The organism is Streptomyces sp. NPDC030222 (genome assembly GCF_055573115.1).
In genome coordinates this window covers 1-57,671 of sequence record NZ_JBVICA010000005.1, presented here as the reverse complement: position 1 = coordinate 57,671, position 57,671 = coordinate 1, and the positions used below count along the sequence as shown (strand labels likewise).

Sequence of the window (57,671 nt, the reverse complement as noted above, 5' to 3'; positions counted from 1 at the left end):
GAGGGCGGCGACGGTCACCGCGTCGCAGGCCGTGGCGGTGCGGGGCGCACCGTCGAGGACCGGGAGGCCGAAGCGGTGCCAGCCGGTCGGCGACCAGTACGGAACGGGGACGAGGAGGGCGGTGCCGCTCGCCGGGAAGGGGATGCGCAGGGTGCGTCCGGCCGGGCGGGGCAGGTCGTTCTCCCGTACCCAGCAGCGCAGCAGGTTCTCGACGGCGGCCGTCTGGGCGGCGATGAGCGGGTCGGGGTCGTCCAGACCGTCCCGCGGGCCTTCCGGGTGCGGAACGGTCCGGGGGGTCAGCTCCTCGACGGGGCTGCCCCCCTGACGGGGAACGGTGGGCTGCTCGACGACGAGGGGCAGTGCGACCGGGCCGGCCGTCGTGGCGGGCCCGTTGAGCGGGATGCCGGTGCGGGGGGAGGCCTCGGGTGCGGGATTGGGGTTCACGGCTCTTCCTTGTCCGGGTGGGGGTCGGTGCCTTGTCCGGGTGGGGGGTCAGTGCGCAGTTCCGGTCACTTTGCGCCGGGGCAGAGAGCCCTCGGCGGCCTCCAGCGCGTCGGCCAGCCGGTCGAGGACCGCCTCGGCCTGCCCGTCGGTGAGGGTGAGGGGAGGGAGGAGACGCACGACGCTGTCGTCGCGTCCGCCGAGTTCGACGATGAGCCCGCGGTGCAGGCATTCCTGCTGGACGGCGCGGGCCAGCGCGGGGTGCGGCGGGGGCGGTCCGGCGCACGAGGCGTCCTCGCGTTCGGGGTCGACGAGTTCGACGCCGATCATCAGGCCCCGGCCGCGTACGTCTCCGACGCAAGGGTGGCCGGCGGCGAGGCCCCGGAGCCGGCCGAGCATCCGGGTGCCGAGGGTGGCGGCGCGTTCGGCGAGACGGTTCTCGCGGACGTAGGCGAGGGTGGCGGTGCCGGCGGCCATGGCGAGCTGGTTGCCGCGGAAGGTGCCGGCGTGGGCGCCCGGCGGCCAGGCGTCGAGTTCGGCCCTGTACACGATGACGGCCAGCGGAAGCGAGCCGCCGATGGCCTTGGAGAGCACCATGACGTCCGGGACGACGCCGCTGTGGTCGACCGCCCAGAAGGCGCCCGTCCGGCCGACCCCGGTCTGCACTTCGTCGGCGATGAGGGGGATGGACCGGTCGGCCGTGATCCGGCGCATACGGCGCAGCCAGGAGTCGGGGGCCGGGATCACGCCGCCCTCGCCCTGGACGGGTTCGAGGATCAATCCGGCGGGGGTGGGTACTCCTGCCTTGGGGTCGTCGAGCAGGTGCTCGGCCAGCCGGGCGCCGAGTTCCGCGCCGCGCTCGCCGCCGATGCCGAACGGGCAGCGGTAGCCGTAGGGATAGGGCAGGCGGGTCACCCGGACGTCCCTGGCGCCGCCGGAGGCGTCGAGGGCGCCCGACGTCATGCCGTGGTAGGCACCGGTGAAGGCGAGCATCCCCGGGCGACCGGTGGCGGTCCGTACCAGCTTGAGGGCCGCCTCGACCGCGTCGGTGCCGGCGGGGCCGCAGAACTGCACCCGTGCGTCGGCGGCGAGCCGGGGAGGGAGGGTCGCGAACAGCTCGGTGGTGAAGGCGTCCTTGACCGGGGTCGCCAGGTCGAGCACGTGCAGGGGTGCCCCCGAGTCGAGCACCTTCCTGATGGCTTCGAGAACCACGGGGTGGTTGTGCCCCAGCGCCAGGGTGCCCGCTCCCGAGAGGCAGTCGAGATAGCGACGGCCGTCCGCGCCTTCGATGGTGAGCCCACGGGCGCGGACGGGGACGATGGGCAGCGAGCGCGCGTACGTGCGGGCCGCCGACTCGCGCAGCGACTGGCGTCGCAGGATCCCCTCGTGGGCCACGGCCGGTACCGCCGGCGCGGATTCGGTCAGCGCCACGTTTCTCGAGTCCTCCTGCTACGACGGATCCGGTGCGCGCCCATGGCCCGGCTCCTGCCCCGGCCGGCGGTCGGCATCGGCGGTGAGTGCCCTGAACGCTGTCCTGCTGTCCCCCGTACGTACCAACGACGCCGGCAGCGGGGGATCACGGGCAATCGCAAGATCATCCGGGGCGGGAAACCGCCGAACCCGCACGCCGTCACCGACGGCACCGGCATAGTGAGGGGGTCGCCTCTCCGGCCGCGGGTGGCGTTCGCGACGGAGGGCACCGAGACGTCGGAAACGGAAACCGAATGCCCAGGGGGAATGCGGCATATGCGACCTACACGCCCGAAGTTCCACGCACGCGGCGGGAGGAGCGCACGTCGCGGAACGTCTCGCGGACTGGCGGCCGCGGGCCTCGTCACCGTGCTCTCGCTGACCGCGACCGCCTGCGGCGCGTCCGAGGAGGACGCGGGCGGGCGGCCACCCGCGGCGGCGGGCCAGGCCGGCACCGGGAAAGTCGAGGTCCCGGACGACGTCAAGGACCGGCTGCGGGAGCACGGGGTCGACCTTGACGGCTGGAAGAAAGGCGAGTGGAAGAACTGGGACAAGGACACGTGGCTGCGCGAGGCCCAGGACTTCGTCAACCCGATCATCGAGGGCCTGTGGGATCCGGACCGGATGCAGAAGGCCGAGCAGCCCGACAGGTCCGCCGACGGGGACATCCCAGGTGATGCGGGGGTGACGGACCCGGTGCCGGACCCGGTCACGGCACAGCCCGCCGCCACGCCGTACCGGCGGAGCGCGCCCGCCGCGGGCAGGCTGCTGTTCGACGGTCCCCAGGGGTCGATGGCGTGCTCCGCCACGGTGGTCAAGGACCCCGCCAGCCCCGGCAAGTCGAATCTGGTGTGGACCGCGGGCCACTGTGTGCACGCCGGCAAGAGCGGCGGCTGGTACCGGAACATCGCCTTCGTGCCCTCTTACAACAACGAGGGCAGGTCGGCGGCCGAGCTGGCGGGCGCGACCAAGGAGGACATCGCGCCGCTGGGCACGTTCTGGGCCGACTGGGCGCAGACCTCCGACCAGTGGATCGCGGAGGGCGAGCAGAAGGGCGGCGCGGGTGCGCCGTACGACTTCGCGGTCCTGCACGTCGTGCCGGCGAAGGACGGCAGGTCCCTCGAGGAGATAGTCGGTGCGGCGCTACCGGTGGACTTCGCCGCACCGGCCGTACCGCGGATCGCCTCCCTGACGGCGATCGGCTACCCCGCCGCTGCGCCGTACGACGGCCGGAAGCTGTACCGGTGTACGGACAGGCCGGGCCGGCTGTCCCAGGACGCGCCCGCTCCGACGATGTACCGCATCGGCTGCACCATGACCGCGGGGTCCTCGGGTGGCGGCTGGGTGATCCAGGGCAGGAACGGACAGCCGACGCTGGTGTCCAACACGTCCATCGGCGACACGACGGCCGGCTGGCTCGCCGGGCCCAGGCTGGGCCCGGGGGCGAAGGACGTCTACGAGGCGGTCAGCGCCAAGTTCGCGCGCAACTGACCTGCGGCGAGCGGTCCCCGGTGCCGCCGGGGCGCGTCCGCGATACGGCGGCCGTACCACGCCTGCACGACGGCTGTACGACGGCACAGGGTCCCCGGCAGCGGCCGGGGACCCTTCGTCGTTCCGGCCTCTCCACCGATTCCTCACCAACCAGGCGGCCCCCGTGGCCGATTCACCCCGTCCGGGAGGGCATAGTGGAGGGCTGCGCGGGACGGCCCGGAGAGTGACGGGCCGCCCCGTACAACGAGTTCACGACACTCGTAGGAACAAACGCGCAGCGCACCAGTGCACAAGAGGGAGTCGTTCTCATGCGATCCATACGACCGCTGCTCGCCGTCACCGGCGTGGTCGCGGCACTCGCTCTCACGGCCACCGCATGCGGCCCGAGCGAGGACGGGGCGGCGGACAAGCCGGCCGCATCCAGCCCCGGAGGGGCACCTGACGACATCGCCGTTCCCGCGGATCTGGCCGACGCCCTCAAGAAGCACGGCATCGACCCGGACAAGTGGAAGAACGGGGAGTGGAAGAACTGGCAGAAGGACAAGTGGCTCAGCAAGGCCGAGGACTTCGTCAACCCGGTCATCGAGGGCCTGTGGAGCCCCGAGCGGATGAAGACCGCGAAGTCGCCGACCCGCACCCTGTCCGCCTCTGACACCTCCGACGACCAGGGCACCAGCGACCCCGCGCCGCAGGCCGTCCGGGCCGATCGCGTGAGCGTGCCGTACCACGACCACGCCGCGCCGGTCGGCAAGGTGTTCTTCGACACCCCGAAGGGCACGGCGGTGTGCTCGGGCACGGTGGTGAAGGACCCGGAGAACCCGGGCCGTTCCAACCTGGTGTGGACCGCCGGCCACTGCGTCCACGCGGGCAGCGAGGGCGGCTGGTACCGCAACATCGTCTTCGTTCCGGCCTACAACGACCTGGGCAAGGACCGCGCGGCCCTGCGGAACGCCGAGCCGCAGGAGATCGCACCGTACGGCGAGTTCTGGGCCGACTGGGTCGCTACCTCCTCGGAATGGATCGCCGGCGGCGGACCGAGCGGCGATGAGGGAGCCCCGTTCGACTTCGCCGTGATGCATGTGCAGCCGAAGGGCGCCAAGTCGATGGAGGAGACCGTCGGTGCCGCCCTGGACGTGAACTTCGACGCGCCCGCGGCGAAGGACATCCCCTCCATGGGCACCTGGGGCTACCCACAGGCACCGCCGTACGACGGTGCGATCATGCACAAGTGCATCGACCGTCCGGGCAGGCTGTCCAGGAGTTCCGATACGCCGACGATGTGGCGCATCGGCTGCACCATGACCGGCGGCGCATCCGGCGGCGGCTGGTTCGCCACCGGTCGCGACGGAAAACTCGCTCTGGTGTCCAACACCTCGATCGGCGACCTCGACTACACCTGGATCGCCGGACCACGGCTGGGCGAGGGCGCGAAGCGGGTCTACACGATGGTGAGCGAGAGGTACGCCGGCAGGTAGGCCGGAACGCCGGGTGGCCCGCTCCCCGTCACCGGGAAGCGGGCCACCCGCAGTTCACGGACCGGTACGGCCGGCCGCCGCCGGAGCAACGCCCCGGCCCGGGCCGTGCCGTCCGGCCACGCTCAGTGGGACACCAGGACGTACGGAGCCAGCTCGGCCGCGAGGACCTCGTGCACCCGCGCCTTGAGCAGCGTGCCCTCCGGGGTGTGCTCCTCGGAGATCACCTCGCCGTCGGCATGCACCCGGGACACCAGAGCGCCGTGGGTGTACGGCACCAGCACCTCGATCTCGACCTGGGGGCGCGGCAGCTCGGCGTCGATCAGCCCGAGCAGGTCCTGGATGCCCTCGCCGGTGCGCGCAGAGACCGCGAGGGACCGCTTCTCGATGCGCATCAGCCGCTGGAGCACCAGCGGGTCGGCCGCGTCCGCCTTGTTGATCACGACGATCTCGGGCACGTCCACCGCGCCCACGTCCCGGATCACCTCGCGCACGGCCGCCAGCTGCTCCTCCGGCGCCGGATGCGCTCCGTCGACCACGTGCAGGATCAGGTCGGCGTCGCCGACCTCCTCCATCGTGGAGCGGAACGCCTCGACGAGGTGGTGCGGAAGGTGCCGGACGAAGCCGACGGTGTCGGCCAGCGTGTACAGCCGGCCGCTGGGCGTCTCGGCCCGGCGCACGGTCGGGTCGAGGGTGGCGAACAGTGCGTTCTCCACCAGCACGCCCGCCCCGGTCAGACGGTTGAGCAGCGAGGACTTGCCGGCGTTGGTGTAACCGGCGATCGCGACGGAGGGCACCTTGTTGCGCTTTCGCTCCTGGCGCTTGATCTCGCGCCCGGTCTTCATCTCCGCGATCTCCCGGCGCATCTTCGCCATCTTCTCGCGGATCCGCCGCCGGTCCGTCTCGATCTTGGTCTCACCGGGACCACGGGTGGCCATGCCGCCGCCCGAGGAGCCGGAGCCACCACCACCCATCTGCCGGGAGAGCGACTGGCCCCAGCCTCGCAGCCGCGGCAGCATGTACTGCATCTGCGCGAGCGAGACCTGTGCCTTGCCCTCTCGGGACTTGGCGTGCTGCGCGAAGATGTCGAGGATCAGTGCGGTCCGGTCGACCACCTTCACCTTGACGACGTCCTCGAGGTGGATCAGCTGGCCGGGGCTCAGCTCACCGTCGCACACCACGGTGTCCGCGCCGGTCTCCAGCACGATGTCCCGCAGCTCCTGGGCCTTGCCGGAGCCGATGTACGTCGCCGGGTCGGGCTTGTCGCGGCGCTGGATCACGCCGTCCAGCACCACGGCGCCGGCCGTCTCGGCGAGCGCCGCGAGTTCCGCCAGGGAGTTCTCCGAGTCCTGCACGGTGCCTGACGTCCAGACGCCCACCAGCACCACGCGCTCCAGGCGCAGCTGCCGGTACTCGACCTCGGTGACGTCCTCGAGCTCGGTGGAGAGTCCCGCCACACGGCGAAGTGCCGCGCGGTCCGAGCGGTCGAACTGATCGCCGTCACGGTCTCCGTCGATCTCGTGGCTCCAGGCGACGTCCTCTTCCATCAGGGCATCGGCCCGAAGGCTCTCGGCGAAGCTGTCCGCGGGGCTCTGGCTGTCCTTGGAAGGGGAAGAAGAGGAGGTCATTGGATCCTTAAGCATCGGAGGAAGGTTTGTGTGCCGGATTCAACGTCCGACGTGCCCTGATGATTCCCGCCCATCGGCCAGGGGAACCCGGGCCGGCCGCGTCGCCGTCACCCGATGATGGTCGCACGGCCCGAGGGCGGCAGTCACGCCGATTTCCCCTCATGGCCCGGCTCCGGCCCCCGGTCGGGCGCGGGCCGCGGCGCCGGCTGGGGCCCGGCATCCGGCGGCAGGCTGCGCCAGTCCGTGTGCCCGGGCATCGGCGGCGTCCTCTCGTCGTGGAGCCAGGCGTCGAAGAAGGCGGTCAGGTCGCGACCTCCCACCTCGGAGGCGAGCCGGACGAAGTCCGCCGTGCCGGCCGTGGAGTCCCGGTGGTCGGCCACCCATCTGCGCTCCAGCTCGCGGAACGCCTCGTCGCCGATGGTCTGCCGCAGGGCGTAGAGCACGAGCGCGCTGCCGTCGTAGACGACCGGCCGGAAGATGCTGATCTGCTGGTCCTCGACCGGCGGCCTGGGAGCCGCGGGCGGGCCGCCGGACGCCCGCCAGTTGTCGGACCTGGCGTAGGCGTCCTTCATCCGCTGCTCCAGTGCGATCCCGCCGTGCTCCTCCGCGTAGCGGGCCTCGTACCAGGTGGCGTGCCCTTCGTTCAGCCAGAGGTCGGACCAGGTGCGGGGGCTGACGCTGTTGCCGAACCACTGGTGGGCCAGCTCGTGCACCATGATCGAGTCGATGTACCACTCGGGGACGTCGGTACGGGTCAGCAGCGCGCGCTCGAACAGCGACAGGGTCTGTGTCTCCAGCTCGAATCCGGTGTCGGCCGTGGCGGCCAGCACCCCGTACGTCTCGAACGGGTACCTGCCGACCTGCTGCTCCATCCATTCCATCTGGGCGGGCGTCTTGGCGAGCCGGGGTTCCAGTGCCTCATGGTCCGCGGTGGGCACGACGTCCCGCAGGAGCATGCCCCGGGGCCCCTGCCGGTGCACCACGGTCGACTTCCCGATCGACACCTGGGCCAGTTCTGTGGCCATGGGATGGTGCGTCCGGTAGGTCCAGGTGGTGTCCCCGGCAGCACGGCCGGCCAGGGCGGGGGTCAGCCCACCGGTCATGGAGAGGGCCGGCAGTCCGTTGGCGACGACCGTGAGGTCCTTCGGCGCGGTGACGCGGAAGGTGAAGAACGCCTTGTCCGCGGGGTGGTCGTTGCACGGGAAGACCCGGTGTGCGGCGTTCGCCTGGTTGGCCATGGCGAGCCCGTCCGTGGTGCGGACCCAGCCGCCGTTGTTCCCCACGGGGTCGCTGGTGTGGCGGACGATGATCGTGAGGGGCTCGTCCTCCTCCACGGCGTCGGCAGGGGTGACGACGAGGTCCTCGTCGGCGGTGACGAACTCCGCTCCTTCTCCGTTCACCTCCACGGACCGGACCGTGCCGCGGTCGAAGTCGAGGTTGATGTGCTCCAGCCGCTCGGTGGACCTCGCGTCGATCTCGGTGACGGCCTCCAGCGGTGTGCTGTTGCTTCCGCTGTAGGTGAGGGCGATGTCGTACGCGAGGACGTCGTAGCCGGGGTTGCCGAGCGTGGGGAAGAGCGGGTCGCCGATGCCCAGCGCGGTCGGCGGGGGCAGCGCGGCGGCGACCAGCGCGGCGGATGCGGCGGCCAGCACGCCGACGCGCAGCAGCGGGCGGGCCGGCCGGCCGGAGGGGAGCGTGGAGGGGGCGGGGAGCGAGTGCGGCATGCCCCTACGGCTACCAGCGGACCCGGTGCGCGACCGTGGCGGCACGCCGCGTCACCCGAACGAGTCTTCCGTTGCCGTCTGCCGCGGAAGACGCCGGACCGGGGCGGCGAGGAGCGATGCGGCCGGAGCCGGGCCGGAGCTCAGGCGGTGGCGCGGTGCTGGGCGCGGCTCACGTCGTACACACCGGGGACGTCGCGCATGGCGCGCATCAGCGCGGGCAGGCCGGCGGCGTCGGGGAGCTGGAGGGTGTAGGTGTGCCGGACCCGCTGGTCGCTGGGGGGTTCGATGGTCGCGGCCACGACCGCGGCTCCGGCGATGGCGATGGCCTCGGTGAGGTCGGCCAGCAGCCTGGTGCGGCCGAAGGACTCGGCGACGAGGGTTACGCGGCACTCGGTGGAGTCACCCCAGCGGATGTCCACGGGGGGCCGGCCGACGTCCCGCATCCGGGCCACCGCGGGGCACTGCTCTCGGTGCACGGTGACGGCGCCGCCGCGGACGGCGAATCCGGTGATCGCGTCGGGCGGGACGGGAGTGCAGCAGCCCGCGAGCCGGACGGCGGCCCCGGGCATTCCCTCGACCAGGGCGTTGGTGGCCGTGGGACGGCAGGCGGCGACGGCCGCGGGCGGGCGGGGCGCCGCCGCGGGGATCTTCGCGGCTTCGGGGTGAGCCGCGAGCCAGGAGCTGATGGCGATGCGGGCGGCCGGGGTGCGGGCGTGGTCGAGCCAGTCGGGCGAAGGCCCGGAAGCCGTGTCCTGGGCAAGCAGGATGTGGACGGCGTCCCCGTCGTTCAGGGCCGTGCCGAGGGTGGCCAGGCGGCCGTTCACCCGTGCGCCGATGCACGCGTGTGCGGCTGTTCCGTACTGGGCGTAGGCGGCGTCGACACAGCTGGCGCCCGCGGGCAGGCCGAGGGTGCCTCCGTCGGTGCTGAAGACCGTGATCTCCCGGTCCTCCGCCAGTTCCTCCCGCAGGGAGCTCCAGAACGTGTCGGGGTCGGGGGCGTTCTGCTGCCAGTCGAGCAGTCGGGACAGCCAGCCGGGTCTGGTGGGGTCGGCCCGTTCGTCCTCGGGGGGCTCGGTGCCGTCGACGGCCGCGTACGGGTTGCCGAGGGCCACGACACCGGCTTCGGCGACCTTGTGCATCTGGTGGGTACGGATGAGGACTTCGGCGACCGATCCGTCAGGGGCGGCCACGGCGGTGTGCAGTGACTGGTAGAGGTTGAACTTGGGGGCGGCGATGAAGTCCTTGAACTCGGAGATGACCGGCGTGAAACAGGTGTGCAGCTCGCCGAGCGCCGCGTAGCAGTCCGCGTCCTCCCCGACGAGCACCAGAATGCGTCCGAAGTCGGCGCCGTTCAGCTCGCCGTGCTTGAGGCGCACCCGGTGCAGGGAGACGAAGTGCCGCGACTGGACGTGGACTTCGGCCGTGACACCGGCTTCGCGGAGTACGGCACGGACATCGTCGGCGATTCCGGTGAGGGGGTCCTCCGCGGTGGCCGCGGCCGTGACGAGGGCGCGGGTGTGGGCGTATTCCTCGGGGTGGAGGATCGCGAAGACCAGGTCCTCCAGCTCCGTCTTGACGGCCTGTACGCCGAGCCGTTCGGCCAGGGGGATCAGGACGTCGCGGGTGACCTTGGCGATCCGGACCTGTTTCTCGGGCCTCATCACGCCGAGGGTGCGCATGTTGTGGAGCCGGTCGGCGAGTTTGATGGACATGACGCGCACGTCGTTGCCGGTCGCGACGAGCATCTTCCGGAAGGTCTCCGGTTCCGCCGCGGCGCCGTAGTCGACCTTCTCCAGTTTGGTCACGCCGTCGACGAGGTAGCAGACCTCGTCGCCGAAGGCCGCCCGCACCTGATCCAGCGTCACTTCGGTGTCCTCGACGGTGTCGTGGAGGAGGGACGCCGTCAAAGTGGTGGTCTCCGCGCCGAGTTCGGCGAGGATGAGGGTGACGGCCAGCGGGTGGGTGATGTACGGCTCGCCGCTCTTGCGGAACTGCCCGCGGTGCGAGGACTCGGCCAGCGCATAGGCACGGCGCAGGACGCCGAGGTCGGCGTCGGGATGGTGTGCCCGGTGCGCCTCCGCGACATGACCGAGGGCGTCGGGGAGCCGGTCGCGCGAGGCGGGTCCCAGGACGGCGGCGCGGCCGAGCCGGCGGATGTCGATCCTGGGGCGGCCGCGCCTGCGGCCGGTCGGGTTCTCCTGAAGGCTCTCAGGGGGCGCGCCCGGCTTCGCGGCGTCTGCACTCATGGGGACCTCCGGCAGCCTCGCCCGGCGGTGCCACGCACGGTGGTTTCCGTCCGTGGGGCCGGTGCTTGATGCTACCGAGCCCACCACGTGGCGCAGTCCAGCTCTCGCTCAGCGTGAAACGGATCACCCATTCGAGCGAAGCTCTAGGCGCTCACGGTTTCGAGCCATGCGGGGTCGAGGGTCCCCTCGGCGACGATCACCGCGGATCCGGTCATCTCGATCTCTCCGTCGGGGTGCTCCGTGATGGTGAGCGTGCCGCCGGGGACGTCCACGGTGTACGTCACGGGGGTGCCGGAGGCCGTGGGGTCCGCGCCGTCCCGGCGGGCGGCCGCGACTGCGACGGCGCAGGCACCGGTGCCGCAGGAGCGGGTCTCGCCGGCTCCGCGCTCGTGGACGCGCAGGGCGACGTGGCGGGGGCCGCGGTCGACGACGAACTCGATGTTGACGCCGTCGGGGTAGACCTCGGCGGGGGCGAACGCGGGCGTGGTGAAGAGGTCACCGGCGTGGGCGAGGTCGTCGACGAAGGCGACGGCGTGGGGGTTGCCCATGTTCACGTTGCGGGCGGGCCAGCTGCGGCCGTCCACGGTGACGGTCACCCCGGCGTCGGGGAGCAGGGCGCGGCCCATGGAGACCGTGACGTCGCCGTTCTTGGCGAGGTGGACCTTCTTGACGCCGCTCCGGGTGGCGACGGCCAGTTCGCCCTCCTCGACGAGGCCGGCGTGCTGGAGGTAGCGCGCGAAGACGCGGATGCCGTTGCCGCACATCTCGGCGACGGAGCCATCGCCGTTGCGGTAGTCCATGAACCACTCGGCCTCGCCGGCCATCGCCTTCGCCTCGGGGTGGGCGGCGGAGCGCACGACGTGCAGCAGTCCGTCACCGCCGATGCCCGCGCGGCGGTCGCAGAGCCGTGTCACGGTGTCGGCGGGCAGGTCGAGCGTGTTGTCCGGATCGGGGACGACGACGAAGTCGTTCTCGGTGCCGTGGGCCTTGAGGAAGGTGATCTGCGGAGTGCTCACGCGCCAATCGTACGGGCCGGGTCCGTGGGCGAGCCCTCCGGCGGTGCGACGCCCGGAGGTCTCGGGCGGCCACCACGTACTCCGGACCATGCTGCCGGCGCTCGCGGTACTCCGGATCATGCGCGCTCCGGTCCGTTCCGGCGGAGGCGGGCGCCTGGCGGCCGAGCCGGGGCGTGGCCGTCAGCGAAGCCGGGCGACGCGCCAGACCGCGAGGGCCATCAGGGCGGCCATCGTCAGTGCGTAAAGGGCGACCACCCGCCAGTCGGGCCGCTCGCCGGAGCCCCGGGCGGGCAGGCCGGGCCAGGTGTAGCCGACCCGGCGGGCGGCCATCATGCCCCAGCCGGCGGCGGTCCCGCTGATGAGCAGACCGAGCATGGCCACGACCGCTCCGCCGCCGCCGAACTCGAAGGCGAGCGGGAAGGCGAACATCAGTGAGCCGATGGCGGCGAGGATCACGATGGGGGCGAGCTGCCAGGCACGCAGTCGTCCCTGCGGGCGCAGCTCGACCTCGACCTCGGCCCCGGAGGTCAGTTCACCGTCGTCGGGGGTCAGCTCCGGCTCCTCGGGTCCGTCCGCATTCAGCGACGCACCCAGGGGCGCACCGTCGTCCCGTGCCCGTCGTTCTCGGTCGCGAGGGCCGGCCTCCATCGCCACGCGCCCTCCCAACTCGGATTTCACTGGCCGATCGAGCTCGATGATGGCACGCTCCGGGGCGTCGGATTGACGGCCGGAGCGTCCCGATGCCATGACGTGATCAGGCTGTAACCGCTCGTTCGACCAACGCCAGCGCCCGTCTCGGAAGTTCCCCCCGGTCATCCGCGGCGCCACTCAGCCAGTGGACCCTGGGATCGCGGCGGAACCACGAGTCCTGGCGGCGGGCGAAGCGCTTGGTGGCGCGTACGGTCTCGGCCCTGGCCTCGTCCTCGGTGCACTCCCCCGCGAGCGCCGCGAGAACCTGCTGGTAGCCGAGTGCGCGGGAGGCCGTGCGCCCCTCGCGCAGGCCCTGCGCCTCCAGGCGGCGGACCTCGTCGACGAGCCCGGCCTCCCACATCCGGTCGACGCGGACGGTGATCCGCTCGTCGAGCTCCGGACGGGCGACGTCGACGCCGATCTGCACGGTGTCGTAGACGGAGTCGTGGCCGGGAAGGTTGGCGGTGAAGGGCTTGCCCGTGATCTCGATCACTTCGAGCGCCCGGACGATGCGCCGGCCGTTGCTGGGCAGGATCGCGCGGGCGGCCTCGGGGTCGGAGGCGGTGAGCCGGGCGTGCAACGCGCCCGGGCCGCGCAGGGTCAGCTCGTCCTCCAGGCGGCCGCGGACCTCGGGGTCGGTGCCGGGGAAGTCGAGGGCGTCGATGGCTCCCCGTACGTACAGCCCGGAACCCCCGACGAGGACGGGCGTACGGCCCTCGGCGAGCAGCCGGTCGATCTCGGCGCGGGCCAGCCGCTGGTACTCGGCGACGCTGGCCGGCTCGGTGACGTCCCAGACGTCGAGCAGGTGGTGCGGGATACCGCCGCGCTCATCGGGCGTCAGCTTGGCCGTCCCGATGTCCATCCCGCGGTAGAGCTGCATGGAGTCGGCATTGACGACCTCGCCGCCGAGGTGCCGGGCGAGGGCGACGCCCAGATCGGACTTTCCGGCTGCCGTGGGGCCGACGACGGCGATGACCCGCGGTGCGGGGGCTGCAGTTCTCACGGCCCCAGTCTCGCAAACCCGGAGGGACTGCCCCGAACGGGTGACGTGACGGTACGCCGCCGTGGTCGTTTCCCGTTGCGAGGTTCCGGCCGCCGGTTTCCGAGCGGGGTCCGTACCGGCGGCGCAATGGGGCGCTGCGGGCGGCGCGGGATCTCACCCTCACGAGTAAGCTATGGAGTAAATATGGGCGTTTTTGCACGGTTCTGGCGGAAGGGTAAGGACACCGCCGAGGCGTCAACCGAGGAGGCCGGTCCCGTCGCTCCGACGGACGAGCCTGCGGTGGAGCCCACGGCGCCCGAAACCGCAGCGGAGGCGTCGGCAGCCGGGACGCCCGCCGGAGCGGCGGAGGGCGCCGGTTCGACGGACGCCGAGGCCGGGAAGTCCGCGGGAGCGGAGAGCGTGGACATCCCCAAGCAGCAGTCTGCCGAGGAGGCGGCCGACAACGAAGCCGGCGAGGGCGCCCACAAGTAGTCCCCCGTCCCTTCACGGGACCTCGAGTCGCGGGACTTGGTAGGGAAGGTGGCCCATGGGGTTTCTGGACACGATGAAAGCCAAGCTCGACCCGGCGAAGGAGAAGGTCTCGCACTTCGCGCACGAGTACGAGGGAAAGATCTCGCACTTCGCCCACAAGTACGAGGGAAAGATCGAGCACGGTCTGGAAAAGGCCGCGAAGACGGTCGACGAGAAGACCAAGCACAAGTACAGCGAGAAGATCCACTCGGGTACCGACAAGGCGAAGCACGCTCTCGACCGCCTCGCGCACAAGCACGAGGGCGGGCCCGGCGGATCGCCCGGTGATCCGGGAACCCCGCCCATGGGCACTCCGCCAGCCTCCTGAAGTCACCGGCGTCCGGCCGTGGAGCCTCAGCGCTCCACGGCCGGATCGCTGCCGCCGACGCCGTCCCCCCTCACCGCCGGTCCGTGCCGTCGGCCGCCGGCCACCACCGGTCCGAAGCCATCAGCCGCGGCCCCGTCCCGCGAGTCCCCGTTCCGTCAGTGGCGGCCGGTTCGTGTGCTGTCGGCCGTCCCCTGCAGGCCGGTCACGTGCCGTCGGCGGTGCCTGCCGGCCGTCCCCGTAGGGGCCGGCCCGGTTTCCGGGACGCCTACTGCGCAGCCGTCCGGTCCGACCAGACCGCGGTGAAGTAGCCGACGCCGTAGGGGGCGTCCTCGTACAGCACGCGGTGCGTCCGCAGCTGTGCTCCGTCGGCACCGTCCGCGCCGACGAGCACTTGCCACGGCGACCGGCCCGACACCTTCAGTCCACGGGCCGTCGTCACATCGAGGTCCGTGAGGAAGCCGTCCGCGTCACCGCTCGAGAGCGCGGCGGCGATCGCGGCGTCGACGCCCTCGGCGCGCTCGTCGAGGTAGCCGGGCGCCTTGACGCTGCGGCAGGCCGTACCGTCGCCCATGACCAGGAGGCCGACGCGGTCCGCCCACTGTGCGGCACGCACGCCGTCCGCACCGTTGGCGGTGGGGTCGTTGTCGTCCGCCACTTCGAGACCGCGCACCGGCCCTTCCCAGCCCGCCCGGTCCAGGAGCCAGGCGCCCACGGAGAGCGACAAGGGAAGCGGGCGCTTCCCCGACGCCCCGGGAACCGGGCGGCCCAGCGTCACCTCGACGGGAACGCCGTAGGGCCGGAAAGTGCCGGCGGCGCCCTGCTCATGGACGTGGTTCCCCGGGCCGGCGCCCACGACCGCGATCAGTTCCGGGCCGGAGTCCAGCACGGCCCGCACCGCCTCGTCACAGGCCACGCGCAGCGGATCCAGTTCCGGGGCGGCGCCGGAGGCGACCTCCGGCAGGAGCAGCGGCGGGCAGGGACAGACGGCTGCGGCTACGAGCATGAGCCGAGCCTAGTCCGGCCCTGCGTGACTCCGGCTCAGTGGGCCGCGCAGCCGCCCGTCGCGGCAGGAAGCGGCGCCGGGACGCCGACCGACGGCAGGCCGAGCATCACGCCGGCCGGCTTGGCCGCCTCCGCCTGCGTGCGCTTCTCCCAGGCGTCGCCGGCCCGGGTGCGGCGGACGGCGGTCGTGGGGCCTTCGGCGAGCAGGTGGTGCGGGGCCGCGTAGGTGATCTCGACGGTCACCACGTCTCCGGGGCGGACTTCTTGCGCCGGCTTGGTGAAGTGGACCAGGCGGTTGTCGGGGGCGCGGCCGGAGAGCCGGTGGGTGGCGCCGTCCTTGCGGCCCTCGCCCTCCGCGACCATGACGTCGAGCGTCCGGCCGACCTGCTTCTTGTTCTCCTCCCAGGAGATCTCCTCCTGGAGGGCGACGAGACGCTCGTAGCGTGCCTGGACGACCTCCTTCGGGATCTGGTCGTCCATCTCGGCGGCCGGGGTGCCGGGCCGCTTCGAGTACTGGAAGGTGAAGGCCTGCGCGAACCGTGCCTCGCGGACCGTGTGCAGGGTCTGCTCGAAGTCCTCCTCGGTCTCGCCGGGGAAGCCCACGATGATGTCGGTGGAGATGGCGGCGTGCGGGATCGCGGCGCGGACCTTCTCGATGATGCCGAGGTAGCGCTCCTGCCGGTACGAGCGGCGCATGGCCTTCAGCACGGTGTCCGAGCCCGACTGCAGCGGCATGTGCAGCTGCGGCATGACGTTCGGGGTCTCGGCCATGGCCGCGATCACGTCGTCCGTGAAGTCACGCGGGTGGGGCGAGGTGAAGCGGACGCGCTCCAGGCCTTCGACCTTCCCGCAGGCGCGCAGCAGCTTGCTGAACGCTTCGCGGTCGCCGATGTCGGAGCCGTATGCGTTGACGTTCTGGCCGAGCAGGGTGATCTCGGAGACGCCTTCGGCGACCAGTGCCTCGACCTCGGCGAGGATGTCGCCGGGCCGGCGGTCCTTCTCCTTGCCGCGCAGCGCGGGCACGATGCAGAAGGTGCAGGTGTTGTTGCAGCCGACCGAGATGGAGACCCAGGCGGCGTACGCGGACTCGCGCCGCGTCGGCAGCGTCGAGGGGAACGCCTCCAGCGACTCGGCGATCTCGACCTGCGCCTCTTCCATGACGCGGGCGCGCTCCAGCAGCACCGGCAGCTTGCCGATGTTGTGGGTGCCGAAGACGACGTCGACCCACGGCGCCTTCTTGACGATGGTGTCGCGGTCCTTCTGGGCGAGGCAGCCGCCGACGGCGATCTGCATCCCGGGCCGCTTCGACTTCATCGGGGCGAGCCGGCCGAGGTTGCCGTAGAGCCGGTTGTCCGCGTTCTCCCGCACCGCGCAGGTGTTGAAGACGACGACGTCGGCATCGCCCTCGCCCGTGCCCTCGGGCGCACGTACGTAGCCGGCGTCCTCCAGCAGGCCCGACAGCCGCTCGGAGTCGTGGACGTTCATCTGGCACCCGTAGGTGCGCACCTGGTAAGTCTTCGCGTTCATCTCGTCCACCAGGGTACGGGGTCCGCCGGGCGGCCCGCCCGTGCCTTTCCCCTCCGGGCACAGAGCTGGCAGGATCGGCCGCATGTTCCCGCAGCTCGCCTCGTCCGGCCGCCGCCGCGCCCTCGGTGGGGCGGCCGCGGTCCTGGCCCTCGTCGGCCTGCTCCTCTGGTGGCTGCTGCCCGTCGGCGAGCAGGGGCCGAGCGGGACCCTCACGTTCAGTACGGGCGTACGGACCGGCGTCTACCACCGGTACGGGGAGCTGCTGCACGCCGACCTCGCCAAGGACTTCCCCGGGGTGAACGTCCGGCTGCGCCCGAGCGAGGGGTCCCAGGAGAACCTGGCCCGCGTGGCCACGGGCGAGGCCGACTTCACCCTGGCGACGGCGGACGCGGTAGCCGTGTACAAGCAGTCCGGCAAGCCGGGCGCGGACGAACTGCAGGGCTGCGCCCGGCTGTACGACGACTACGTCCAGCTGATCGTCCCCCGCCGTTCCCCGATCCGCACGGCCGCCGATCTGCGGGGCAAGCGGGTGGCCGTGGGGCAGCCGGGTTCCGGTGTGCGGCTGATCGCCGAGCGGCTGCTGCGGGCCGCCGGTCTGGATCCGCAGCAGGACGTCGTCCCGGTGTCGGCGGGCATCGACACGGCACCGGACAAGCTGTGGCGGAACGAACTGGACGCCTTCTTCTGGTCGGGCGGACTGCCCACCTCGGCGATCCTGGACCTCTCCGAGCACTTCGCGGTCCGGCTGGTCCCGCTCGGCGACCTCGTACCGGCGCTGCACCGGCAGGACGCTTCGGCAGGCCACTACCGCCTGGCGACCGTGCCCGCGGACGCGTACCGCGCGATGCGCAACAGCGGTCCGGTGCCCACAGTGGCCGTGGCGAATCTGCTCGTGACCACGGAACGCACCGATCCTGCGCTCACGGAGGGCTTCACCCGCACTGTGATAGGCAGCAGGGACCGGATCGGTGGTGAGGTGCACGCGGCCCAGCGCGTCGATCTGCGCACCGCCATCTACACCGATCCGCTGCCGCTGCACGAGGGCGCACGCCGCTACTACATCTCGGCCAAGCCGTAGCGGCGGCTGGTCCGGGACTGTACGCCCGCCGCACCCCGGAGGCCGGGGCGGCCGGTTCGGACCCCGAAGGCCGGGTCCGCGACCTGGAGCCCGGAAGCCGGGTCCGCCGGTCCGCACCCCGAGGACAGGGTCCGCCGACCCGGCGGTCAGACCGCCGTGGAGGTGCGGGGGACCGAGACCGTCACACGCAGGCCGTGCGGGGTGTTGCTCTCGTAGCCGAGGCTGCCGCCGCCCGCGGCGAGGAGGGCGCGGGAGATGGACAGGCCCAGGCCCGATCCCTTGACGTTCTGGTGGCGGTTGCTGCGCCAGAAACGGTCCCCGATGCGTCCGAGCTCCTCATCGGTGAGCCCGGGGCCGCGGTCCACGACGACGATCCTCGTGTGGGTCCGGTCGGCCGACAACGTGACCCGGACCTCCTCGTCCTCCGGCGTGAACTTCAGCGCGTTGTCTATGACGGCGTCGAGCGCGCTGGAGAGCGCGACGGGGTCGGCCCAGGCGGTCGCCGTCCCGCAGCCGTCCCGGACGAGGCGCACGCCCTTGGCCTCGGCGACCTGGCGCCAGGCCGTGAGCCGCTCGGCCACGACCGCGCCTGTGTCGACGAGCCGGAGGTCCGCCGGGGCGTGCTCGGCCAGCGCCAGGTCCAGCAGGTCGTCGAGGACCTGGGCGAGGCGCTTGCCCTCGGTGCGGACGGAGGCGATCTCCTCGTTGCCCTCGGGGAGTTCGAGGGCGAGCAGCTCGATGCGCAGCAGGAGTGCGGCCAGGGGGTTGCGCAGCTGGTGCGAGGCGTCGGCGACGAAGGCCCGCTGCTGCTCGAGCACATCCTCGACGTGGTCGGCCATCTCGTTGAACGAGCGGGCCAGCCGACGGAGTTCGGGCGGGCCGCCGGCGGCGGCCACCCGCGACTTCATCCGTCCGGTCGCGATGTCGTGGGTGACGGCGTCGAGGATCCGCACCGGGCGGAGCACCCAGCCGGTGAGGCGGAACGCCGCGCCGACCGCGAGCAGCATCGCGGCGACCTCGCCGGCCGCGATCAGCAGCCAGCCGTTGAGGATCCGCGACCGCATCCGTCCGGTGGGCGAGTCCGTCACGACGACGGCGATCACGTCGCCGTCGCGGACTACAGGGGAGGCGACGACGAGTCGGCCGCGCTGCCAGGGCCACACCTGTCCCGGGTCGTGACTGCGCCGGCCGGCCAGGGCCTCCTGGAAGGCCCGGCGTCCCTCGCCCTTGTCCGGGAGGCGCCAGTCGTGGGGAGCGCGGGCCATGGCGGTGCCGTCGCGGTGGAAGACGCCCGCCTGGATGTCGTACAGGTCGTAGTAGCGGGCGAGTTCGGCGTCGAGGGTGTTGCGGCGTTCGTTCCCGGCGGAGAGCCGGGCCGCGGCGGGGCCGACGACGTCGGCGTCGGTGACGAACTGGGCCAGGGCGGCGAACCGCGCCGTGTCGTCGATCCGGTCCACCACGACCTGCTGCTGCTGTGCGGCGGCCACGGTCACCGCGAGCGGGAAGCCCAGGGAGACCAGGACGAGCGCCAGGAGGAAGATGAGCAGCGGGAGGAGTCTGGTGCGCACCGGTCGTTACGGGCCTTGCGTCGCTGCGGGGGCGACCAGCCGGTAGCCGACGCCTCGGACCGTCTCGATCAGGGCGGGCATGCGCAGCTTGGACCGCAGCGACGCCACGTGCACCTCCAGGGTGCGGCCCGTGCCCTCCCAACTGGTGCGCCATACCTCGCTGATGATCTGCTCCCGGCGGAAGACGACACCGGGCCGCTGGGCGAGCAGCGCGAGCAGGTCGAACTCCTTGCGGGTGAGCTGCACGGCCGTGCCGTCGACGCTGACCCTGCGGGTGGGGAGTTCGATCGCCACGGGGCCCAGCCGGAGAGGTCCCTCTTCGGCCGCTGCCGGGGAGTCCCCGCCGGCGGCGCGGCGGCTGACGGCGTGGATACGGGCCAGCAGCTCGCCGGTGTCGTAGGGCTTGACCACGTAGTCGTCTGCGCCGAGGTTGAGGCCGTGGATGCGGGAGCGGACGTCCGCCCGAGCCGTCACCATGATCACGGGCGTGGAGGTCCGCTTGCGGATCTTGCCGCACACCTCGTAGCCGTCCTGGTCGGGCAGCCCGAGGTCCAGGAGCACGACCCCGAACGGCTCGGCGTCGGCGGGCAGCAGGGCCTGCAGCGCCTCCTCTCCGTTACGGGCGTGCACGACGGTGAATCCGTGCCTGGCGAGCACCGCGCACAGGGCGGCGGCGACGTGGTTGTCATCCTCGACGAGCAGAAGTCTCATGGCCCCCCTCCCGGTGGTGTGATCGTGGTGCCGGCGTCATCATGACGTCATGTATCACGGCATCCACTCCGATGGCAGGCATGCCAGTCAAGTGGGTTCCGGCCAGTTCGGACAATCCGTTACGGACCCGGTACTCCGGGCGGCGATTTCCCTCACGGAGCGTGCCTGGGCGCAATCGGATCGTTATGCTCAATTTCCGCTCAGATGTAATGACGGTGGTCTCCGGGCCTGATTAATGTCCTCCCAACCGAGGAGGACGGAGCAAGCCGATGAGCGGAGTATCAGTGACCAAGGGCCCCGAGGACGCCGCACCGGCGACGGACAGCCTGGTGGTGCTGAGCGACGTCAACAAGCACTTCGGCGCGCTGCATGTGCTCCAGGACATCGACCTGACCATCGCCCGTGGCGAGGTCGTGGTCGTCATCGGACCCTCCGGGTCCGGGAAGTCCACGCTGTGCCGCACGATCAACCGCCTGGAGACCATCGACTCGGGCAGCATCGCGATCGACGGGAAGCCGCTCCCCCAGGAGGGCCGGGACCTGGCAAGGCTCCGCGCCGACGTGGGGATGGTCTTCCAGTCGTTCAACCTCTTCGCGCACAAGACCGTGCTCGAGAACGTGATGCTGGGCCAGCTCAAGGTCCGCAAGACGGACAAGAAGGCCGCGGAGCAGAAGGCCCGTGAGCTGCTCGACCGGGTGGGTGTCGGTTCCCAGGCCGACAAGTACCCGGCGCAGCTGTCGGGTGGTCAGCAGCAGCGCGTCGCCATCGCGCGTGCCCTGGCCATGGATCCCAAGGTGATCCTCTTCGACGAGCCGACGTCGGCTCTCGACCCCGAGATGATCAACGAGGTGCTGGAGGTCATGCAGCAGCTCGCCCGTGACGGCATGACCATGGTCGTCGTCACCCATGAAATGGGCTTCGCCAGGTCGGCCGCCAACCGTGTGGTCTTCATGGCGGACGGGAAGATCGTCGAGGAAGCGACGCCCGACCAGTTCTTCAGCAACCCGCGCAGCGACCGCGCCAAGGACTTCCTCTCGAAGATCCTTCACCACTGACGACAGACCTAGACATAGGGGATGTTCACGATGAAGCTCCGCAAGGCCTCCGCCGCCGCGGCCGCAGCCGCCGTCGTCCTGGCACTCACCGCCACCGCGTGCGGCGGCAAGGAGGGCCCCGCCGGCGACAAGAAGTCCGCCACCCCGGGAGGCACCGCCGCCCCCGCGCTGCCGACGTACACGGTCGCCACGAACGTCAACCTCGACTCGCCGACGTTCAAGGAGGCCAAGAGCCGCGGCAAGCTGATCATCGGCTCCAAGGCCGACCAGCCGTACCTGGGCTTCGAGGACCAGGCGACCAAGGAGCGCTCGGGCTTCGACATCGAGATCGCCAAGATGATCGCCGCCGACCTGGGCTTCAAGCCGGACCAGATCGAGTGGAAGACCGTGGACTCCGGTGTCCGCGAGACCGCGATCTCCAAGGGCCAGGTCGACTACTACGTCGGCACGTACACCATCAACGACAAGCGCAAGGCGCTCGTCGGCTTCGCGGGCCCGTACTACAAGGCCGGCGCCGACCTCCTGGTCCGCAAGGACGAGACGGGCATCACCGGCAAGGACACCGTCAAGGGCAAGAAGGTCTGCTCGATCGTCGGCTCCACCCCGCTGCAGGAGATCAAGAAGCCCGAGTACGGCGCCCAGGTCGTCGAGCTCGGCAAGTACTCCGACTGCGTCCAGCAGCTGCTGAACGGGCAGGTCGACGCCGTCACCACCGACGACTCGATCCTCAAGGGCTACGCCGCGCAGAACCCGGCCAAGCTCAAGGTCGTCGGCAAGCCGTTCACCGAGGAGCCCTACGGCGTCGGTATGAACAAGGACGACAAGGTGCTCCGGAACGCGATCAACGACTCGCTCGAGAAGCACATCAAGGACGGCACCTACAAGAAGATCTACGAGGCGACGCTCGGCCTGTCCGGCTCCGCCTACACCGAGCCGCCGGCCATCCAGCGCTACTGACGGCTGACAGCACACAGCTCGGCCGTGGCGCCCCGCGCATGAGCGCGGGCCGCTGCTCCCCCTGCCCCGGGCCCCTCGGAGGGCCCCTCCCTGCCGCCTGCCCGCCGCTGCTCGCCGACGCGGAGAACTCATGGACGCGGAGACCTCATGAACGTACTGCTCGACAACTGGCCCGCGTACCGTGACGGCTTCATCGGAACGGTCACGCTGACCGCGACCAGTGCCGTCATCGCGCTGGTCCTGGGCGTGCTGATCGCCGGATTCCGGGTGTCCCCCGTCCCGCCCCTCCGGTACTTCGGCACGGCCTGGGTGACACTGCTGCGCAACACCCCGCTCACCCTGCTCTTCCTGGTCTGCTTCTTCGTGGTCCCGGAGATCCTGTTCCCGGGCATGAGCCCCTTCGTCCTGGCGTCGGTCGCCCTGGGCTTCTACACGTCGGCGTTCGTCTGCGAAGCCGTCAGGTCCGGTATCAACACCGTGCCGCTGGGCCAGGCCGAAGCAGCGCGTTCGATCGGCATGACGTTCACACAGACGCTGCGGATCATCGTCCTCCCGCAGGCCACCAGGACCGTGCTCCCCCCGCTGAGCAGCATCTTCATCGCGCTCACCAAGAACTCCGCGATCGCGGGCGCCTTCAGCAACGCCGAACTCTTCGGCTGGCAGAAGCTGATGAGCGACCAGGGTTACGACATCCTTCCCGTCTTCATCTGGGTGGCCCTCGGCTACCTGGTCATCACCTTCACCATCAGCGGCGTCTTCCGGCTGCTGGAGCGCCGACTGGAGGTCGCCCGATGAGCGCCAGCGTTCTCTACGACGCACCAGGCCCCAAGGCCGTCCTGCGCAACCGCATCCTCGGCGTCATCGGCACGCTCGTGCTGCTCGCGCTGCTCGCGGCCAGTGTGGTGCGGCTCTCCGACAAGGGCCACCTCGCGTACGAGATGTGGGACATCTTCAACTACGCGGGCATCCGGGAGAACATCCTCGACGGCATCGTCGCCACGCTGAAGACCTTCGGCCTCGCCGCTGTCGGCTCCCTGGTGCTCGGTGTGGTCCTGTGCGTCGGCCGGCTCTCCGACCACCTCCCCGTACGGTGGCTGGCGACCGCGTTCATCGAGGTGTTCCGGTCGATCCCGCTGCTGATCACGATCTACGCGATCTGGGTCGGCTTCCTCATCGACTACAGCATGCTCGCCCTGGCGCTCGGACTGTCCATCTACAACGGCTGCGTGCAGGCCGAGGTGCTGCGTGCAGGCATCAACGCGGTCCCGAAGGGCCAGCGTGAGGCCGCGTACGCGCTGGGCATGAGCAAGACGCAGGTCATGACGACCGTGCTGATGCCGCAGGCCGTCCGGGCGATGCTGCCGACGATCGTCAGCCAGCTGGTGGTGACCCTCAAGGACACCTCGCTCGGCTACATCATCCTGTTCCCGGAACTCCTCTACACGGCACGTCTGATCGCCAGCAACACCCTGGTGAACGGCATGTACCCGTACGTCTCCGTCCTCGTCGTCATCGGTGCGATCTACGTGGCGATGTGTCTGGCCCTGTCCTCGCTGGCCAACTGGATCGAGCGCCGCGGCCGGCGGGCCAAGACCGGCATCGGTGTCGCCGCGGCCGCCGAACCGGCGGAGGCGCCCGGAGTGCTCGGTGCGCAGGACGCGTTCGGTGAGGAACTCGGCCCGCACATCGGCGACGGCACGACCGGCGGCGACGGCACCGGCAGGCACGGCGAAGGCACCGACGGCGTCGGCAAGACGAACTGACCGAGCGCCATGCGACGAGGGAGGCGGCACCGATGGTGCCGCCTCCCTCGTATCCACGACGGCGTTCGTCATACTTGTCGCCGTGCGGGGTGGCGGACCTCCGTCACTTGACGCAAGCACGCGCAGTGGGTTGCATACGTTCTGTGATCACGCACCGGGCCCCAGCCTCCCTCCACCGCAGGTCCCGACCGGCCGAAGGAGCCGCGTCGTGGACCCGGTGATCGTCGTCGGCGGTGGGCCCGTCGGCTTCTCGGTGGCCCTCGCCCTCGCCGCGCAGGGGGTGCCCTCGGTACTGCTCGACGAAGGGCCCGGCAAGGACGTCCCACGAGCCGCCCGGACGGCCGTACTGCGCGCCGACAGCGCCGCGTTCGTGACGCGGCTCGGTTGCACGACCGTCGGCGACGAGGGAGCCCGTTGGGCGGGCTGGCGCACGATGCGCCGCAAGCAGGTGCTGCACCGGCTGGAGTTCGGCGAGGAGACCGACGGCGGGCCGTCGCCCGTGCACTTGCCGCAGCACGCCCTCACCCGTGGGCTCCGGGCCGCCGCCTCGGCTCAGGAGCTGGTCCGGGTCGTCCCCGAGAGCCGGGTCGACGCGATCGAACAGGACGACGCCGGCGTCACCGTGCACACCCGGGGCGTGGAGCAGACGTGGTGGCGCGGCAGCCATGTGGTGGGCTGCGACGGAGCCCGGTCCACCGTCCGCAAGCTGCTGGGGATCCGGTTCCCGGGACGGACGGCCGTGGAACGGCACGCGGTGGCGACGCTGCGCGCGGAACTGCCCTGGCCGGACGAGGCGGTGCTGCACCGGCTGCCGCCGTGGCCCGGCGCCGGCCCGGAGGTCACGGCCCGCCCGCTGCCCGACGGCGCCTGGCGGCTGGACTGGCTGCTGCCGCCCAAAGGCGAACTCATCACCCCCGACTGGCTCGTCGACCACATCAGGGGCACCCTGGCGGGCTGGTGCGGCGAGACCCCACGGTACGAGCTGCTCGACACCGGGGTGTACACCCTGCACCACCGGCTGGCCCGGCGCTGGCGGACGGGCCGTGCGTTCCTCGCCGGCGACGCCGCTCATCTGCTGGGCGCGCTCGGCACCCAGAGCCTCGACGAAGGCCTCCGCGACGCCGGGAACCTCGCCTGGAAACTGGCGACGGCCTGGCACCACGGCTCCTCGGAGACCCTGCTCGACAGCTACCAGGCGGAGCGGCGGGCGGCCGTCGCGGCGCGGCTCCGGGCGGCCGACCAGGCCCTACCCGCCCTGCGCGGCGCCGGCGGCGGCCTGCGGACGTACCTTCCGGGCTCCTCGCGTGCGCACGACGCGTTGCTGACGGACGGCCATGTGGGGCGGGGGCCGCTGGGAGCGCCCCCGGCCTACCGCCATTCACCGCTCGACCCCGGGGACGACGAACGGCGGACGCTCGTCGGGACGGGGCTGGGCGAGCCGGTCGCCGACGTACGGGTGACCGCGCCGGACGGCACGACCGTGCGCCTCCACGACCGGCTCGGACAGGCCCGGCTGCTGGTGGTGCTCGTCGCACCGGGCACCGGCGTGTGGGACCGGCGGCACTGGATGACGGCCGGTGTGATGCCCCGGCTGGCCGCCGCGGTGAGCGCGCTCCCGGCGAAGGCGGAACTGCTGGTGGCCGACGGCTACCCGGGCGCGGCCGCCCACACCGTCCTGCTGGTACGCCCGGACGGGTATCTGGTGTCGGCGTTCGCCGGTGTGCGCCCGGCCGAGCTGTACGAAGCGGCCGACGCGGTCCGCGGCGGAGCGCCGCAGACCGAGCCCGTGCGCAGCGACCGTACGGCGGAAGTCAATTGACCGCTGCGGACGCACGTGGTCCACTCCGGTGCATGACCGGCACCGATGTGCGCCTGTGGCGGAGGGGCCATATGGGCCTGGTCCGCTATGCGGGCTGCGTGTGTGGTCCGTCCTGCTGATTCGCCCCTCCCCCGTGCCCCGGCCGTGCCCTCCCGGCATCCTCGCCGTGGGCGTTCCGCGCGAACCCTCAGGACGGTTGTCCATGTCCTCCGCAGTGTCTTCCACGTCTTCCACAGCCGGTACGTCCGCCGCTGTCCGCCCGTCCTCGTCCGGGGACACCCGCTCCCCGGTCGGTGGGCCCAATGGTCCGCACTCGCGATCCTCTGCACGAGGGCAACCGCTTCGGCCCGGCTCATCTCCACTGCATAGCACCACCGTGGCCGGACGCACGATCAGCGGACAGGACCTGGCTGGTCGAAGCCGAGATCTTCCAGGTCCTCGCCCTCGTCCTCCAGGGCGCGTTTGACCACGCGGAGCGCCATGCCTTCGGGGTAGCCCTTGCGGGCCAGCATGCCGGCGAGGCGTCTGAGCCGGCGGTCGCGGTCGAGGCCCCGGGTGGAGCGGAGTTTCCGTTCCACGAGTTCCCGGGCGGTCTCCTCCTCCTGGTCCGCGTCGAGTTGTCCGACCGCTTCCTCGATCACGGCGGAGTCCACGCCTTTGGTCCGCAGTTCCCGGGCGAGGGCCCGACGGGCCAGGCCCCGGCCGTGGTGCCGGGACTCCACCCAGGCATCCGCGAACGCCGCGTCGTCGATGAGGCCGACCTCTTCGAAACGGGACAGCACTTCGGACGAGACGTCCTCGGGGATGCCCCGCTTGTGCAGGGTGTCCGCGAGCTGTTTGCGGGTCCGCGGTGTTCCGGTGAGCAGGCGCAGGCAGATCGCCCGCGCCTGCTCCGCCGGGTCCTGGGGCCGCCGCCCGGGATCCGGCACCGACCGCTCCCCCGTCGGCCGGCCGGTCGGCCCGCTGCCCCCGTGGCCGGAAGGACCTTCGCTGCTCGGCCAGTCCGTACGCCGGGTCACGGACTAGCTCTTGGCCGTGCCGGCGGCCTTGGCCGTCCTGGAGGCCTTCGCGGCCGGGGCGGGCACCGACTTCGCCGTGTCCTCCGCGGGGGCGACCACGGCCGCGTCCCCACCCGGCTCGGCGGCGGGCGCCTCCGGCCGCACACCGACGCCCAGCTTCTCCTTGATCTTCTTCTCGATCTCGTTGGCGAGGTCGGGGTTGTCCTTGAGGAAGTTCCGGGCGTTCTCCTTGCCCTGGCCGAGCTGGTCGCCCTCGTAGGTGTACCAGGCACCGGCCTTGCGGATGAAGCCGTGCTCGACGCCCATGTCGATCAGGCCGCCCTCGCGGCTGATGCCCTGGCCGTAGAGGATGTCGAACTCGGCCTGCTTGAACGGCGGGGCGACCTTGTTCTTGACGACCTTCACCCGGGTGCGGTTGCCGACCGCCTCGGTGCCGTCCTTGAGGGTCTCGATACGGCGGATGTCCAGTCGCACGGAGGCGTAGAACTTCAGCGCGCGGCCACCGGTGGTGGTCTCCGGCGAGCCGAACATCACGCCGACCTTCTCGCGGAGCTGGTTGATGAAGATCGCCGTGGTCTTGGACTGGTTCAGCGCACCCGTGATCTTACGGAGCGCCTGGCTCATCAGCCGGGCCTGGAGACCCACGTGCGAGTCGCCCATCTCGCCCTCGATCTCGGCGCGCGGCACCAGTGCGGCGACGGAGTCGATGACGATCAGATCGAGGGCGCCGGAGCGGATCAGCATGTCGGTGATCTCGAGCGCCTGCTCGCCGTTGTCGGGCTGGGACAGGATGAGCGAGTCGATGTCGACGCCGAGCTTCTTCGCGTACTCGGGGTCGAGGGCGTGCTCGGCGTCCACGAAGGCCACCGTGCCGCCCGCCTTCTGGGCGTTGGCGACGGCGTGCAGGGTCAGGGTCGTCTTACCGGAGGACTCCGGACCGTAGACCTCGACCACACGGCCGCGCGGCAGGCCGCCGACGCCGAGGGCGACGTCCAGTGCGGTCGACCCGGTGGGGATGACCTCGATGGGCTCGTTCGGCCGCTCACCCAGGCGCATCACGGCGCCCTTGCCGAATTGGCGTTCAATCTGTGCGAGCGCGGCGTCGAGCGCCTTCTCGCGGTCGGTTCCTGCCATGGGTTCCACCCGGTTTGCTTGAGTCGATCGCTTCACGTCAAAGACGCTAACCCCTGCCACTGACAATGGGCCCCGACGTCCTTCGGCCTGTGGACAACTATCGCGGCGGACCACCGGGAACACGGGCCGGACCCCATAAGAACGGATGTTCGATTTTAGTGTCAAGCCGCGCCTCACCGCCCTCCGAAACGTCCTCCCGGGCGGGCGCGGCCGCGCGTCACACCCCGCGGTCGCGGCTCCGGGAAGCGGTCCCCCGCACCCACGCGACGAGCGGGGAAGGATCCCGGCGCCGGTGCCCCTGCACCCGCGGATCGTCGGTCACGGCGTACCGCTTCACGTACGCGCCCAGGAACGCCTGGAGGGTCGCCACCGCCGGGATCGCGATCAGCGCGCCGACCGCGCCCATGAGCGCCGTGCCGGCCACGACCGAACCGAACGCGACCGCCGGATGGATGTCCACCGTCTTCGCGGTGAGCTTGGGCTGCAGCATGTAGTTCTCGAACTGCTGGTAGAGCACGACGAAGCCGAGCACCCACAGCGCGTACCAGGGGTCGACCGTGAACGCGATCAGCATCGGCAGGGCACCCGCGAGGTAGGTGCCGATGGTCGGGATGAACTGGGACACCAGGCCGACCCACACCGCCAGCGCGGGCGCGTACGGCACACCCAGCATCGCCAGCAGGACGTAGTGCGCGGCGCACGAGACGAGCGCCATCAGCCCGCGCGAGTAGAGGTAGCCGCCGGTCTTCGCGACGGCGATCTCCCAGGCGCGCAGCACCTCGCTCTGCCGGGCCGGCGGCAGTACCGAGCAGAGGGCACGGCGCAGCCGCGGCCCGTCCGCCGCGAAGTAGAAGGAGAAGAGGAAGATCGTCAGCAGCCGGAAGAGGCCGCCGAGCACGGTCGCGGACACGTCCAGCACCCCGGCGGCGCTGTTCTGCACGTACTTCTGCAGCCAGTCGGAGCGCAGCAGGCTGTCCTGGATCGCGACCCGCGAGAGTTCCGTGTGGAACGTGACGTTCATCCACTGGATCAAGGAGTCGAGGTACTTCGGGAAATCCTCGAACATCTCGATGATCTGGCCCGCGAGCATCGAACCGAGCAGGACGACGAAACCAGTGCCCGCCACGACCACGCCCAGGAACACCAGGAACGTGGCGAGGCCGCGGCGCATCCCACGGGCGGCCATCCGTCCGACGGCCGGTTCCATCGCGAGGGCGAGGAAGAACGCGATCAGAATGTTGATCAGCAGACCGATGAGCTGGTGGAACACCCAGCTGCCCAGCTGGAAGCAGGCGTAGAGGGCGAGCGCCAGGACCATCGCACGCGGCAGCCAGCGGGGCATGCGCGCGGCGGTCCCACCGGTCCGGGGCGCATCGGCCCCGGGGGCGGTCGCCGTGCTCGCGCCTCCGGAGGCCGTACCGTCCGTGGCAGCAGCGCCCGGGGGCGACGTACCGGCACCGTCAGTTCCCGGGGGCGACGTACCGGCACCGTCAGTGCCCGCCGTCGACGTACCGGAGCCGCACGCCGTCCCGTCACCGGCGGTGCCCCCGGCGGACGGCTTCGCTTCGGGAGCCGCCTCGTCCTGCTGCGTCATCGCTTCTCGGCCGGGATGTCGAGAGCGGCGCAGACCGCGCGCCACACGTCCTTGGCATCCCAGCCCGCAGCGAACGCCTCGTGCACGGTCCGCCCTCCGAGCTCGGACATGACGTGGTCACGCGCGAAGGAATCCGCGTACACCGCGCCGAAGTGATCAGCCATCCGTTCCCAGAACACCGTCAACCGCATGGCACCAGTATCCCGCCCATCAGAGTGCAGCCCGGGCCGCGGGGCTTGCCGGGCTTCGATTCCGGCCTACGGTCGGTGCATGGCCGGATCCGGAGCATCCCCCGTGACCCCCGTCGAGCGAGCAGCGCAGTTCGTCTGGCGGAACGCCAGAGTCCTGGAACAGCGCCGGTTCCTGTACCACTTCGGCGACGACGACGCGGACCCCGTGGAGACCGCGCTCTCGGCGTACCAGTGCCGGGACGGCGGCTACGGGCACGCGCTGGACCCCGATCTGCGCGGCCCGGTGAGCCAGCCGCTGCACACGGCATACGCGCTGCGCGTGCTGGACTCCATCGGCCGGTGCGAGGGGGCGAGGGTGGAGCGCATCTGCCGCTATCTGACCGAGGTGTCCACGAAGGACGGGGCGCTGCCCGCCGTGCACCCGAGTCAGCGGGGCCACCCCGCGGCGCCGTTCGTGCCCATCGAGGACGACCCTCCGGGCGGGCTGCTGTCCACCGGACCGGTGGCCGGGCTGCTGCACCGCAACGAGGTGTGGCACGCCTGGCTGTTCCGGGCCACGGACTTCTGCTGGGCGGCGGTGGAAACCCTGGAGGAGTCCCACCCCTACGAGATCCAGGCGGCGGTCGCCTTCCTCGACGGGGTGCCCGACCGGGCCCGCGCGGAGACCGTGGCAGCCCGGCTGGGACGCCTGGTGCGGGACCAGCGGCTGGTGGTGCTCGACCCGGCGAGACGGTCCGGCCACCCCGTGGCTCCCGGCTACGCACCCGGCGAACACCACTTCCCCCACGACTATGCCCGCACCCCGGATTCGCCGGCGCGCTCGTGGTTCACGGACGAGGAGACAGAACGCTCGCTGGACTTCCTGGCCGCGGAGCAGCAGGAGGACGGAGGCTGGCCCGTACGGTGGCGAGACTGGTCCGCCGCGGCCACGCTCGAGTCCCGGTCGATCGTGACCGTCGAGGCGCTGCGCACCCTGCGGGCCTACGGACGCGACATCGGCTGAACGAGGCGGCGCACCACGCCGGGGCCGACGCCCCGGAGCCGGGCTGCGCACCGCCTGGACCGATCCCCCTCCCCCGGCCCACGTCCGCGCCCCGGGGTTCACCCGCCCAGGGCGCGCGCCCCCGCGGTGACGACGACGGCGGCGAGGACGACGACCAGGAAGGGCGCGCGCAGCACCAGGGCGATCGCCGCGGCGGCCAGCCCGGCGGCCCTGGCGTCCAGGACCAGCCGCCCGGCCTCCCCGAACGTCTGCTGTGCGGTGAGGGCGGCGAGCAGCGCCACCGGCAGCAGCCCGGCGAGCCTGCGGACCAGCGGACGCTCCAGCACTCCGGCCGGGACCAGCAGGCCGAGGAGCTTCACGAGATAGCAGCCGGCCACGGTCGCTCCGATGGCGATCCAGGCGTTCGTCGTGTTCATGGCGTTCATCGGTCCGTCCGTCCCTTCCTGCGGCCTTCGAACATCAGCACCACGGGTGCGGCGAGCGCCGCGACGAGCACCGGGACACCGGCCGGCAGCACCGGGAGCAGCCCGAGGCCCAGGACGACCGCGAGTCCAGCAGCGAGCCGCTCGGTGCGGGTGCGCAGCATCGGGGCGAGCAGCGCGAGGAACACCGCCGGACCGGCCGCGTCCAGGCCCCAGGCGGCGGTGTCGCCGACGGCCTCCGCGCCGAGCGCGCCGAGGAGTGTGGTGAGGTTCCACAGCAGGTACAGCGTGAGGCCGGTGACGGCGAAGCCCAGCCGGGCGGCGCGGCGGGTTGGCTGGGCGAGGGCCACGGCGGTGGTCTCGTCGATCACCCACTGCGCCGCGAAGGGGCGCAGGAAGCGCGGCAGGGCGAGCAGTTGGGACAGGCGCAGCCCGTAGAAGGCGTTGCGGACTCCCAGGAAGAACGCCCCGGCGGCGGCCGTGAACGGGTTGCCGCCGGCCGCGAGCGCGCCCACGAGGGCGAACTGCGACGCCCCGGTGAAGACGAGGAGGCTGAGCACGCACGTCTGGAGCAGGGTGAGACCGGCGCCCGCCGAGGTCACCCCGAAGGCGAACCCGGAGAGCCCGACCGCGATCCCGACGCCGAGCGCGTCCCGGACGACGGCGCGGTCCGGCTTGGCGTCCGCGGCGGACGCGGTGTGGTGGCCGGGGCGCCCGGCCGCACGGTGTGCGTCGGGAGCGGCCCGACGTGCGTCGTCGCGGGTGGTTGCTGTGGTGTGTTCTGGTGGCACGGCCCCGACCGTACGAGGACGGTCCCGGTCCGGTCTTGTACGTTCTTGCGTACACGGCACGGATGTACGACGACGGCGGTGCCTGCCGGGAGCCGGCCCGTGGTGGCCTCGGCACGAGCCCGACACCCACAGACGCACCCACCGGAAACCAGCCCACGGTCACCCCAGCCCGCGACCGACGCCCACAGACGCACCCACCGGAAACCGGCCCGCGGCCGCCTCAGCCCGCGACCGATACCCTCAGGTGTTCCCGCCGGTAGGCGCCGGGGGTCACGCCGACGATGCGGGAGAAGTGGCGGTTCAGGTGCGGCTGGTCGGTGAAGCCGACCGTGACGGCGGCGTCCGCGGGGGAGGTGCCCGCGTCCAGGAGGTGGCGGACCCGGCGCACGCGCGCGTCGGTGAGCCAGGTGTGCGGCGGCATCCCGTAGGTGTCCCGGAAGGCGCGGAGAAGGGCGAACGGGCTGGTGCCGAGATCCGCGGCGAGCCGCTCCAGGGTGGGCGGATCCGTCATGCACTCCTCGAGGACGGCACGCGCACGTGCCGCGAGCCGGGCGCCGGCGTGCCGTACCGGCCGCTCGGGCAGCGTGGCGCCGCCGAGCCGCAGCAGGCGGGTCACCGCGACGCGCAGCAGGGTGTCGGCGGCCAGCGCGTTGCCCTCGTCCGCCGCTCGCAGGACCTCGTGGACGAGCCGGGCGGCGTAGGGGTCCTCGAGCACGGGACGGCGGAATCCGGGGGTGCCGCGCAGGACCGTGGTCTCCTCGGCGATCGCCGCGACCAGCTCGGCCGAGGGGTAGACCGCGCCGTACTGCCACCCCTCCGGGGTCTCCGCACGTCCGGTGTGCGGGGTGTCGGGATTGATCAGCGCGATGGCACCGGGCCCGGCGTACTGGTCCTCGCCGCCGTGGTGGAAGACCTCGACACCGTCGCTGATGGCGGCGATGACGAACGACTCGTGGGTGTGGCGGGCGAAGGTCTTGCCGATGTAGCGGGCACGGAGCAGGTCGACGTCCGGCAGATCCGGGTACCGCCAGTGCCGGGCTCGCTCGCCAGTGACCATGGCTCCATTCTGCGCCTCCGTGCTTGGCACCGTTTCCCCAGGTCCCGGGCTTTTGTCAGTGGCCGGGTGCACGATGGGGGGCATGGCCGGATCAGCGCTCGACTCGTTCTCCCCTGCGACCCGCGGCTGGTTCGCCGGTGCCTTCACCGCGCCGACCGCCGCGCAGGACGGGGCGTGGGGCGCGATCGCGGCGGGCTCGGACGTGCTGGTGGTCGCGCCTACGGGTTCCGGGAAGACGCTCGCCGCGTTCCTCGCGGCGCTGGACCGGCTGGTGTCCACCCCACCGCCCGCCGACGCGAAGAAGCGCTGCAGGGTGCTGTACGTGTCCCCGCTGAAGGCCCTCGCGGTGGACGTGGAACGCAATCTGCGCAGCCCGCTGACCGGCATCCGGCAGGAGTCGGTGCGGCTCGGCCTCCCGGAGCCGGAGGTACGGGTCGGTATCAGGTCCGGTGACACTCCGGCCGCCGAGCGGCGCGCCCTGGCGACCCGGCCGCCGGACATCCTGATCACCACGCCCGAATCGCTCTTCCTCATGCTCACGTCGTCGACGCGTGACGCGCTGGCCGGGATCGAGACCGTGATCCTGGACGAGGTGCACGCCGTGGCCGGCACGAAGCGGGGGGCGCACCTCGCCCTGACACTGGAGCGGCTCGACGAGCTGCTGCCGCGGCCGGCCCGCAGGATCGGTCTGTCGGCGACGGTCCGTCCGGTCGACGAAGTGGCCCGGTTCCTGTCGCCGCAGCGCAAGGTGGAGATCGTCCAGCCGCCGTCCACGAAGGAGTTCGACCTGTCGGTCGTCGTGCCCGTCGAGGATCTGGGCGAGCTGGGCGCCTCGTCGGCGACCGAGGCGGACGACGGGGAGAAGCCGTCGATCTGGCCGCATGTGGAGGAGCGCATCGCCGACCTCGTGCAGGCGCACCGGTCGACGATCGTGTTCGCCAACTCCCGGCGGCTGGCCGAGCGGCTCTGCAACCGGCTCAACGAGATCGCCTGCGAGCGGGCCATGGGTGCCGCACTGCCCGAGGGAGCACCACCGGCGGAGATCATGGCGCAGTCCGGGGCGGCGCTGGGCGCCCCGCCGCTACTGGCCCGCGCGCACCACGGTTCGGTGTCCAAGGAGCAGCGCGCCCTCGTCGAGGAGGACCTGAAGGCGGGCCGGCTGCCGGCCGTCGTCGCCACGTCCAGCCTGGAGCTGGGCATCGACATGGGCGCGGTCGATCTGGTCGTGCAGGTCGAGTCGCCGCCGTCCGTCGCCTCGGGACTCCAGCGGGTGGGCCGGGCCGGGCACCAGGTGGGTGCGGTCTCCACCGGTGTGGTCTTCCCGAAGTACCGGGGCGATCTGGTGCAGGCCGCGGTGGTCACCGAGCGGATGCGCACGGGCGGCATCGAGGCGCTGCGCATCCCCTCGAACCCGCTGGACGTGCTGGCCCAGCAGCTCGTCGCGATGGTGTCCCTGGACAGTCGGCAGGCGGACGACCTGCTCGCCACGGTGCGCCGGGCCGCGCCGTTCGCCGCACTGCCGGAGTCGGCGTTCACGGCCGTACTCGACATGCTCGCCGGACGCTATCCGTCGGACGCGTTCGCCGAGCTGCGGCCCCGGGTGGTGTGGGACCGGGTCACGGGCACGGTCACCGGCCGGCCAGGTGCGCAGCGGCTCGCCGTCACCTCCGGCGGCACCATCCCGGACCGCGGGCTGTTCGGGGTGTTCCTGGCCGGCGCCGACCCCAGGAAGGGCGGCGGCAGGGTCGGCGAGCTGGACGAGGAGATGGTCTACGAGTCCCGTGTGGGCGATGTGTTCACGCTGGGCACCAGCTCGTGGCGGATCGAGGACATCACCCGCGACCGGGTCCTGGTCTCCCCCGCGCCGGGCGTTCCGGGCCGGCTTCCGTTCTGGAAGGGCGACCAGCTGGGTCGCCCCCTCGAACTGGGCCGTGCGGTGGGCGCGTTCCTGCGGGAGATCGGTTCGCTCGCCCCCGACGACGCACGGCTGCGGCTGGTGTCCGCCGGGCTCGACGCCTGGGCGGCGGACAATGTGCTCGCCTACCTCGACGAGCAGCGCCGCGCCTGCGGCCATGTGCCGGACGACCGTACGATCCTCGTCGAGCGGTTCCGGGACGAGCTCGGCGACTGGCGCGTGGTCGTGCACTCCCCGTTCGGTGCGCAGGTCCACGCACCGTGGGCCCTGGCACTGGGCGCCCGGCTCGCCGAGCGGTACGGAATGGACGCCCAGGTCATGCACGCCGACGACGGGATCGTGCTGCGGCTGCCGGACGCCGATCTGATGGGCCTGGACCTGCTGGACACCGATCCCGGCGGCGCAGGCACGGAGTACGACGCCGAGCAGGCCCCGATCGGTGCCGCCGACGTGGCGTTCGACAAGGGCGAAGTCCAGCAGATCGTCACCGACCAGGTGGGCGGCTCCGCGCTGTTCGCCTCCCGGTTCCGTGAGTGCGCCGCGCGCGCCCTCCTCCTGCCCCGGCGCAACCCCGGCAAGCGCACCCCGCTCTGGCAGCAGCGGCAGCGGGCCGCGCAACTGCTCCAGGTCGCATCCGGGTTCGGCTCCTTCCCGATCATCCTGGAGGCGGTCAGGGAGTGCCTCCAGGACGTCTTCGACGTACCCGGACTGACCGAGCTGATGGGCGACATCGAGTCCCGCCGGGTGCGGCTGGTGGAGGTCACCACTCCCGAGCCGTCCCCGTTCGCCCGCTCCCTGCTCTTCGGCTATGTGGCGCAGTTCCTCTACGAGGGCGACTCCCCGCTCGCGGAGCGGAGGGCGGCCGCGCTCTCCCTCGACTCACGGCTGCTCGCCGAACTCCTCGGCCAGGCCGAACTGCGGGAGCTCCTCGACGCCGACGTGCTCACCGAGCTGGAACGCGAACTGCAGTGGCTCACGGAGGACCGCCGGGCCAAGGACCCCGAAGGGGTCGCCGACCTGCTCAGGCTGCTCGGTCCGCTCACCGACGCCGAACTGGCCGAGCGCGGGGCGGAACCGGACTGGGCCGCCGGACTGGCGGCGGCCCGCCGGGCCATCCGGGTCCGTATCGCCGGCGCCGAGCACTGGGCGGCGATCGAGGACGCCGGCCGGCTGCGGGACGCACTGGGCACCGCCCTCCCGGTCGGCGTACCGGAGGCGTTCACCGAACCGGTCAAGGACCCCCTCGGCGACCTGCTCGCCCGGTACGCGCGCACCCACGGCCCCTTCACCTCCGCCGCGGCGGCAGCCCGCTTCGGCCTCGGCACGGCCGTCACCGACGGGGCCCTCCAGCGGCTCGCCGCAGCGGGCCGGGTCGTCCAGGGCGAGTTCCACCCTTCCGGGGCAGGCCAGGAGTGGTGCGACGCGGCCGTGCTGCGCCGCCTGCGGCGCCGCTCGCTCGCCGCACTGCGCCAGGAGCTGGAGCCGGTGCCGCCCGCGGCGCTCGGCGCGTTCCTGCCGCAGTGGCAGCACCTGGGCGACGGCAGCCTGCGCGGAATCGACGGGCTGGCCAGGGCCGTCGAGCAGCTGCAGGGCGCGCCGGTGCCCGCGTCCGCGCTGGAGAAGCTGATCCTGCCGTCCCGCGTGCGGGACTACTCCCCCACGCTGCTCGACGAACTGACCACCACCGGAGAGGTGGTGTGGGCGGGAGCCGGGGCGCTCCCCGGCAAGGACGGCTGGATCTCCCTCTACCTCGCGGACGCCGCGCCGCTGCTCCTCCCGCAGGCCCACCCGCTCGAACCGGGGCCGCTGCACCAGTCGGTGCTGGACTCCCTCGGCCCCGGATACGGTCTGTTCTTCCGTCAGATCGCAGAGCAGGTGCGCGCCACCACGCACCCCGAGGCGACCGATCCCGAACTGGCCGACGTCGTCTGGGAGCTGGCCTGGTCGGGGCGGCTCACCAACGACTCGCTGGCGCCGCTGCGCTCGCTCCTCGGCTCCGGCCGCACCGCCGGGTCGACGGCCCACCGCGCCAAGCGGACGGTGCCGCGCGGGCGGTACGGCACCCTGTCCGCGGCGGCACGCACCGCGTCCCGTATGGGCCCGCCCACGGTCGCCGGGCGCTGGTCGCTGCTGCCGGCCCGCGAACCGGACGCCACGCACCGGGCCCATGCCCTCGCCCGCACCCTCCTCGACCGGCATGGTGTGGTCACCCGCGGCGCGGTCGCCGCCGAAGGAGTCGAAGGCGGGTTCTCGGCCGCCTACCGGGTGCTGTCAGCCTTCGAGGACAGTGGCCAGGCCCGCCGAGGCTATGTCGTCGAGGGCCTGGGGGCGGCCCAGTTCGCCATGGACGGAGCGGTGGACCGGCTGCGCGCCTCGGTGGGCGCACGGGACCGTGACGCGCCCGGCGCGGCGCCACGGGCGGTGGTGCTCGCGGCCGCCGACCCCGCCAACGCCTATGGGGCGGCGCTCGGCTGGCCGGAGCCGCCGGCCGGGGCCGGGCACAAGCCCGGCCGCAAGGCGGGCGCCATGGTGGTGCTGGTCGACGGCGAGCTGACGCTGTACATGGAGCGGGGCGGCAAGACCCTGCTCGCCTGGCCGGACGACCCGGACGCGCCGGCCCTCCACGCCGCCGCCGAAGCTCTGGCCGAGGCGGCCCGCGCCGGCCGCCTGGGCACGGTCACGGTGGAACGGACCAACGGCACGTCCGCGCTCACGTCCCCGATCGGCCGCGTCCTGGAGGGAGCGGGCTTCCACGCCACACCCCGGGGCCTGCGCCTGCGGGCATGACGCCGCCGCCGTGAGCCGCCGCGCAAGGCATCATGGGCCTGTGCCCGAAGGAGACACCGTCTGGCAGACCGCGCGGCGGCTGCACCTCGCGCTCGCGGGGTGCCTGCTGACCCGTTCCGATCTGCGGGTGCCGAAGCTGGCGACCGTCGACCTGTCGGGGCGTTCCGTACTGGACGTGACGCCGCGGGGAAAGCACCTGCTGACACGCTTCGAGGGCGGACTCACCCTGCACTCGCACCTCCGGATGGACGGCGCCTGGCAGGTGTACGAGGCCGGTGAGCGATGGCGCGGCGGCCCCGCCCACCAGATCCGGGCAGTGCTCGGCACGGCCGGGCACAACGCCGTGGGCTATCGGCTGCCCGTGCTGGAGCTGCTGCGGACCACCGACGAGGACAGCGTCGTGGGGCATCTCGGACCGGACCTCCTGGGCCCGGACTGGAACGCCGGGACCGCGCTGGAGAACCTCCGCCGCGATCCTGCCCGGCCGCTCGTCGAGGCGCTGCTCGACCAGCGCAATCTCGCGGGGATCGGCAATGTCTACGCGTCGGAGCTGTGCTTCATGGCCGGCCTGACCCCGTGGACCGCATTCGGTGAGCTCCACCGGCCCGAACGGCTGGTGGCTGCCGCCAAGCGGCTCCTGGAGGCAAACCGGGAACGTCCCGGCGGCGAACGCCTCACCACAGGCGTCGACCGCCCCGGCCGGCGACTGTACGTGTACGGGCGGTCCGGACGCCCCTGTCTGCGCTGCGGGACTCCGGTCCGGGTGGGCACCCACGGCGAGCCCGGTCGGGAACGCCCCGCCTACTGGTGCCCCCGCTGCCAGTCCGGCCCGGCCCGCTGAGACCGACCGGCCACGGACTGCCAGGTCCTGTCGACCCGCCACCGCCTCGGCGGCGGCCACGACGGCGGCACAGCGGCCGGCGCAGGCCGCCGGCCTCCCGAGGCACTCGCGGGCCACCTCGGGCGGCCGACTCCGAGGCTCAGCTGCCGACTCCTCCGAGGCCCACTGGCCAGGTCCCGGTCCCTGGGCCACTTCCGGCCCATCGGTGTCGTCCGGTGTCACGTCGCGCAACTGCACCAAGCATCATCCTCGGTCCGCCCCGATGCCCGATGCCCGACGATCCGTCATCCCGGGCGGTCGGCCTGGCACCCTCCGGCCGTACGCACCCACGCACCACCGCGTGTTCCTGACGCCGTCACAGCGAGAGCCCAAATCATTGACGGTCCGTCAGATCCGGTCGTACCGTCCCCGCATGCCCCTCACGGCGTACGACCTCAGCGGACGGGTCGCCTTCGTCACCGGTGCGGCCGGCGGCATCGGCCGGGCTTCGGCGTTGCTCCTGGCTCGAGCCGGAGCGACGGTGCACTGCGCGGACCGGGACGAGGAGGGCCTGCAGGGCACGCTCGCCCTCGTGACCGAAGCGGGCGGCTCTCCCGCGCACGCCCATGTGCTCGATGTCGCCGTACGAGAGCAGGTCGAGGCGGCCATAGGCGGGGCGGGGCGGCTCGACATCCTCGCGGCGATCGCCGGCATCATGCACAGCAGCCCCGTGCTGGAGACCGCGGACGACGACCTCGACCGGGTTCTTTCCGTGAACTTCAAGGGAGTTCTGTACGCCTGCCAGGCGGCGGCCCGCGCAATGATCTCCCAGGAGCGGCCGGGGAGCATCGTCACCATGGCCTCGGGCGCCGTCGACGCCGCCGGTGCCGGGCTGTTCTGCTACAGCGTCGCCAAGGCGGCCGTCGTCCAGCTCACGAGAACCCTCGCGACGGAACTCGGCCCGCACCGCATCCGGGTCAATTCCGTGGCGCCGGGCTGGGTGCGCACCCCGATGACCGACCGCCACGACGCGTCCCGCCAGCACCGCACCGAGGCCGCGATGGCCCGCCTCGCCCCGCTCGGCCGGGTCGGCGAGCCCGACGACGCCGCACACGCCGTGCTCCATCTCGCCTCGGACGCCGCGGCCTTCACGACGGGTCAGATCCTCCGGCCCAACGGGGGAGTCGCGATGCCTTGGTAGCCGACAGCCCCGAACGGCGGCTCGGCGTCCGGGCGGTGACATGGATGGGCAGCAGGCTCAGCCCCCATCCTCCGGCCGCCATGGTGCTCTCGACCGGGCCGGCCTGTTCCGGAACCAGCACCAATCGGAGGACGGCCCACCACCACAGACCGCCGAGCACCAGCGCCGGCACCCATCGCGTTGCCATGGCTGCCTCCTCCGGCTGACGCTAGACGGGCGCAATCACACGGCGGGAGGGCGCGTCGGTGCATCACCCGCGCATATCCCGGTGAGGTGCGCCCGTCCTCCCCATGGCGCATGCAGCGTTCTCAAGCGCTTTCCGCCTGGAACATCCAGCTGTGCTTCTCGAGGTCGGCCGTGAGGCCGATCAGGATGTCCTGGCTCACGGGGTCCGGTTCGGCGGTCGCCTCGATGCGCTCACGCATCCGGACGATCACCGCATCGAGGGCCCGCACCATGATGCGGACGACCTCGGCATCCTGGATCCAGCCCTCGGGAACCGAACCGACCGCGCTCGACGCGGCGACGGTCGCGGCCCGCCCGTCGGGACTGACGCCCAAGGCGGCGGCGCGTTCGGCCACCGTGTCCGAGTGCATCCGAGCCGTGGTCACCACCTCGTCGAGCTGCAGGTGTACGGAACGGAAGCGGGGCCCGATCACGTTCCAGTGGACCTGCTTGGCCACCAGGGCCGTGTCCACCAGGTCCACCAGCGCCCCTTGCAGCGCCTCGCCGACCACCTTGAGGTCGGACTCGGCCAGCGGGCTCTTCACGACAGACATGCATGACCTCCGATCGGATGCACTGCTCCCCACCATGACACAAATGCGGTAAAACGGTTATTCGGGGAAAAATATGAGCCCTGATCGGGTACCCACCCGATCAGGGCTCACACCAAACCAAGAGTCCTTGCCGTATGCGGCAGGCCTCAGGCCGCGACGACGTCCACCGCTTCCGCGGGTGCCTTGATGGTCACCCGCTCGGTCGACACACCGGCAACCGACGTCACGGACACCGAATTGAGCATCGGACGTACCGGCGGGCGCACCGGCTCACTCGCCGCTGCGGACTCGGCCAGTTCGGCAAGTGCCAGCTCGTCGCTCACTTCTCGCATGAGCTCGGACATCCGTACGTCCAGCGCGTCGCAGATCGCGGAGAGCAGCTCGGAGGAAGCCTCCTTCTGCCCCCGCTCCACCTCGGAGAGATAGCCGAGCGAAACTCGGGCGGACGAGGAGACTTCGCGCAGAGTACGGCCCTGGCGCTGGCGCTGCCGACGCAGCACGTCACCCAGCAGGCGACGGAGCAGAATCATCGGTGGCTCCCTCCTCGGACCGTGTAGCCGCATCCTTCACGCCCCACCGTACCGCCTCGCGCTGCGGCCGTGCGGGGAGCGATGACGTGTTCACTCAGGGCTGCAAACATCAATTCCCCCCGTTCTGTTCCGTATCCTGTGCCCGCGCATTTCCGTCGAGTACATCGGCAAGCAGGGTCAGCACTCTCCGTACACTCTCCATACGGATGTCCGCCCGGCTTCCGTTCAACCGCAGTGCTGCGGACCGGCCGGTCCCACCGGGGCCGGCGACCGAGATGTAGACCGTCCCGACGGGCTGCCCGTCCTGGGATTCAGGTCCGGCGACACCTGTGGTCGCTATTCCCCAGTCTCCCCCCAGGCACTCGCGTACGCCTGTTGCCATCTGCCGCGCGACCTCGGGGTCCACCGCGCCGCGCTCGACCAGCAGGGTCGCGTCGACCCCCAGCAGCCGTTCCTTCAGCTCCGTCGCGTACGCCGTGACGGATCCCCTGAAGGCCCGGGAGGCACCCGGTACGGACGTGAGCTCCGCGGCCACCAGGCCGCCGGTGAGCGACTCGGCGACTGCCAGCGTCTCGCCACGCTCCGTGAGCAGACGCAGCGCCCGGGCCGCGTCGGTCACCGTGCCGACTCCTCGGCCTCTGCCGCGGCGCGCCGGGCGGCCAGCCCCTTGCGCCTCAGGACGATCGCCTGACGGACGTAGTCGAGACCGGTGACGACCGTCAACACGACGGCCACCGCCATCACCCACCAGCGCAGTGTGGCCAGTGCACCGGTGAGTGCGAGGACGTACATGCCGACCGCGGTGCCCTGGGCGAGCGTCTTCATCTTGCCGCCCCGGCTGGCCGGGATGACCCCGTGCCTGATCACCCAGAACCGCATCAGGGTGATGCCGAGCTCGCGGAAGAGGATCACTCCCGTCACCCACCAGGGGAGGTCCCCCAGGGCGGAGAGACAGATCAGCGCGGCGCCCATGATCGCCTTGTCCGCGATCGGGTCGGCGATCTTCCCGAAGTCGGTGACCAGGTTGTACGTCCGGGCGAGATGCCCGTCGAACAGGTCGGTGATCATGGCGATGGCGAAGGCCGCCCAGGCGAAGGACCGCCAGGCCGGGTCGTAGCCGCCGTTGTGCAGCAGTAGCAGCACGAACGCGGGAACGAGCAGCAGCCGCACCATCGTGAGGATGTTGGCGATGTTCCACAGACTCGCCTGGTCGACGGCTGCGGCACCCAGCTTGCCACCGGGCGCCGCCCTGCCGGTGCCGCCCCTGGCGGATGCCGGAACCCCGGTCATCTGCCCGCCTCCTCGCTGCCCGCGGTCCGGCCCGCGAGGGAGCCGCTGTCGGAGGACGTGCCGCCCAGCACGTCGAAGTACTCGGCGATCAGGTCCACGCCCTCGCTGCCGACCACCTTCGCCTCGACGATACGGCCGGTCTCCAGACCCGTGGGCGCGGTGAAGACGATCTGCCCGTCGGTCTCCGGCGCCTGGTGCTCGGCACGGCCGACGGCGCCGTCCTCGCCGTCGACGGACTCGACCAGGACCTGCACCGTATCCCCGATCCGCTCCTCGGCACGCTGGGCGGTGAGCTCCTCGGCCAGCCGTGCGATGTGCGCCAGCCGGTCGGCGACGACGTCCTCGTCGAGCTTGGTGTCGAAGGTGGCGGCCTCGGTGCCCTCCTCGTCGGAGTAACCGAAGACACCGATGGCGTCGAGGCGGGCACCGGTGAGGAAGCGTTCCAGCTCGGCCAGGTCGTCCTCGGTCTCACCGGGGAAGCCGACGATGAAGTTGGAGCGGACGCCGGCCTGGGGCGCCTTGGTGCGGATCGTCTCCAGCAGCTCCAGGAAGCGGTCGGTGTCGCCGAAGCGGCGCATCGCCCGCAGCACTCCCGGTGCCGAGTGCTGGAAGGAGAGATCGAAGTACGGGGCGACCTTCGGCGTCGAGGTGAGGACGTCGATCAGTCCGGGGCGCATCTCGGCGGGCTGGAGGTAGCTGACCCGGATCCGCTCGATGCCGTCGACGGCCGCCAGCTCCGGCAGCAGCGTCTCCAGCAGGCGGATGTCGCCGAGGTCCTTGCCGTACGAGGTGTTGTTCTCGGAGACCAGCATGATCTCCTTGACGCCCTGCTCGGCCAGCCAGCGGGTCTCGCCGAGGACGTCCGAGGGACGGCGCGAGATGAAGGAGCCGCGGAAGGACGGGATCGCGCAGAAGGTGCAGCGCCGGTCGCAGCCGGAGGCCAGCTTCACCGAGGCGACCGGGCTGGTGTCCAGCCGGCGGCGCAGCGGGGCGCGCGGGCCGGAGGCCGGGGCGATTCCGTCCGGGAGGTCGGCGGGCGCCGCCTCGGGGGACTGGGCGTGGCCGGGGAGGGCGATGTCCGCGGCGCCCTGCCGCTCGGCGGGGCTGATCGGCAGCAGCTTGCGCCGGTCGCGCGGGGTGTGGGAGGCGTGGATACCGCCGCTCAGGATGGTCTGGAGGCGGTCGGAGATGTCGGCGTAGTCGTCGAATCCGAGGACTCCGTCGGCCTCGGGCAGCGCCTCGGCGAGGTCCTTGCCGTACCGCTCGGCCATGCAGCCGACGGCCACGACTGCCTGGGTGCGGCCGTGCTCCTTGAGGTCATTCGCCTCGAGGAGGGCGTCGACGGAGTCCTTCTTGGCCGCCTCGACGAACCCGCAGGTGTTGACGACGGCGACGTCCGCGTCGGCGGCGTCCTGGACGAGGTCCCAGCCGTCCGCGGCCAGGCGTCCGGCGAGCTCCTCGGAGTCCACCTCGTTACGGGCGCAGCCAAGAGTGACAAGGGCGACGGTACGGCGTTCGGGCATGGACTCAAGACTACTTTGTCCGGGCCGGTGCCCAGTCCGGCCGGGCCGCCCCCGCAGGACGGGGGTGCGGCCCGGTTTCGGCCGGATGCTGTGGAGATCCGGTGGGGGTCAGCCGACCTCGAGGTCTCCCTTGGTGTAGCTGAGCCGCTCGACCTGCCCGTCCTGGAATTCGTCCTGGACCTTCTTGCCGTTGACGAACAGCTCGATCGCGCCCGCGTTGCCCAGGACGAGATCGATCTTCTCGTCGTCGGTGAAGGTCTTGGAGTCGCCCTTCTCCAGGGTGCCGTCGAACAGGAGCCGCCCGTTGAAGGCCTTCGCGGAGATCCAGCTCCGGTCGTCGACGGCGACGAGCTTGACGGTGACCTTGTCCTTCGGGACCGCCGCGATGGCGCTCTCCGACGGCGCGGGGGTGGGGGCGGCGGCGGGCAGGCTCGGGGTGGCGGACGGCCTGGCGACGGGACGCTCCTCGACGGGGGTCTCCGCGACGGACGCCTTGGTGCTCCCGTCGTTGCCCTTGAACAGGGTGAAGCCGGCGAAGCCGACGACGGCGACGATCGCGGCGACCATGGCGGCGGTCCAGTTGGGCCGCCGCGGCTCGGGCCGGATCCGTTCCGCCTCGAACAGCGGCGCCGCGGAGGTGGGAGCCGGACGGCCGCCGTGCTCGGCGTCGTACTGGGCCATGAGGGGCGCCGGGTCGACCCCGACGGCCCGGGCGAGGGTGCGGATGTGTCCGCGCGCGTACACATCGCCGCCGCAGCGGCTGAAGTCGTCCTCCTCGATGGCGTGCACGATGGGGATGCGCACCCGTGTGGAGGAGCTGACCTCGTCGGCCGTGAGCCCGGCGGCGATACGGGCCTGCTTGAGTGCCCGGCCGATCGAGGGCGCGTCGGCCGGGAGCCTTTCGTCGTAGTCGATCGAAGGCCGGTCGTCTTCGGGGGAGTTGCCGATGGACACGGGGGCGCCTTTCGAGCGTGAGCCACCTGCTGGGTGTTCAGTCTAGGGGGGGTACGAAAGGGTCGGGCAAGCGGGGGGACGGAGTTTGTACGCCATCGGGCGTGCCCGCCGTTCACCTGAACATTGTGCTGCTCCTCCCCTCAACTGGACGTACCGCCGGGGGAAACGGTTGCCTGCGGTTCCCTTACGAGTGAGACTCACCGCGGAGTACGGCAAGTACTCCATCCAGCTCATCCGGTTTGACCAGAACGTCGCGCGCTTTGGACCCTTCGCTGGGGCCGACGATGTTGCGTGACTCCATCAAGTCCATGAGCCTGCCCGCCTTGGCGAATCCGACACGCAGTTTGCGCTGAAGCATCGACGTCGAACCGAACTGTGTGGTGACCACCAGTTCGGCCGCCTGGCAGAGCAGGTCGAGGTCGTCACCGATGTCCTCGTCGATGTCCTTCTTCTTCGAGGAGCCGACCACCACGTCGTCGCGGAAGACCGGCGCCATCTGATCCTTGCAGTGCTTGACGACCGCCGCGACTTCTTCCTCGGTCACGTAGGCGCCCTGGAGCCGGACGGCCTTGCTGGCCCCCATGGGGAGGAACAGCCCGTCGCCCTTGCCGATGAGCTTCTCGGCACCCGGCTGGTCGAGGATGACCCGGCTGTCGGCGAGGGAGGAGGTGGCGAAGGCGAGCCGGGACGGCACGTTCGCCTTGATCAGACCGGTGACGACGTCGACGGAGGGACGCTGGGTGGCGAGCACCAGATGGATGCCGGCGGCGCGGGCCAACTGGGTGATGCGGACGATCGCGTCCTCGACGTCCCGCGGGGCGACCATCATCAGGTCGGCGAGCTCGTCGACGATCACCAGCAGGTACGGGTAGGGCTGGAGCTCACGTTCGCTGCCCTCGGGGGCCTTCGCCTTCCCGGAGCGGACGGCCTGGTTGAAGTCGTCGATGTGCCGGTAGCCGAAGGCTGCCAGGTCGTCGTAGCGGAGGTCCATCTCCCGGACGACCCACTGGAGGGCCTCGGCGGCCCGCTTCGGGTTGGTGATGATCGGGGTGATGAGGTGCGGGATGCCCTCGTACGCGGTGAGTTCGACCCGCTTGGGGTCGACGAGCACCATCCGGACGTCCTCGGGGGTGGCCCGCATCATGATCGAGGTGATCAGACAGTTGATGCAGGAGGACTTGCCGGAGCCGGTGGCGCCGGCGACAAGGACGTGCGGCATCTTGGCGAGGTTCGCGGTCTCGTAGCCGCCCTCGACGTTCTTGCCGAGCCCGACGAGCATCGGGTGGTCGTCCTCCGACGCGGCGGCGAGCCGCAGCACGTCGCCGAGGTTGACCATCTCGCGGTCGGTGTTCGGGATCTCGATGCCGACGGCCGACTTGCCGGGGATCGGGGAGATGATCCGCACATCGGGGCTGGCCACGGCGTAGGCGATGTTCTTGGTGAGGGCGGTGATCCGCTCGACCTTCACGGCGGGGCCGAGCTCGACCTCGTAACGGGTGACGGTGGGGCCGCGGGTGAAACCCGTGACGGCCGCGTCCACCTTGAACTCTTCGAAGACATTCGTCAGGGCCGCCACGACGGCGTCGTTCGCCGCGCTGCGGGTCTTGCCGGGGCCGCCCCGTTCGAGCAGGTCGAGCGAGGGCAGGGCGTACGTGATGTCACCGGAGAGCTGAAGCTGCTCGGCGCGCGGCGGCAGCCCCTGGAGGACCTCGGGTGCGGACTTGGTGAGGTCGGGCACGGGAGCGTCGGCGGCAGGACGGCGTTCGGCGCCCCGGGCGGTCGGGACGGGCACCGGGGTCGGTACCGGGGTGCCGTCGGCGTGGTCGGAGCCCGGGGTGATGCCCTGGGTGAGGCCGGCGACGAGCCGCGAGGCGGGCAGCCCGTTCAGCACGGCTCCGTCGAGGTCCGCCGCGGCGGCCGCGGCCACGTCAACGGCGTCCGGCTCGCGGCCGGGCTGCGGCTGGGCGGTGAGCCGACGGGGGCGACGGCGGCTCGCCGACTCCTGCTCGGCGGCGTCCACGACGGCCTCGTCGGTCGCGGAGCCGCGCCCGGCCCGGGCCGGGCGGCGGGCACCGTGCGCAGGGCCGGTGTCCTGCCGCTCACCGAACCCGTGGTCGGGGCCGTCCTCTTCGGGCGCCGCGACGACTCCCAGCTTGACGCCGAGCTGCCGCAGCCGCTGCGGGACGGCCTTGACCGGAGTGGCGGTGACGACGAGCAGTCCGAAGACGGTCAGCAGGACCAGCAGGGGAACGGCCAGCACCTCGCTCACGGCGAAGACCAGCGGCTGGGAGACCCCCCATCCGATGAGCCCTCCCGCGTCCCGCAGGGCTCCGGCGCCCTGGTCCCGGCCGGGTGAGCCACAGGCGATGTGGACCTGGCCGAGCACTCCGACGACCAGAGCGGACAGACCGATGACGATGCGTCCGTTGTCGTCGGACTTCTCCGGGTGCAGGATGAGGCGGACCGCGACGGCACCGAGCAGCAGCGGGACCAGCAGGTCCAGCCGTCCGAAGGCGCCGGTGACGAGCAGCTGGACGAGGTCGCCGACGGGGCCGCGCAGATGCGACCAGGTGCCGGCGGCGACGACGAGGGCCGCGCCGAGCAGCAGCAGCGCCAGGCCGTCCTTGCGGTGTGCGGGGTCGAGGCCCTTGGCGCCCCGCCCTATCCCGCGGAACACCGCTCCGAGGATGCGGGCGAGGCCGAGCGAAAGGGCTCGCGCAAGACGGTAGATGCCACCGGTGGGGCTCGGCGCGGGTTTCGGCGCGGGCCGAGCAGCCTTTTTGGCAGAGGGCTTCCTGGCCGCGCCCTTCTTCGCCGGGGCGGCCTTCGGTGCCGCCGTCTTCTTTGCAGCGGCTTTCCCGGCGGAAGCCGCGGACTTCGCCGCCCCGGTCGTACGGCCGGTGCGCGGCTTCGCGGTGCCCGCCGTGCCCTGGGAACCCTTGCCGGACGTACGTGAGGCCATGGTGGTGAGGTTACCGGTGTCGACGGCAGTGGACACGTGTGCCCACCGCTTCACCCGTTCGTGTCGCTCGTACCGGAGTGCGGGCGTACCACGCAGAGGTGACAACAGGTCAGCACGAGGGTCCGTGCGGGAGGTGGAGGCCGGTCGGGAAGGTGGCGGTCGTTCCGGGAAGGACGGTCAGTTCTGGGAGGGGACGACGGCGGTCCCGGTGCCCGTGCCGGGCTCCAGGGCGTCGAGCGCTCTGCGCAGCCCGGTGAGCTTGCGCTCCAGGTGCGCCGCGGTGGCCACGGCGGCGGCATCGGCCGAGTCGTCGTCGAGCTGCTTGGACAGCGCCTCCGCCTGTTCCTCGACTGCCGCGAGCCGCGCGGACAGTTCGGCCAGGAGACCGGCGGACTCCTTGCTGTCGCCGCCGTGCCGGCCGCCCTCCAGCTGCAGGCGCAGCAGCGCGGCCTGCTCACGGAGCTGACAGTTCTTCATGTACAGCTCGACGAAGACCGAGACCTTCGCGCGCAGCACCCACGGGTCGAAGGGCTTGGAGATGTAGTCCACGGCACCCGCCGCGTAGCCGCGGAAGGTGTGGTGGGGACCGTGGTTGATGGCCGTGAGGAAGATGATCGGGATGTCCCGGGTCCGCTCCCGCCGCTTGATGTGCGCGGCGGTCTCGAAGCCGTCCATACCCGGCATCTGCACGTCCAGAAGAATGACGGCGAAATCGTCCGTGAGCAGCGCTTTGAGCGCTTCCTCCCCTGACGATGCCCGCACCAGCGTCTGATCGAGCGCAGAGAGGATGGCCTCCAGCGCCAACAGATTCTCCGGCCGGTCATCGACCAGGAGGATCTTGGCCTTCTGCACCATGGCCCGTCCTCCTCGCCCCGGCGTGGGGCCTCCCCTGTCCAAAGGATTCGGGGAGGCACCGGGCGCCGCCCCGGAGGACGACTCCCTTGCGTCGCCCGTCCTTGTGCCGGTCATCGTAGCCGCACCCCGCCCGTCGCCACACCCTGTCACCGAGATGTCACTGTGCACGTAGCAGAAACGCAGCTGGAGACCAGAAGGTTCCCCGTGCGCTGCGCCCTCACACGTGCCCGGCCACAGTCAGTCAGCATTCATTCCCCATCCGGGCGGCGCACGATCACTTCCCTTCCATCCACTGCTGCATGACGGACAACAGATGGTCGGGGTCGACCGGCTTCGTCACATAGTCGGAGGCTCCGGAGTCGATGGCCTTCTCCCGGTCGCCCTTCATCGCCTTCGCCGTCAACGCGATGATCGGCAGCCCGGCGAACTGCGGCATGCGCCGGATCGCCGTCGTCGTCGCGTACCCGTCCATCTCCGGCATCATGATGTCCATCAGGACGAGCGTCACGTCCTCGTGCTGCTCCAGCACCTCGATGCCCTCGCGGCCGTTCTCCGCGTACAGCACGGACAGCCCGTGCTGCTCCAGCACGCTGGTCAGCGCGAAGACGTTCCGGATGTCGTCGTCGACGATCAGCACCTTCTCGCCGTCGAAGTGGAACGTCTTCCCACCCGGCTGCTCCTCACCGGCGGCCCAGCCCTCCTGGGCGGGCGGCGCGACCGGCTGGCCGGGCACCATCGGCGACCCCGCGGCCGAACGCGTCACCGCTTCGTCGGCCAGCAGCGCCTTGCGCCGGCGCCGGAACAGCCCCGACGGACCGGACTGCACCGGCGTACCGTCGTGCGGCGACGCCTCCGACGGCAGACCGTCGTCGCCCGCCGCGCCACGGCCCGTCTCCGACCCTCCCGCCGTCAGCTGCGGATATCCCTGCGACGACAGCTCACTCGGGTGCAGCGGCAGGTAGAGCGTGAACGTCGATCCCCGGCCCGGCTCGCTCGCCGCATGGATCTCGCCGCCCAGCAGCCGCGCGATCTCCCGGCTGATGGACAGGCCCAGGCCCGTACCGCCGTACTTCCGGCTCGTCGTACCGTCCGCCTGCTTGAACGCCTCGAAGATCACCCGCATCTTGCTCGCCGCGATACCGATGCCCGTGTCGGTCACCGAGAAGGCGATCAGACCGGCGTCCGCGTCGCGCAGCGCCCCCGCCTCCAGCAGCTGCTCCCTGATGGCGTCCGGCACATCGGACTCGGCCGGCCTGATGACCAGCTCGACGGCACCCGAGTCGGTGAACTTCACCGCGTTGGACAGCAGATTGCGCAGCACCTGGAGCAGCCGCTGCTCGTCGGTGTGCAGCGTGGCGGGCAGTTCGGGCGACACCCGCACCGAGAAGTCGAGACCCTTCTCCGCCGTCAACGGCCGGAACGTGGCCTCCACATAGTCCACCAGCTGCACCAGCGCGATCCGCGTCGGGCTGACGTCCATCTTGCCCGCCTCGACCTTCGACAGGTCGAGGATGTCGTTGATCAGCTGCAGCAGGTCCGAACCGGCGCCGTGGATCGTCTCCGCGAACTCCACCTGCTTCGGCGAGAGATTGCCGTCCGCGTTGTCCGCCAGCAGCTTCGCCAGGATGAGCAGCGAGTTCAGCGGCGTCCGCAGCTCGTGCGACATGTTCGCCAGGAACTCGGACTTGTAGCGCATCGACACCGCGAGCTGCTCGGCGCGCTCCTCCAGGACCTGGCGCGCCTCCTCGATCTCGGTGTTCTTCACCTCGATGTCACGGTTCTGCTGGGCCAGCAGCTCGGCCTTCTCCTCCAGTTCCGCGTTCGAGGCCTGCAGGGCCTTCTGCCGGTTCTCCAGCTCGGCCGACCGCTCCCGGAGCTGCTCGGTCAGCTCCTGCGACTGCTTGAGGAGCACCTCCGTCTTGGTGTTGACGCTGATCGTGTTGACGCTGGTGGCGATCATCTCGGCGATCTGGCTGAGGAAGTCCTTCTGGATCTGGGTGAACGGCTGGAAGGAGGCCAGCTCGATCACCCCCAGGATCAGTCCCTCGAACAGCAGGGGCAGCACGATCACATGCGCGGGCGGGGCCTCGCCGAGCCCGGACGAGATCTTCAGATAGCCCGGCGGCACGTTCTCCACCAGGATCGTGCGCTTCTCCTCCGCGGCCGTGCCGATCAGCGTCTCGCCCGGCCGGAACGACGTCGGCATCGACCCCGCCGAGTACCCGTAACTGCCCCGCATCCGCAGCTCGTACGAACCGTTCGTCCCGGCACCCACCTCGGAGCCGCCGTCGGTCGGCAGCGCGAGGAAGAACGCGCCGTGTTGCGCGGAGACGACCGGCGTCAGCTCGCTCATGATCAGCGAGGCCACGTCGTCGAGGTCGCGCCTGCCCTGCATCAGACCGGAGATACGGGCCAGGTTGCCCTTCAGCCAGTCCTGTTCCTTGTTCGCCACGGTGGTGTCGCGCAGGTTCGCGATCATCGTGTTGATGTTGTCCTGCAGGGCCTGGATCTCGCCGGCGGCGTCCACGTCGATCTTCAGGTTGAGATCGCCCCTGGTCACCGCGGTCGCAACGGCCGCGATCGCCCTCACCTGACGGGTCAGGTTCCCGGCCATCTCGTTCACCGATTCGGTGAGGTCGCGCCAGACGCCGTCGACGTCCCGCACGCGCGCGTGGCCGCCCAGCTGGCCCTCGGTGCCCACCTCACGGGCCACCCGGGTGACCTCCTCGGCGAACGACGACAGCTGGTCGACCATCGTGTTGATGGTGTTCTTCAGCTCTTGGATCTCACCACGCGCATCAATGTCGATCTTCTTGGTGAGATCGCCCTTGGCGATCGCCGTGGTGACGGTGGCGATCTGTCGCACCTGACCCGTCAGGTTGTCGGCCATGGAGTTCACCGACTCGGTGAGGTCCTTCCAGGTGCCCGACACCCCGGGGACCCTGGCCTGGCCGCCCAGGATCCCGTCGGTGCCCACCTCACGGGCCACCCGGGTCACCTGGTCGGCGAACGACGACAGGGTCGTCACCATCGTGTTGACGGTGTTCGCCAGCTCGGCGACCTCGCCCCGTGCCTCGACCGTCACCTTCTTCGTCAGATCACCGTTGGCGACCGCCGCCGAGACGCGGGAGATGTTCCGCACCTGAGTGGTCAGGTTCGCCGCCATCAGGTTGACGTTGTCGCTGAGGTCCTTCCAGATGCCGGTGACGCCACGCACCCTGGCCTGGCCGCCCAGGATGCCCTCGGTGCCCACCTCACGGGCCACCCGGGTCACCTCGTCGGCGAAGTTCGACAGCTGGTCCACCATCGTGTTCACCGTCGTCACCAGTTCGAGGATCTCGCCCTTGGCGTCGACGGTGATCTTCTTCGACAGGTCCCCCTTGGCGACCGCCGTCGTCACCTCGGCGATGTTCCGCACCTGCGAGGTCAGGTTGTTCGCCATGAAGTTGACGGACTGCGTGAGGTCCTTCCAAGTGCCCGACACGCCCTGCACCTCGGCCTGACCGCCCAGGATGCCCTCGGTACCCACCTCGCGGGCCACCCGCGTCACCTGCTCGGCGAAGTTCGACAGCTGGTCCACCATCGTGTTGAGGGTGTTCTTCAGCTCCAGGATCTCACCCCGGGCATCCACGCCGATCTTCTGCGACAGGTCACCGCGCGCCACCGCGGTCGCGACCCCCGCGATACTGCGGACCTGGTCGGTGAGGTTGGACGCCATGCCGTTCACGGAGTCCGTCAGATCGCGCCACACACCGGCGACACCGGGCACCTGCGCCTGACCGCCCAGCCGGCCTTCCGTACCCACGTCACGGGCGACCCGCGTCACCTGCTCCGCGAACGACGACAGCTGGTCGACCATGTTGTTGATGGTGTTCTTCAGCTCCAGGATCTCGCCGCGCGCATCCACGTCGATCTTCTGGGACAGGTCGCCACGCGCCACCGCCGTGGTCACCTGCGCGATCTGCCGCACCTGGGAGGTGAGGTTCCCCGCCATGAAGTTGACGGAGTCGGTGAGTTCCTTCCACGTACCGGACACGCCCGGCACCCTGGCCTGACCGCCCAGCCGGCCCTCCGTACCCACGTCCCTCGCCATCCGCGTCACCTGGTCGGCGAACGAGGACAGCTGGTCCACCATCGTGTTGACGGTGTTCTTCAGTTCCAGCATCTCGCCGGAGACGTCCACCGTGACCTTCTGCGACAGATCGCCGTTGGCGACCGCCGTCGTCACCTGCGCGATGTTCCGCACCTGGCCGGTGAGGTTCCGGAACGCCGTGTTGACGGAGTCCGTCAGGTCCTTCCACGTACCCGCCGCACCCGGCACCTCGGCCTGACCGCCCAGCCGGCCCTCCACACCGACCTCGCGCGCGACCCGGGTCACCTCCGAACCGAACGACTGGAGCTGGTCCACCATCGTGTTGACGGTGTTCTTCAGCTCCAGCATCTCGCCGGCCACGTCCACCGTGACCTTCTGCGACAGATCGCCGTTGGCGACCGCCGTCGTCACCTGCGCGATGTCCCGCACCTGAGTGGTGAGATTACGGAAGACCGTGTTGACGGAGTCCGTCAGGTCCTTCCACGTACCCGCCGCACCCGGCACCTGCGCCTGGCCGCCGAGCAGACCCTCGGCGCCCACCTCGCTCGCCACACGCGTCACTTCGTCGGCGAACGTCCGCAGCGTGTCCGTCATCTGGTTGATGGTCTCGGCGACTTGGGCGATCTCGCCCCGCGCGCTCACCGTGACCTTCTTGGAGAGGTCACCGCTCGCGACCGCCGTCGTCACCTGAGCGATACCGCGCACCTGCGCGGTCAGGTTCCCGGCCATCGTGTTGACCGAGTCCGTGAGGTCCTTCCACACACCGGCCACACCCGGCACCTGGGCCTGGCCACCCAGCTCGCCCTCGGTACCCACCTCGCGGGCCACCCGGGTCACCTCGGAGGAGAACGAGGACAACTGGTCCACCATCGTGTTGACGGTGTTCTTCAGCTGCAGCATCTCACCGGCCACGTGCACGGTGACCTTGCGCGACAGATCGCCCTTCGCGACCGCCGTCGTGACGAGAGCGATGTCACGCACCTGGGCGGTGAGCCGGTACGCCATCGTGTTCACCGAGTCCGTGAGATCCCGCCACGAACCCGACATACCGCGCACCTGGGCCTGGCCGCCCAGCTTTCCCTCGGTACCGACCTCCAGCGCGACCCTCGTCACCTCGTCGGTGAACGCGGACAACTGGTCGACCAGGTTGTTGACCGTACGCCCGACCTTCAGGAACTCGCCGCGCAGCGGACGCTCCGAGCCCTCGGGCCCCGGCGACCGGAGGTCCATCCGCTGGTCCAGGTCGCCCTCCGCGACCGCCGACAGCACCCGGCCCACCTCGGAGACCGGCCGCGTCAGATCGTCCACCAGCTCGTTGGCCGCATCGATCGCGGCGGCCCACGAACCCTCGCAGGACCCGGTCTCCAGCCGTTCCGTGAGCTTTCCCTCACGACCGACCATGCGCCGCACCCGGGACAATTCCCCCGTGAGGTGGATATTGCGGTCGGCGACCTCGTTGAAGAGCGCGGCGACTTCCGCCATCACACCGTCGCCGGAGACGGTCATCCGCTTGCGGAAGTTCCCGTCCCGCATCGCCGCGAGAGCCGCCACGAGCCGGTTCAGGGCAGCCGTGTCCACCTCGGTCGTCCCAGGGCGCCCCTGGCGCCTGCCGCGGGCCTGCCCGTCTCTTGCTCGCGTGCTCGTGCCCCGCGCCGCTGCGCCAGACTCCACCGTGTCCCTCCCGGGGGGATCGACCGCCCTGCTCGGGCTCTTCCTGGAAGCCTTCCCAGTGTTTCACCATGCCCGAACCCGGCCATAACAGTTCGGCAGCTTCGCATACCCGTCCCCGCACTCGCAGGGCGGAAACACCGGTGACCGGCATCCGCTCGGACAGCGAAGGTAAGTAACCTGGCAACCGGCTGTCCACCCGCCCAGGGCCGCCCGGCGGGAGGCGGGTGGAGGAAGTTCTAGCACCGGGCACCGGAGGGGCGGGCCGACCAATGGGAGAACCGGGCGTCGAGACGCGTACGAGGAGTTCTGTGATCACCGCGCGGGCGACTGCCAGCTTCGACCCGGCCGGACGGTCGGTCGCGACCGCCCGCGCCTTCGTACGCGACACCCTCCAGGGGTGGGGCTACGCCGACATCGTCGACGACGCCGTCGTCCTCACCAGTGAACTCGTCACCAACGCCGTCATCCACGCCGGCACCCGCGCCGACGTCCTGTGCCTGCGGGCCGAGGACGGCATCCGCATCGAGGTCGCCGACCGCTATCCGGAACGCGAGATCCCCCTCCAGGGCGGAACGAACCGCCACCCTGGCCTCGACCGGGAGAACGGCCGCGGACTGCTGCTGTGCTCCGCGCTCGCCTCCGGCTGGGGCGTCGAGTACACCCCCGTCGACAAACGCGTGTGGTTCCGCCTGGAACTCCCCCAACGCCCCGTCGGCACCCGCTCGGCCGGCCCCGTCGTCCCCACCCAGCACCTGCCCGTCGCCGAACGACGCGTCCGCGTCGCCGTCGTCCAGATCGACAGCACCGGCACCATCACCTCCTGGAACGACGACGCCGAAGCCCTGTTCGGATACGCCTCGGAAAACGTCACCGGCAAACCTCTCACCGACCTCGCCGCATGGCCGCACACCCCCGGCATCGGCACCGGCATCGCCGAAGCCCTCCAACTGTCCCGCTGGGAGGGCAGCTACGGCATCCGCGGCGTAGACGGCCGCGTCGCCCCCGTCTACGCCTCCCACCTACGCGTCCGCGACAGCCACGGCGAACCCTCCACCGTCTGCCTCCTCGTACGCGACCACGAGCGTGCCGTCCTCCAGACCCCGGTACGCGCCACGGCCGCTTCCGACGGCGGCGGAACACTCGGCGAGAGCCGGAACGTCGACCCCTTCGAAGTCTTCATCGGCTCACCCGCCCCGGACGACCTCGACGGACTCCTCCAGCGGACCGTGGAACGCGCCCGCGACATGCTCGACGGAGACTCCGCGTTCCTGCTCCTCGCCACCGACGACGAGACCGAACTCGAGGTCCGAGCCACCACCGGACTCCCCTCCGTCCGCCAGCGCTTCGCCCGCGTCCCCGTCGAAGCCGGAACGGGCCGGTACGGCTCGGCCCGCATGCCCGCCGTCCACGAGGACCTCACCGCCGTCCCCGGCGCCGTAGTGCTCCTCAACGGCACCGGCATGCGCTCGGTCGTCACCGTTCCCCTCAAGGTCGAGGGGCGTCTGACCGGTTCACTGGGTGTCGCCGCCGAAGCGGCCGGCCGCTACTCCAACGAGGAAGCACTGCGCCTCCAGTTCGCCGCCGACCGCATCGCGCTGGCCGTCGAGTCGGCACGCCTCGGTGAGCTGGAACGGCTGCGCCGGGGATCGCTCTCCTTCCTCGTCGAGGCCTCCGACCTGCTCGCCGGCACCCTCGACCGCGACCAGACGCTCGCCCTGATGGCCCAGATGACCGTTCCCACGCTCGCCACCTGGTGCGCCGTCTACACGATCGCCGACCAGTCGTCGGACCTCGTCCTGTCCTACGTCCTCCACGAGGACGAGGAACGCATCGACGGTCTCAAGGCGCTTCTGTCCAGGATCGATCCGCCCGAGCCGGTACCCACCCCCGGAGCCCGCGTCTGGACGGCACCGGGCGAGGCCGCGCACCACGCCGCGCTCCGTACGTCCCTGCACGATCTCGGCATCGGCGCCGTGACGAGACTCGGATCGGGACTCGACAGCACCTTCGCCACGGCGACCGCCGTCGGCGGCGAGACCGTGGTGCTGCCACTCGTGGCCCGCAACCGCGTCATCGGCATGCTGACGCTCGGCAAACCCGCCGACGACCACTTCCGCCAGGAGATCCTGGAGCTGGCCGAGGACCTCTCCCGCCGCGCCGCACTCGCCCTGGACAACGCCCGCCTGTACTCGGAGCGCATGGCCATCAGCCGGTCCCTGCAGCGCAGCCTGCTGCCCCCGGACATGCCGGAGATCCCGGGCGTGGAGGTCGAGGTCATCTACCGCGCAGCCGGCGAGGGCAACGAGGTCGGCGGCGACTTCTACGACCTCTTCCCCATCCGGGACGGCGCCTACGGCTTCGCCATCGGCGACGTCTGCGGCACGGGCCCCGAGGCGGCAGCGGTCACGGGCCTGGCACGCCACGCCCTGCGGCTGCTCGCCCGCGAGGGCTTCGGCGGGCCCGCCGTCCTGGAACGCCTGAACGCGGCCATCCTCGACGAGGGCGCCCGCAGCCGGTTCCTCACCTTGCTCTATGGCGAGTTGTGGCCGCAGGAGGACGGCAGCGCCCTCCTGAAGGTCGTGTGCGCAGGACACCCGCTGCCTCTGAGGCTCCGTCAGGACGGCTCGGTGGAGCCGGCCGCGGACCCGCAACCGCTGCTCGGCGTGCTGGACGACCTGGAGCTGTACGAGCAGACGGTCACCCTGGATCCGGGCGATGTCCTGCTGTGCGTGACGGACGGCGTGACCGAACGGCGTGAGGGCACCCGCATGCTGGGGGACGACGGCCTCATGGACGTCCTCAGGGCGTGTACGGGCCTCACGGCGGGTGCGGTCGCGTCCCGCGTGCTGCGCGCCGTCGAGCGCTTCGCCGCGGAGCCGGCATCCGACGACATGGCGATCCTCGCGATGCGGGTTCCGGAGCCGCACCGGGCCTGAACAAGCAGAAGGCCCCCCGCCGTTGGGCGGGAGGCCTTCTCTTCCGGAGCCCCCAAACGGAATCGAACCGTTGACCTTCTCCTTACCATGGAGACGCTCTACCGACTGAGCTATAGGGGCCTGTCGCTCCGGAGTTTCCCCCTCGCAACGAAATGAAGCATACCCCATCCCTGTTCCCGCATCCAAATGTGCGAGCGACGAACAAGGGTCGGCCGGGGATGGATTGACGTCGGCTCAAGGGACCCTTTCCCGCACGGTGCTTTGAGGCCGGCACGGCTGTCGGGACCCGGGTGTGAGCACAGCAATGATCGGCACAACACAGGGCACAACGCAGGGAAGCCCCGCACCTCACGGTGCGGGGCTTCCCCATTCACAATTAGTTCGGCGGCGTCCTACTCTCCCACAGGGTCCCCCCTGCAGTACCATCGGCGCTGAAAGGCTTAGCTTCCGGGTTCGGAATGTAACCGGGCGTTTCCCTAACGCTATGACCACCGAAACACTATAAAGTCGAACAACAAGCCGACACGGCGTGTTCGTTACTTCAGAACTAACACAGTGGACGCGAGCAACTGAGGACAAGCCCTCGGCCTATTAGTACCGGTCAACTCCACCAGTTACCTGGCTTCCATATCCGGCCTATCAACC

At 71.2% G+C, this 57,671-nt stretch carries 44 protein-coding genes, 1 tRNA gene and 1 rRNA gene (1 of these 46 running past the window's edge); 15 read left to right on the top strand and 31 right to left on the bottom strand.

Annotation, left to right across the window (positions count from 1 at the left end):
* A protein-coding gene (locus tag ACZ4Z5_RS09110; RefSeq protein WP_468258895.1) for an IucA/IucC family protein crosses the window boundary here: on the bottom strand, positions 1-444 show its 5' end (the start). It extends 1,497 nt beyond the left edge of the window; only the first 444 of its 1,941 coding nucleotides appear in the window; the start codon lies at positions 442-444; its stop codon lies beyond the left edge, outside the window.
* A gap of 48 nt (positions 445-492) precedes the next feature.
* Positions 493-1,872: a diaminobutyrate--2-oxoglutarate transaminase family protein gene (locus tag ACZ4Z5_RS09105; protein WP_468258892.1), complete on the bottom strand. Its 1,380-nt coding sequence runs from the start codon at positions 1,870-1,872 to the stop codon at positions 493-495.
* A gap of 315 nt (positions 1,873-2,187) precedes the next feature.
* Here ACZ4Z5_RS09105 and ACZ4Z5_RS09100 point away from each other — a divergent pair, with 315 nt between their 5' ends.
* Both ACZ4Z5_RS09100 and ACZ4Z5_RS09095 read left to right on the top strand, forming a co-directional pair.
* The gene (locus ACZ4Z5_RS09100; protein ID WP_468258890.1) at positions 2,188-3,402 is read left to right on the top strand and encodes a trypsin-like serine peptidase; all 1,215 of its coding nucleotides are present in this window, start codon (positions 2,188-2,190) and stop codon (positions 3,400-3,402) included.
* Between the two features lie 308 nt (positions 3,403-3,710).
* Entirely contained in the window at positions 3,711-4,877 is a 1,167-nt protein-coding gene (locus ACZ4Z5_RS09095; protein WP_468258887.1) for a trypsin-like serine peptidase, read from the top strand.
* 122 nt (positions 4,878-4,999) lie between these two features.
* Here the strand turns inward: ACZ4Z5_RS09095 and hflX are convergent, their stop codons facing one another.
* The 6 genes from hflX to miaA form a co-directional block, all read right to left on the bottom strand.
* Positions 5,000-6,502: a GTPase HflX gene (gene hflX / locus ACZ4Z5_RS09090; protein WP_468258884.1), complete on the bottom strand. Its 1,503-nt coding sequence runs from the start codon at positions 6,500-6,502 to the stop codon at positions 5,000-5,002.
* Between the two features lie 143 nt (positions 6,503-6,645).
* Complete coding sequence (locus ACZ4Z5_RS09085; RefSeq protein ID WP_468258881.1) at positions 6,646-8,226, bottom strand: M1 family metallopeptidase; 1,581 nt, start codon at positions 8,224-8,226, stop codon at positions 6,646-6,648.
* A 140-nt stretch (positions 8,227-8,366) separates the two neighbouring features.
* A complete protein-coding gene (locus tag ACZ4Z5_RS09080; protein ID WP_468258879.1) occupies positions 8,367-10,472 on the bottom strand; it encodes a RelA/SpoT family protein in 2,106 nt (701 codons plus the stop codon).
* A 143-nt stretch (positions 10,473-10,615) separates the two neighbouring features.
* Positions 10,616-11,488: a diaminopimelate epimerase gene (gene dapF / locus ACZ4Z5_RS09075; RefSeq protein ID WP_468258876.1), complete on the bottom strand. Its 873-nt coding sequence runs from the start codon at positions 11,486-11,488 to the stop codon at positions 10,616-10,618.
* Between the two features lie 180 nt (positions 11,489-11,668).
* On the bottom strand, positions 11,669-12,136 hold the full coding sequence (locus ACZ4Z5_RS09070) for a hypothetical protein (protein WP_468259584.1): 468 nt from the start codon (positions 12,134-12,136) through the stop codon (positions 11,669-11,671).
* Positions 12,137-12,242: 106 nt separating this feature from the next.
* A complete protein-coding gene (gene miaA / locus ACZ4Z5_RS09065) occupies positions 12,243-13,181 on the bottom strand; it encodes a tRNA (adenosine(37)-N6)-dimethylallyltransferase MiaA (protein ID WP_468258873.1) in 939 nt (312 codons plus the stop codon).
* A 183-nt stretch (positions 13,182-13,364) separates the two neighbouring features.
* Between miaA and ACZ4Z5_RS09060 the strand changes: the two genes are divergently transcribed.
* A complete protein-coding gene (locus ACZ4Z5_RS09060) occupies positions 13,365-13,652 on the top strand; it encodes a hypothetical protein (RefSeq protein WP_468258870.1) in 288 nt (95 codons plus the stop codon).
* A 55-nt stretch (positions 13,653-13,707) separates the two neighbouring features.
* On the top strand, positions 13,708-14,019 hold the full coding sequence (locus ACZ4Z5_RS09055; RefSeq protein ID WP_468258867.1) for an antitoxin: 312 nt from the start codon (positions 13,708-13,710) through the stop codon (positions 14,017-14,019).
* 265 nt (positions 14,020-14,284) lie between these two features.
* On the opposite strand, the gene ACZ4Z5_RS09050 is transcribed toward ACZ4Z5_RS09055, so the two are convergent.
* On the bottom strand, positions 14,285-15,022 hold the full coding sequence (locus ACZ4Z5_RS09050; protein ID WP_468258864.1) for a class III extradiol dioxygenase subunit B-like domain-containing protein: 738 nt from the start codon (positions 15,020-15,022) through the stop codon (positions 14,285-14,287).
* Between the two features lie 35 nt (positions 15,023-15,057).
* Complete coding sequence (miaB, locus tag ACZ4Z5_RS09045; protein WP_468258861.1) at positions 15,058-16,548, bottom strand: tRNA (N6-isopentenyl adenosine(37)-C2)-methylthiotransferase MiaB; 1,491 nt, start codon at positions 16,546-16,548, stop codon at positions 15,058-15,060.
* 82 nt (positions 16,549-16,630) lie between these two features.
* Between miaB and ACZ4Z5_RS09040 the strand changes: the two genes are divergently transcribed.
* Positions 16,631-17,626: a TAXI family TRAP transporter solute-binding subunit gene (locus ACZ4Z5_RS09040; protein WP_468258858.1), complete on the top strand. Its 996-nt coding sequence runs from the start codon at positions 16,631-16,633 to the stop codon at positions 17,624-17,626.
* Between the two features lie 146 nt (positions 17,627-17,772).
* Here the strand turns inward: ACZ4Z5_RS09040 and ACZ4Z5_RS09035 are convergent, their stop codons facing one another.
* Both ACZ4Z5_RS09035 and ACZ4Z5_RS09030 read right to left on the bottom strand, forming a co-directional pair.
* Positions 17,773-19,194: a sensor histidine kinase gene (locus tag ACZ4Z5_RS09035; protein WP_468258855.1), complete on the bottom strand. Its 1,422-nt coding sequence runs from the start codon at positions 19,192-19,194 to the stop codon at positions 17,773-17,775.
* A 6-nt stretch (positions 19,195-19,200) separates the two neighbouring features.
* On the bottom strand, positions 19,201-19,905 hold the full coding sequence (locus ACZ4Z5_RS09030; RefSeq protein ID WP_468258852.1) for a response regulator transcription factor: 705 nt from the start codon (positions 19,903-19,905) through the stop codon (positions 19,201-19,203).
* Between the two features lie 269 nt (positions 19,906-20,174).
* Here ACZ4Z5_RS09030 and ACZ4Z5_RS09025 point away from each other — a divergent pair, with 269 nt between their 5' ends.
* The 5 genes from ACZ4Z5_RS09025 to ACZ4Z5_RS09005 all read left to right on the top strand — a co-directional run bounded on the left by ACZ4Z5_RS09025 (position 20,175) and on the right by ACZ4Z5_RS09005 (position 25,499).
* Positions 20,175-20,960 (top strand): amino acid ABC transporter ATP-binding protein, encoded by a 786-nt coding sequence (locus ACZ4Z5_RS09025; RefSeq protein WP_468258850.1) that lies wholly within the window; start codon positions 20,175-20,177, stop codon positions 20,958-20,960.
* A gap of 30 nt (positions 20,961-20,990) precedes the next feature.
* Positions 20,991-21,917, top strand: coding sequence for a glutamate ABC transporter substrate-binding protein (locus tag ACZ4Z5_RS09020; RefSeq protein WP_468259581.1), 927 nt, complete (start codon positions 20,991-20,993; stop codon positions 21,915-21,917).
* Positions 21,918-22,064: 147 nt separating this feature from the next.
* Positions 22,065-22,712, top strand: coding sequence for an amino acid ABC transporter permease (locus tag ACZ4Z5_RS09015; RefSeq protein ID WP_468258848.1), 648 nt, complete (start codon positions 22,065-22,067; stop codon positions 22,710-22,712).
* The gene (locus tag ACZ4Z5_RS09010) at positions 22,709-23,680 is read left to right on the top strand and encodes an amino acid ABC transporter permease (RefSeq protein WP_468258846.1); all 972 of its coding nucleotides are present in this window, start codon (positions 22,709-22,711) and stop codon (positions 23,678-23,680) included. The genes ACZ4Z5_RS09015 and ACZ4Z5_RS09010 overlap by 4 nt, the downstream gene beginning before the upstream one ends.
* Before the next feature lie 208 nt (positions 23,681-23,888).
* Positions 23,889-25,499 (top strand): FAD-dependent monooxygenase, encoded by a 1,611-nt coding sequence (locus ACZ4Z5_RS09005; protein ID WP_468258844.1) that lies wholly within the window; start codon positions 23,889-23,891, stop codon positions 25,497-25,499.
* 392 nt (positions 25,500-25,891) lie between these two features.
* Here ACZ4Z5_RS09005 and recX read toward each other — a convergent pair whose 3' ends face one another.
* The 4 genes from recX to ACZ4Z5_RS08985 form a co-directional block, all read right to left on the bottom strand.
* Positions 25,892-26,518, bottom strand: coding sequence for a recombination regulator RecX (gene recX / locus ACZ4Z5_RS09000; protein ID WP_468258842.1), 627 nt, complete (start codon positions 26,516-26,518; stop codon positions 25,892-25,894).
* A 3-nt stretch (positions 26,519-26,521) separates the two neighbouring features.
* Positions 26,522-27,652 (bottom strand): recombinase RecA, encoded by a 1,131-nt coding sequence (recA, locus tag ACZ4Z5_RS08995; RefSeq protein WP_468258839.1) that lies wholly within the window; start codon positions 27,650-27,652, stop codon positions 26,522-26,524.
* A gap of 217 nt (positions 27,653-27,869) precedes the next feature.
* Positions 27,870-28,994, bottom strand: coding sequence for an AI-2E family transporter (locus ACZ4Z5_RS08990; protein ID WP_468258836.1), 1,125 nt, complete (start codon positions 28,992-28,994; stop codon positions 27,870-27,872).
* 248 nt (positions 28,995-29,242) lie between these two features.
* Entirely contained in the window at positions 29,243-29,437 is a 195-nt protein-coding gene (locus ACZ4Z5_RS08985; RefSeq protein ID WP_468258833.1) for a DUF3046 domain-containing protein, read from the bottom strand.
* Positions 29,438-29,516: 79 nt separating this feature from the next.
* Between ACZ4Z5_RS08985 and ACZ4Z5_RS08980 the strand changes: the two genes are divergently transcribed.
* Complete coding sequence (locus ACZ4Z5_RS08980) at positions 29,517-30,440, top strand: hypothetical protein (RefSeq protein ID WP_468258830.1); 924 nt, start codon at positions 29,517-29,519, stop codon at positions 30,438-30,440.
* A gap of 98 nt (positions 30,441-30,538) precedes the next feature.
* Here ACZ4Z5_RS08980 and ACZ4Z5_RS08975 read toward each other — a convergent pair whose 3' ends face one another.
* From ACZ4Z5_RS08975 to ACZ4Z5_RS08965, 3 genes are all read right to left on the bottom strand, one after another.
* On the bottom strand, positions 30,539-30,856 hold the full coding sequence (locus tag ACZ4Z5_RS08975) for an AzlD domain-containing protein (protein ID WP_468259579.1): 318 nt from the start codon (positions 30,854-30,856) through the stop codon (positions 30,539-30,541).
* A gap of 5 nt (positions 30,857-30,861) precedes the next feature.
* Positions 30,862-31,653: an AzlC family ABC transporter permease gene (locus ACZ4Z5_RS08970; RefSeq protein ID WP_468258828.1), complete on the bottom strand. Its 792-nt coding sequence runs from the start codon at positions 31,651-31,653 to the stop codon at positions 30,862-30,864.
* Between the two features lie 220 nt (positions 31,654-31,873).
* Positions 31,874-32,710: an AraC family transcriptional regulator gene (locus ACZ4Z5_RS08965; protein ID WP_468258825.1), complete on the bottom strand. Its 837-nt coding sequence runs from the start codon at positions 32,708-32,710 to the stop codon at positions 31,874-31,876.
* 82 nt (positions 32,711-32,792) lie between these two features.
* On the opposite strand from ACZ4Z5_RS08965, the gene ACZ4Z5_RS08960 reads away from it, so the two are divergent.
* From ACZ4Z5_RS08960 to ACZ4Z5_RS08950, 3 genes are all read left to right on the top strand, one after another.
* The gene (locus ACZ4Z5_RS08960) at positions 32,793-37,412 is read left to right on the top strand and encodes an ATP-dependent helicase (protein ID WP_468258822.1); all 4,620 of its coding nucleotides are present in this window, start codon (positions 32,793-32,795) and stop codon (positions 37,410-37,412) included.
* A 40-nt stretch (positions 37,413-37,452) separates the two neighbouring features.
* Positions 37,453-38,253: an Fpg/Nei family DNA glycosylase gene (locus ACZ4Z5_RS08955; RefSeq protein ID WP_468258819.1), complete on the top strand. Its 801-nt coding sequence runs from the start codon at positions 37,453-37,455 to the stop codon at positions 38,251-38,253.
* A 412-nt stretch (positions 38,254-38,665) separates the two neighbouring features.
* Positions 38,666-39,433 (top strand): SDR family NAD(P)-dependent oxidoreductase, encoded by a 768-nt coding sequence (locus ACZ4Z5_RS08950; protein ID WP_468258816.1) that lies wholly within the window; start codon positions 38,666-38,668, stop codon positions 39,431-39,433.
* Here the strand turns inward: ACZ4Z5_RS08950 and ACZ4Z5_RS08945 are convergent.
* The 10 genes from ACZ4Z5_RS08945 to ACZ4Z5_RS08900 form a co-directional block, all read right to left on the bottom strand.
* On the bottom strand, positions 39,381-39,620 hold the full coding sequence (locus ACZ4Z5_RS08945) for a hypothetical protein (protein ID WP_468258814.1): 240 nt from the start codon (positions 39,618-39,620) through the stop codon (positions 39,381-39,383). The two genes, ACZ4Z5_RS08950 and ACZ4Z5_RS08945, sit on opposite strands and share 53 nt — an antisense overlap.
* Before the next feature lie 121 nt (positions 39,621-39,741).
* Positions 39,742-40,212, bottom strand: a complete 471-nt coding sequence (locus tag ACZ4Z5_RS08940; RefSeq protein WP_468258811.1) for a Dps family protein — start codon at positions 40,210-40,212, stop codon at positions 39,742-39,744.
* A gap of 146 nt (positions 40,213-40,358) precedes the next feature.
* Positions 40,359-40,742: a helix-turn-helix domain-containing protein gene (locus ACZ4Z5_RS08935; protein WP_468258808.1), complete on the bottom strand. Its 384-nt coding sequence runs from the start codon at positions 40,740-40,742 to the stop codon at positions 40,359-40,361.
* Positions 40,743-40,851: 109 nt separating this feature from the next.
* On the bottom strand, positions 40,852-41,361 hold the full coding sequence (locus tag ACZ4Z5_RS08930; RefSeq protein ID WP_468258805.1) for a CinA family protein: 510 nt from the start codon (positions 41,359-41,361) through the stop codon (positions 40,852-40,854).
* Positions 41,358-42,032, bottom strand: a complete 675-nt coding sequence (pgsA, locus tag ACZ4Z5_RS08925) for a CDP-diacylglycerol--glycerol-3-phosphate 3-phosphatidyltransferase (RefSeq protein ID WP_468258802.1) — start codon at positions 42,030-42,032, stop codon at positions 41,358-41,360. Before pgsA ends, ACZ4Z5_RS08930 begins: the two co-directional genes overlap by 4 nt.
* Positions 42,029-43,555: a 30S ribosomal protein S12 methylthiotransferase RimO gene (rimO, locus tag ACZ4Z5_RS08920; RefSeq protein ID WP_468258800.1), complete on the bottom strand. Its 1,527-nt coding sequence runs from the start codon at positions 43,553-43,555 to the stop codon at positions 42,029-42,031. Before rimO ends, pgsA begins: the two co-directional genes overlap by 4 nt.
* Before the next feature lie 108 nt (positions 43,556-43,663).
* Positions 43,664-44,509, bottom strand: coding sequence for a helix-turn-helix domain-containing protein (locus tag ACZ4Z5_RS08915; protein ID WP_468258797.1), 846 nt, complete (start codon positions 44,507-44,509; stop codon positions 43,664-43,666).
* Positions 44,510-44,693: 184 nt separating this feature from the next.
* A complete protein-coding gene (locus ACZ4Z5_RS08910) occupies positions 44,694-47,471 on the bottom strand; it encodes a DNA translocase FtsK (RefSeq protein ID WP_468258794.1) in 2,778 nt (925 codons plus the stop codon).
* Between the two features lie 177 nt (positions 47,472-47,648).
* A complete protein-coding gene (locus tag ACZ4Z5_RS08905; protein ID WP_468258792.1) occupies positions 47,649-48,326 on the bottom strand; it encodes a response regulator in 678 nt (225 codons plus the stop codon).
* Between the two features lie 274 nt (positions 48,327-48,600).
* Positions 48,601-54,090 carry a HAMP domain-containing protein gene (locus ACZ4Z5_RS08900; protein WP_468258789.1) on the bottom strand — a complete coding sequence of 1,830 codons (5,490 nt, stop codon included), beginning with the start codon at positions 54,088-54,090 and terminating at the stop codon, positions 48,601-48,603.
* A 269-nt stretch (positions 54,091-54,359) separates the two neighbouring features.
* Here ACZ4Z5_RS08900 and ACZ4Z5_RS08895 point away from each other — a divergent pair, with 269 nt between their 5' ends.
* Positions 54,360-57,026 carry a SpoIIE family protein phosphatase gene (locus tag ACZ4Z5_RS08895; RefSeq protein WP_468258786.1) on the top strand — a complete coding sequence of 889 codons (2,667 nt, stop codon included), beginning with the start codon at positions 54,360-54,362 and terminating at the stop codon, positions 57,024-57,026.
* 47 nt (positions 57,027-57,073) lie between these two features.
* Here the strand turns inward: ACZ4Z5_RS08895 and ACZ4Z5_RS08890 are convergent.
* Both ACZ4Z5_RS08890 and rrf read right to left on the bottom strand, forming a co-directional pair.
* A tRNA-Thr gene (locus ACZ4Z5_RS08890) sits at positions 57,074-57,146 on the bottom strand.
* A 259-nt stretch (positions 57,147-57,405) separates the two neighbouring features.
* Positions 57,406-57,522: ribosomal RNA gene (rrf, locus tag ACZ4Z5_RS08885) — 5S ribosomal RNA — on the bottom strand.
* Between the last annotated feature and the right edge of the window lie 149 nt (positions 57,523-57,671).

What these genes read in the sequence shown, in the direction of transcription:
- ACZ4Z5_RS09015 (WP_468258848.1), top strand. Translation starts at nt 22,065, where the DNA reads ATGAACGTACTGCTCGACAACTGGCCCGCGTACCGTGACGGCTTCATC.
- ACZ4Z5_RS09085 (WP_468258881.1), bottom strand. Translation starts at nt 8,226, where the DNA reads ATGCCGCACTCGCTCCCCGCCCCCTCCACGCTCCCCTCCGGCCGGCCG.
- ACZ4Z5_RS08940 (WP_468258811.1), bottom strand. Translation starts at nt 40,212, where the DNA reads ATGTCTGTCGTGAAGAGCCCGCTGGCCGAGTCCGACCTCAAGGTGGTC.
- ACZ4Z5_RS08985 (WP_468258833.1), bottom strand. Translation starts at nt 29,437, where the DNA reads ATGCGGTTGACGGTGTTCTGGGAACGGATGGCTGATCACTTCGGCGCG.
- ACZ4Z5_RS08990 (WP_468258836.1), bottom strand. Translation starts at nt 28,994, where the DNA reads ATGCCCCGCTGGCTGCCGCGTGCGATGGTCCTGGCGCTCGCCCTCTAC.
- ACZ4Z5_RS09070 (WP_468259584.1), bottom strand. Translation starts at nt 12,136, where the DNA reads ATGGAGGCCGGCCCTCGCGACCGAGAACGACGGGCACGGGACGACGGT.
- ACZ4Z5_RS09050 (WP_468258864.1), bottom strand. Translation starts at nt 15,022, where the DNA reads ATGCTCGTAGCCGCAGCCGTCTGTCCCTGCCCGCCGCTGCTCCTGCCG.
- miaB (WP_468258861.1), bottom strand. Translation starts at nt 16,548, where the DNA reads ATGAACGCGAAGACTTACCAGGTGCGCACCTACGGGTGCCAGATGAAC.
- ACZ4Z5_RS08935 (WP_468258808.1), bottom strand. Translation starts at nt 40,742, where the DNA reads ATGATTCTGCTCCGTCGCCTGCTGGGTGACGTGCTGCGTCGGCAGCGC.
- rimO (WP_468258800.1), bottom strand. Translation starts at nt 43,555, where the DNA reads ATGCCCGAACGCCGTACCGTCGCCCTTGTCACTCTTGGCTGCGCCCGT.
- ACZ4Z5_RS09055 (WP_468258867.1), top strand. Translation starts at nt 13,708, where the DNA reads ATGGGGTTTCTGGACACGATGAAAGCCAAGCTCGACCCGGCGAAGGAG.
- ACZ4Z5_RS09080 (WP_468258879.1), bottom strand. Translation starts at nt 10,472, where the DNA reads ATGAGTGCAGACGCCGCGAAGCCGGGCGCGCCCCCTGAGAGCCTTCAG.
- ACZ4Z5_RS09060 (WP_468258870.1), top strand. Translation starts at nt 13,365, where the DNA reads ATGGGCGTTTTTGCACGGTTCTGGCGGAAGGGTAAGGACACCGCCGAG.
- recA (WP_468258839.1), bottom strand. Translation starts at nt 27,652, where the DNA reads ATGGCAGGAACCGACCGCGAGAAGGCGCTCGACGCCGCGCTCGCACAG.
- ACZ4Z5_RS08910 (WP_468258794.1), bottom strand. Translation starts at nt 47,471, where the DNA reads ATGGCCTCACGTACGTCCGGCAAGGGTTCCCAGGGCACGGCGGGCACC.
- ACZ4Z5_RS09030 (WP_468258852.1), bottom strand. Translation starts at nt 19,905, where the DNA reads ATGAGACTTCTGCTCGTCGAGGATGACAACCACGTCGCCGCCGCCCTG.
- ACZ4Z5_RS08975 (WP_468259579.1), bottom strand. Translation starts at nt 30,856, where the DNA reads ATGAACACGACGAACGCCTGGATCGCCATCGGAGCGACCGTGGCCGGC.
- ACZ4Z5_RS08950 (WP_468258816.1), top strand. Translation starts at nt 38,666, where the DNA reads ATGCCCCTCACGGCGTACGACCTCAGCGGACGGGTCGCCTTCGTCACC.
- ACZ4Z5_RS09040 (WP_468258858.1), top strand. Translation starts at nt 16,631, where the DNA reads ATGTTCCCGCAGCTCGCCTCGTCCGGCCGCCGCCGCGCCCTCGGTGGG.
- ACZ4Z5_RS09010 (WP_468258846.1), top strand. Translation starts at nt 22,709, where the DNA reads ATGAGCGCCAGCGTTCTCTACGACGCACCAGGCCCCAAGGCCGTCCTG.
- ACZ4Z5_RS08945 (WP_468258814.1), bottom strand. Translation starts at nt 39,620, where the DNA reads ATGGCAACGCGATGGGTGCCGGCGCTGGTGCTCGGCGGTCTGTGGTGG.
- pgsA (WP_468258802.1), bottom strand. Translation starts at nt 42,032, where the DNA reads ATGACCGGGGTTCCGGCATCCGCCAGGGGCGGCACCGGCAGGGCGGCG.
- hflX (WP_468258884.1), bottom strand. Translation starts at nt 6,502, where the DNA reads ATGACCTCCTCTTCTTCCCCTTCCAAGGACAGCCAGAGCCCCGCGGAC.
- ACZ4Z5_RS08960 (WP_468258822.1), top strand. Translation starts at nt 32,793, where the DNA reads ATGGCCGGATCAGCGCTCGACTCGTTCTCCCCTGCGACCCGCGGCTGG.
- ACZ4Z5_RS09020 (WP_468259581.1), top strand. Translation starts at nt 20,991, where the DNA reads ATGAAGCTCCGCAAGGCCTCCGCCGCCGCGGCCGCAGCCGCCGTCGTC.
- ACZ4Z5_RS08905 (WP_468258792.1), bottom strand. Translation starts at nt 48,326, where the DNA reads ATGGTGCAGAAGGCCAAGATCCTCCTGGTCGATGACCGGCCGGAGAAT.
- ACZ4Z5_RS09025 (WP_468258850.1), top strand. Translation starts at nt 20,175, where the DNA reads ATGAGCGGAGTATCAGTGACCAAGGGCCCCGAGGACGCCGCACCGGCG.
- ACZ4Z5_RS09100 (WP_468258890.1), top strand. Translation starts at nt 2,188, where the DNA reads ATGCGACCTACACGCCCGAAGTTCCACGCACGCGGCGGGAGGAGCGCA.
- ACZ4Z5_RS09095 (WP_468258887.1), top strand. Translation starts at nt 3,711, where the DNA reads ATGCGATCCATACGACCGCTGCTCGCCGTCACCGGCGTGGTCGCGGCA.
- ACZ4Z5_RS08895 (WP_468258786.1), top strand. Translation starts at nt 54,360, where the DNA reads ATGGGAGAACCGGGCGTCGAGACGCGTACGAGGAGTTCTGTGATCACC.
- ACZ4Z5_RS08965 (WP_468258825.1), bottom strand. Translation starts at nt 32,710, where the DNA reads ATGGTCACTGGCGAGCGAGCCCGGCACTGGCGGTACCCGGATCTGCCG.
- ACZ4Z5_RS08980 (WP_468258830.1), top strand. Translation starts at nt 29,517, where the DNA reads ATGGCCGGATCCGGAGCATCCCCCGTGACCCCCGTCGAGCGAGCAGCG.